General features: G+C 71.8%; 46 protein-coding genes and 1 riboswitch (1 of these 47 running past the window's edge). Of the genes, 30 read left to right on the forward strand and 16 right to left on the reverse strand.

The annotated features are described in order from the left end of the window. Positions 1-166 precede the first annotated feature (166 nt). Positions 167-1,240, reverse strand: a complete 1,074-nt coding sequence (locus AOK17_RS03580; RefSeq protein WP_055610798.1) for an ABC transporter permease — start codon at positions 1,238-1,240, stop codon at positions 167-169. A 5-nt stretch (positions 1,241-1,245) separates the two neighbouring features. Beyond that, positions 1,246-2,262 (reverse strand): sugar ABC transporter substrate-binding protein, encoded by a 1,017-nt coding sequence (locus tag AOK17_RS03585; RefSeq protein WP_055610799.1) that lies wholly within the window; start codon positions 2,260-2,262, stop codon positions 1,246-1,248. 314 nt (positions 2,263-2,576) lie between these two features. Here AOK17_RS03585 and iolC point away from each other — a divergent pair, with 314 nt between their 5' ends. The 9 genes from iolC to AOK17_RS03630 all read left to right on the forward strand — a co-directional run bounded on the left by iolC (position 2,577) and on the right by AOK17_RS03630 (position 15,668). Beyond that, the gene (iolC, locus tag AOK17_RS03590; protein WP_055610800.1) at positions 2,577-3,527 is read left to right on the forward strand and encodes a 5-dehydro-2-deoxygluconokinase; all 951 of its coding nucleotides are present in this window, start codon (positions 2,577-2,579) and stop codon (positions 3,525-3,527) included. Positions 3,528-3,557: 30 nt separating this feature from the next. Then, positions 3,558-4,436 carry a Cgl0159 family (beta/alpha)8-fold protein gene (locus AOK17_RS03595; RefSeq protein ID WP_055610801.1) on the forward strand — a complete coding sequence of 293 codons (879 nt, stop codon included), beginning with the start codon at positions 3,558-3,560 and terminating at the stop codon, positions 4,434-4,436. A 19-nt stretch (positions 4,437-4,455) separates the two neighbouring features. Beyond that, the gene (gene iolB / locus AOK17_RS03600; protein WP_055610802.1) at positions 4,456-5,346 is read left to right on the forward strand and encodes a 5-deoxy-glucuronate isomerase; all 891 of its coding nucleotides are present in this window, start codon (positions 4,456-4,458) and stop codon (positions 5,344-5,346) included. Between the two features lie 7 nt (positions 5,347-5,353). Further along, positions 5,354-7,228: a 3D-(3,5/4)-trihydroxycyclohexane-1,2-dione acylhydrolase (decyclizing) gene (iolD, locus tag AOK17_RS03605; RefSeq protein ID WP_055610803.1), complete on the forward strand. Its 1,875-nt coding sequence runs from the start codon at positions 5,354-5,356 to the stop codon at positions 7,226-7,228. Positions 7,229-7,259: 31 nt separating this feature from the next. Then, positions 7,260-8,756, forward strand: a complete 1,497-nt coding sequence (locus AOK17_RS03610; RefSeq protein WP_055610804.1) for a CoA-acylating methylmalonate-semialdehyde dehydrogenase — start codon at positions 7,260-7,262, stop codon at positions 8,754-8,756. Positions 8,757-8,878: 122 nt separating this feature from the next. Beyond that, positions 8,879-9,661, forward strand: a complete 783-nt coding sequence (locus AOK17_RS03615) for a GntR family transcriptional regulator (RefSeq protein WP_055610805.1) — start codon at positions 8,879-8,881, stop codon at positions 9,659-9,661. Positions 9,662-9,779: 118 nt separating this feature from the next. Then, complete coding sequence (locus AOK17_RS03620; RefSeq protein ID WP_107102288.1) at positions 9,780-12,248, forward strand: SpoIIE family protein phosphatase; 2,469 nt, start codon at positions 9,780-9,782, stop codon at positions 12,246-12,248. Between the two features lie 181 nt (positions 12,249-12,429). Beyond that, positions 12,430-14,898, forward strand: a complete 2,469-nt coding sequence (locus AOK17_RS03625) for a beta-glucosidase family protein (RefSeq protein ID WP_055610806.1) — start codon at positions 12,430-12,432, stop codon at positions 14,896-14,898. Positions 14,899-15,011: 113 nt separating this feature from the next. Then, positions 15,012-15,668 carry a DedA family protein gene (locus AOK17_RS03630; RefSeq protein WP_055610807.1) on the forward strand — a complete coding sequence of 219 codons (657 nt, stop codon included), beginning with the start codon at positions 15,012-15,014 and terminating at the stop codon, positions 15,666-15,668. A gap of 96 nt (positions 15,669-15,764) precedes the next feature. Here the strand turns inward: AOK17_RS03630 and AOK17_RS03635 are convergent, their stop codons facing one another. After that, the gene (locus AOK17_RS03635) at positions 15,765-16,295 is read right to left on the reverse strand and encodes a gamma carbonic anhydrase family protein (RefSeq protein ID WP_055610855.1); all 531 of its coding nucleotides are present in this window, start codon (positions 16,293-16,295) and stop codon (positions 15,765-15,767) included. Positions 16,296-16,381: 86 nt separating this feature from the next. Between AOK17_RS03635 and AOK17_RS03640 the strand changes: the two genes are divergently transcribed. Beyond that, complete coding sequence (locus AOK17_RS03640; RefSeq protein WP_055610808.1) at positions 16,382-17,200, forward strand: acyltransferase; 819 nt, start codon at positions 16,382-16,384, stop codon at positions 17,198-17,200. 60 nt (positions 17,201-17,260) lie between these two features. Here AOK17_RS03640 and AOK17_RS03645 read toward each other — a convergent pair whose 3' ends face one another. Then, positions 17,261-18,112 (reverse strand): DMT family transporter, encoded by an 852-nt coding sequence (locus AOK17_RS03645; RefSeq protein ID WP_055610809.1) that lies wholly within the window; start codon positions 18,110-18,112, stop codon positions 17,261-17,263. A gap of 161 nt (positions 18,113-18,273) precedes the next feature. Between AOK17_RS03645 and AOK17_RS03650 the strand changes: the two genes are divergently transcribed. Both AOK17_RS03650 and AOK17_RS03655 read left to right on the forward strand, forming a co-directional pair. Beyond that, positions 18,274-18,846 carry a helix-turn-helix domain-containing protein gene (locus tag AOK17_RS03650; protein ID WP_055610810.1) on the forward strand — a complete coding sequence of 191 codons (573 nt, stop codon included), beginning with the start codon at positions 18,274-18,276 and terminating at the stop codon, positions 18,844-18,846. 43 nt (positions 18,847-18,889) lie between these two features. Continuing rightward, entirely contained in the window at positions 18,890-19,447 is a 558-nt protein-coding gene (locus AOK17_RS03655) for a YbaK/EbsC family protein (protein ID WP_055610811.1), read from the forward strand. Positions 19,448-19,456: 9 nt separating this feature from the next. Here AOK17_RS03655 and AOK17_RS03660 read toward each other — a convergent pair whose 3' ends face one another. Continuing rightward, positions 19,457-20,596, reverse strand: coding sequence for a cation diffusion facilitator family transporter (locus tag AOK17_RS03660; protein WP_055610812.1), 1,140 nt, complete (start codon positions 20,594-20,596; stop codon positions 19,457-19,459). Positions 20,597-20,677: 81 nt separating this feature from the next. On the opposite strand from AOK17_RS03660, the gene AOK17_RS03665 reads away from it, so the two are divergent. The 3 genes from AOK17_RS03665 (at position 20,678) to AOK17_RS03675 (ending at position 23,129) form a co-directional block, all read left to right on the forward strand. Continuing rightward, complete coding sequence (locus AOK17_RS03665; RefSeq protein WP_055610813.1) at positions 20,678-21,037, forward strand: ArsR/SmtB family transcription factor; 360 nt, start codon at positions 20,678-20,680, stop codon at positions 21,035-21,037. Positions 21,038-21,214: 177 nt separating this feature from the next. Then, on the forward strand, positions 21,215-22,024 hold the full coding sequence (locus tag AOK17_RS03670) for a VOC family protein (RefSeq protein WP_055610814.1): 810 nt from the start codon (positions 21,215-21,217) through the stop codon (positions 22,022-22,024). Positions 22,025-22,247: 223 nt separating this feature from the next. Beyond that, positions 22,248-23,129: an MHYT domain-containing protein gene (locus AOK17_RS03675; RefSeq protein ID WP_055610815.1), complete on the forward strand. Its 882-nt coding sequence runs from the start codon at positions 22,248-22,250 to the stop codon at positions 23,127-23,129. A 133-nt stretch (positions 23,130-23,262) separates the two neighbouring features. Here AOK17_RS03675 and AOK17_RS03680 read toward each other — a convergent pair whose 3' ends face one another. From AOK17_RS03680 to AOK17_RS03690, 3 genes are all read right to left on the reverse strand, one after another. Next, positions 23,263-24,399 carry a PQQ-dependent sugar dehydrogenase gene (locus AOK17_RS03680; protein WP_055610816.1) on the reverse strand — a complete coding sequence of 379 codons (1,137 nt, stop codon included), beginning with the start codon at positions 24,397-24,399 and terminating at the stop codon, positions 23,263-23,265. A gap of 231 nt (positions 24,400-24,630) precedes the next feature. Next, on the reverse strand, positions 24,631-25,038 hold the full coding sequence (locus AOK17_RS03685) for a CoA-binding protein (protein ID WP_055610817.1): 408 nt from the start codon (positions 25,036-25,038) through the stop codon (positions 24,631-24,633). Positions 25,039-25,177: 139 nt separating this feature from the next. Continuing rightward, entirely contained in the window at positions 25,178-27,028 is a 1,851-nt protein-coding gene (locus tag AOK17_RS03690) for a TIGR03767 family metallophosphoesterase (protein WP_107102290.1), read from the reverse strand. A gap of 259 nt (positions 27,029-27,287) precedes the next feature. Beyond that, positions 27,288-27,474, forward strand: a riboswitch (cobalamin riboswitch). A gap of 67 nt (positions 27,475-27,541) precedes the next feature. Here AOK17_RS03690 and AOK17_RS03695 point away from each other — a divergent pair. From AOK17_RS03695 to AOK17_RS03745, 11 genes are all read left to right on the forward strand, one after another. Then, positions 27,542-28,576, forward strand: a complete 1,035-nt coding sequence (locus AOK17_RS03695) for an ABC transporter substrate-binding protein (protein ID WP_055610818.1) — start codon at positions 27,542-27,544, stop codon at positions 28,574-28,576. Beyond that, positions 28,573-29,586, forward strand: coding sequence for a FecCD family ABC transporter permease (locus AOK17_RS03700; protein WP_055610819.1), 1,014 nt, complete (start codon positions 28,573-28,575; stop codon positions 29,584-29,586). The genes AOK17_RS03695 and AOK17_RS03700 overlap by 4 nt, the downstream gene beginning before the upstream one ends. Next, on the forward strand, positions 29,586-30,464 hold the full coding sequence (locus tag AOK17_RS03705; RefSeq protein WP_079052775.1) for an ABC transporter ATP-binding protein: 879 nt from the start codon (positions 29,586-29,588) through the stop codon (positions 30,462-30,464). Before AOK17_RS03700 ends, AOK17_RS03705 begins: the two co-directional genes overlap by 1 nt. Before the next feature lie 108 nt (positions 30,465-30,572). Next, positions 30,573-31,343: a hypothetical protein gene (locus AOK17_RS03710; RefSeq protein WP_206190669.1), complete on the forward strand. Its 771-nt coding sequence runs from the start codon at positions 30,573-30,575 to the stop codon at positions 31,341-31,343. Continuing rightward, positions 31,340-31,897, forward strand: coding sequence for a SixA phosphatase family protein (locus tag AOK17_RS03715; RefSeq protein WP_055610821.1), 558 nt, complete (start codon positions 31,340-31,342; stop codon positions 31,895-31,897). Before AOK17_RS03710 ends, AOK17_RS03715 begins: the two co-directional genes overlap by 4 nt. 81 nt (positions 31,898-31,978) lie before the next feature. Further along, entirely contained in the window at positions 31,979-32,605 is a 627-nt protein-coding gene (locus AOK17_RS03720; RefSeq protein ID WP_055610822.1) for a YigZ family protein, read from the forward strand. A 193-nt stretch (positions 32,606-32,798) separates the two neighbouring features. After that, the gene (locus AOK17_RS47980; protein WP_055610823.1) at positions 32,799-34,769 is read left to right on the forward strand and encodes a serine/threonine-protein kinase; all 1,971 of its coding nucleotides are present in this window, start codon (positions 32,799-32,801) and stop codon (positions 34,767-34,769) included. A gap of 230 nt (positions 34,770-34,999) precedes the next feature. After that, positions 35,000-36,937: an FHA domain-containing protein gene (locus tag AOK17_RS03730; protein ID WP_055610824.1), complete on the forward strand. Its 1,938-nt coding sequence runs from the start codon at positions 35,000-35,002 to the stop codon at positions 36,935-36,937. A gap of 110 nt (positions 36,938-37,047) precedes the next feature. Next, positions 37,048-38,013 carry a GNAT family N-acetyltransferase gene (locus AOK17_RS03735; RefSeq protein ID WP_055610825.1) on the forward strand — a complete coding sequence of 322 codons (966 nt, stop codon included), beginning with the start codon at positions 37,048-37,050 and terminating at the stop codon, positions 38,011-38,013. Positions 38,014-38,189: 176 nt separating this feature from the next. Continuing rightward, complete coding sequence (locus AOK17_RS03740) at positions 38,190-39,353, forward strand: exonuclease SbcCD subunit D (protein WP_055610826.1); 1,164 nt, start codon at positions 38,190-38,192, stop codon at positions 39,351-39,353. A gap of 124 nt (positions 39,354-39,477) precedes the next feature. After that, complete coding sequence (locus tag AOK17_RS03745) at positions 39,478-42,465, forward strand: AAA family ATPase (protein WP_055610827.1); 2,988 nt, start codon at positions 39,478-39,480, stop codon at positions 42,463-42,465. 88 nt (positions 42,466-42,553) lie between these two features. Here the strand turns inward: AOK17_RS03745 and AOK17_RS03750 are convergent, their stop codons facing one another. After that, entirely contained in the window at positions 42,554-43,000 is a 447-nt protein-coding gene (locus AOK17_RS03750; RefSeq protein ID WP_055610828.1) for an Lrp/AsnC family transcriptional regulator, read from the reverse strand. A gap of 177 nt (positions 43,001-43,177) precedes the next feature. Between AOK17_RS03750 and AOK17_RS03755 the strand changes: the two genes are divergently transcribed. The 3 genes from AOK17_RS03755 (at position 43,178) to AOK17_RS03765 (ending at position 45,564) form a co-directional block, all read left to right on the forward strand. Beyond that, positions 43,178-43,750, forward strand: coding sequence for a rhodanese-like domain-containing protein (locus tag AOK17_RS03755; RefSeq protein WP_079052776.1), 573 nt, complete (start codon positions 43,178-43,180; stop codon positions 43,748-43,750). Positions 43,751-43,860: 110 nt separating this feature from the next. Then, positions 43,861-44,376, forward strand: a complete 516-nt coding sequence (locus AOK17_RS03760; RefSeq protein ID WP_055610829.1) for an immunity 21 family protein — start codon at positions 43,861-43,863, stop codon at positions 44,374-44,376. 339 nt (positions 44,377-44,715) lie between these two features. Next, positions 44,716-45,564, forward strand: a complete 849-nt coding sequence (locus tag AOK17_RS03765; protein WP_055610830.1) for an SDR family oxidoreductase — start codon at positions 44,716-44,718, stop codon at positions 45,562-45,564. A gap of 20 nt (positions 45,565-45,584) precedes the next feature. Here AOK17_RS03765 and AOK17_RS03770 read toward each other — a convergent pair whose 3' ends face one another. Continuing rightward, positions 45,585-47,276, reverse strand: a complete 1,692-nt coding sequence (locus AOK17_RS03770) for a DUF885 domain-containing protein (protein ID WP_055610831.1) — start codon at positions 47,274-47,276, stop codon at positions 45,585-45,587. Positions 47,277-47,338: 62 nt separating this feature from the next. Continuing rightward, a complete protein-coding gene (locus tag AOK17_RS03775) occupies positions 47,339-47,845 on the reverse strand; it encodes an Lrp/AsnC family transcriptional regulator (RefSeq protein ID WP_055610832.1) in 507 nt (168 codons plus the stop codon). Here AOK17_RS03775 and AOK17_RS03780 point away from each other — a divergent pair. Beyond that, a complete protein-coding gene (locus tag AOK17_RS03780) occupies positions 47,807-49,255 on the forward strand; it encodes a trans-sulfuration enzyme family protein (RefSeq protein WP_425424589.1) in 1,449 nt (482 codons plus the stop codon). The genes AOK17_RS03775 and AOK17_RS03780 overlap by 39 nt on opposite strands. 154 nt (positions 49,256-49,409) lie before the next feature. Here AOK17_RS03780 and AOK17_RS03785 read toward each other — a convergent pair whose 3' ends face one another. The 5 genes from AOK17_RS03785 to pdxR all read right to left on the reverse strand — a co-directional run. Continuing rightward, positions 49,410-50,858 carry a GNAT family N-acetyltransferase gene (locus AOK17_RS03785; RefSeq protein WP_245697001.1) on the reverse strand — a complete coding sequence of 483 codons (1,449 nt, stop codon included), beginning with the start codon at positions 50,856-50,858 and terminating at the stop codon, positions 49,410-49,412. Positions 50,859-50,966: 108 nt separating this feature from the next. Continuing rightward, the gene (locus AOK17_RS03790) at positions 50,967-53,627 is read right to left on the reverse strand and encodes a DUF7824 domain-containing protein (RefSeq protein WP_055610834.1); all 2,661 of its coding nucleotides are present in this window, start codon (positions 53,625-53,627) and stop codon (positions 50,967-50,969) included. Next, complete coding sequence (locus AOK17_RS03795; protein WP_055610835.1) at positions 53,624-55,057, reverse strand: SWIM zinc finger family protein; 1,434 nt, start codon at positions 55,055-55,057, stop codon at positions 53,624-53,626. The genes AOK17_RS03790 and AOK17_RS03795 overlap by 4 nt, the downstream gene beginning before the upstream one ends. A gap of 258 nt (positions 55,058-55,315) precedes the next feature. Beyond that, positions 55,316-56,896, reverse strand: coding sequence for an alkaline phosphatase D family protein (locus tag AOK17_RS03800; protein WP_055610836.1), 1,581 nt, complete (start codon positions 56,894-56,896; stop codon positions 55,316-55,318). 246 nt (positions 56,897-57,142) lie between these two features. Then, positions 57,143-57,671, reverse strand: the 3' end of a protein-coding gene (pdxR, locus tag AOK17_RS03805) for a MocR-like pyridoxine biosynthesis transcription factor PdxR (protein ID WP_055610837.1). It continues 917 nt past the right edge of the window; the window shows 529 of its 1,446 coding nt (coding positions 918-1,446); its start codon lies off the right edge, out of view — the gene reads right to left on this strand; the stop codon is at positions 57,143-57,145.

Raw genomic sequence — 57,671 nt, forward strand, 5'->3', positions numbered from 1 at the left:
GACGCAGGTGACCTGGCTGGGGTAGACGGCCAGGTCGACGGTGTGCAGGGCGCGGACGTTGCCGTAGGCCTTGCCGGCCCCGCGCAGTTCGACGATCGGCTCGCTGGTGTCGGGCTTGTCCTTGACCGCCGCGCCGTTGGGGGAGGTGTTGTTGGTGGTCATGGCTTTACCTCCGGGTGGCCTGGCGGCGGACCCACAGATTGACGAGGGCGGCGAGCAGGAGCATGACGCCGAGGAAGGCCTTGAACCAGTCGGGGTTCCAGTTGGCGTAGACGATGCCCTGGGAGACCATGCCGAAGATGAAGGCGCCGATGACCGGGCCGATCGCGGAGCCGTAGCCGCCGGTGAGCAGGCAGCCTCCGATGACCGCGGCGATGATGTACAGGAACTCGTTGCCCACACCCTCGCCGGACTGGACGGTGTTGAACGAGAACAGGATGTGCATCCCGACGAACCAGGCACCCGCCCCGACGCCCATGAACAGGGCGATCTTGGTGAAGGTGACCGGCACACCAACCGCACGCGCGGATTCCTTGCTGCCGCCGGTCGCGAAGATCCAGTTCCCGAACTTGGTGCGCAGCAGCAGCCAGGTCGCAGCCGCGGCGAACACGAACCAGTAGAACACCGTGATCTTCACATCGACACCGCCGATGCTGATCTCGGAGGCGAAGACCTTCTTGGCCTGGTCGAAGCCGTCCATGTCACTGATCGAGTCCGTTGCCACGTTCCCGGTGAAGATCTTCGTGATGGCGAGGTTGGCGCCCTGCAGGATCAGGAACGACCCCAGCGTGATCAGGAAGCACGGCAGACCGGTACGTACGAGCAGGTAGCCGTTGAACGCGCCGATCGCCAGCGACACGAGCAGGGCGACGACGATGCCGGTCCACACGTTCATGGAGAGCTGGAAGCTCCACATGCTCGCGGTGAGCGCGGACGTGGTGACCGCGACACCGGCGGAGAGGTCGAACTCGCCACCGATCATCAACAGCGCCACCGGGAGGGCCATGATGCCCATCACCGACGACTCGTAGAGCACGTTGGCCAGCGAACCGGCCTCGCGGAAGGGGGAAGCGACCGCGAAGAAGAACACGTACACGGCGATCGCCGCGATCAGCGCGCCGATCTCCGGACGGGCCGCCAGCCTGCGGCTCAGGGAGCGTTCCGAGGTCCGGCCGTCCTTGGGGGCGGCCGGCGGAGCCGGCGACGAGGGACTCGTCGCCGGTGCCGTTGCCTGGGACATGGAAATCACCGAGTGCCCTTCGCGGCGAACTTCGCGATGGTTTCGACGTTGGACTTGTCGACGAACGCCGGACCGGTCAGCACCGGCTCCTGACCACCGCCACTGAAGTTGCCGTTGGTCTTGTAGAGCCACAGCGAGTCGACGGACAAGTAGCCCTGAAGGTAGGGCTGTTGGTCGACGGCGAACTGGATGTCGCCGTCCTCGATGGCTCCGATGAGGTCCTTGTTGAGGTCGAAGGTCGCCAGTTTGGCTTTGCTGCCCGCGTCACCCAGCGACTGCACGGCCGTCATGGCGAACGGGGCACCGAGCGTGACCACGTAGTCGATCGAGCTGTCCTGCTTGAGCTTGGCGGTGATCGTCGACTTCACGGACGGCATGTTCGTGCCGTTCACGTACAGGTTCGTGGTCTTGCCCTTGAAGGTCTTCTTGACGCCTGCGCAGCGCGCTTCCAGAGCCACGTGGCCCTGCTCCTGGATCACGCAGATGTTGTTCTTCGCGCCGAGTTCGTTGAGCTTCCGGCCGAAGGCCTCACCGGCGACGTACTCGTCCTGGCCGAAGTACTCCAGCAGACCCTGCTCCTTCCAGTCGTCGACGCCTCCGTTGAACCCGACGACCGGGATGCCGGCCTTCTCCGCCTTGGCGACCGTGGACTTCATGGCGTCGGGCTTGGCCAGGGTGACCGCGATGCCGTCGACCTTCTGGTCGATCGCGTTCTGCACGAGGTTGGCCTGCTTGGCCGAGTCCGGGCTGCTGGAGTACACCAGCTCGACGTTGTCCTTGGCCGCGGCGGCCTCCGCTCCCTTGCGGATCGTGTCCCAGAAGGTGTCACCGGAGGCCGCGTGAGTGATCATCGCGACCTTCATACGGGGGGTGTCGGCCTTGCCTGCAGACACGTTGCCCGTGTCCTCCTCGGCCTTCTTGCCACCGGAGTCGCTGGAACAGCCGGTGACTATCAGGGCCGCCGCGGAGGCCACGGCGACGAGGGCGAATCTGCGGGAACGGGTGCGAAACGTGCGGTCCATCTTTCCGGCACCTCACTGTGCGACAGGGGAAAGGGAGCAGGGGCAGCGGTCCGGGCAGGTGCCCGGTCCTTCGGCCCGTACGGAAGGAGACCGCAGGGCCACGTACCGACAAACTCGGCTGTGCTGTTGGGAGGGGATGTAAGTCCCTGACAGACCCCGCTGTCAATACTTTGTTAAGACATCATTTCACGATCACGTGAGAATGTAAGTACAAAGTCTTGACATGGCTCGGCCTCGGTCTTACACCTAGGACACACCGGTCCCCTGCATCCCGCACCCCCGGAAGCCCGCAGTCACCACGAGGAGCGACGCGTATGACCGAGTCCTTCGACCTGATCACCATGGGTCGCATCGGTGTCGATCTCTACCCTCTGCAGACCGGAGTGCCGCTCGCGCGTGTCGAAACCTTCGGTAAATTCCTCGGTGGCTCGGCGGCCAACGTGGCGGTCGCCGCGGCCCGTCTCGGCCGTTCCACGGCGATCGTCACCCGAACCGGCGATGATCCCTTCGGAGCCTATCTCCACCAGGCTCTCAAGGAGTTCGGGGTCGACGATCGCTGGGTCACCCCCGTAGAGGCGTACCCGACGCCGGTCACGTTCTGTGAGATCTTCCCGCCCGACGACTTCCCGCTGTACTTCTACCGGCAGCCCAAGGCGCCCGACCTGGAGATCCGCACCGACGAGCTGGACTTCTTCGCCGTCCGGGCCGCGAAGATCTTCTGGATCACCGGCACAGGTCTGAGCGAGGAGCCCAGCCGCTCCGCCACGCTCGCGGCCCTCAAGGCGCGCGCCAAGGCCGGCACCACCGTCTTCGACCTCGACTGGCGCCCCATGTTCTGGAAGAACCCGGCCGAGGCCCGCCCGTACTACGCCGAAGCCCTGCGGCATGTCACCGTCGCCGTCGGCAACCTTGAGGAGTGCGAGGTCGCCACCGGCGTCCGCGAGCCGCGCGCCTGCGCCGAGGCCCTCCTCGAAGCGGGCGTGGAACTGGCCGTCGTCAAGCAGGGCCCCAAGGGCGTCCTCGCCGTCCACCGCGACGGCACCACCGCGGAAGTGCCGCCCGTACCCGTCGAGGTGGTCAACGGCCTCGGCGCGGGCGACGCGTTCGGCGGCTCGCTCTGCCACGGGCTGCTGGCCGGCTGGGAGCTGGAGAAGACGATGCGGTACGCCAACGCGGCCGGAGCCCTGGTCGCCTCCCGCCTCGCCTGCTCCTCCGCGATGCCGACCGCCGCCGAGGTCGAGGATCTCGTCGCCTCCCGCGCCTGACGGCGCCACCCCTTGAACGGAGCCAAACCCTTGAGCATCACCATCCCCGACCTCGTCAGGGTGCGCGCCCGGCACCCGGAGGCGGTGGCCGAAGCAGCCGCCCGCCGGACCCGGCGTCCCCTCGTCGGCGACAGCGGCCGCCTCATGATCGTGGCGGCCGACCACCCGGCACGCGGCGCGCTCGGAGTCGGCGATCGCAGGCTGGCGATGGCCAACCGCGCCGACCTGCTGGAGCGGCTGTGCATCGCGCTGTCGCGGCCGGGGGTGGACGGGGTGCTCGCCACCGCCGACATCCTGGACGACCTGCTCCTGCTCGGCGCGCTGGAGAACAAGGTCGTCATGGGCTCCATGAACCGCGGCGGCCTGGCCGGTGCCGTCTTCGAGATGGACGACCGGTTCACCGGACACCGCGCCGAGGACATGGCCCGGCTGAACTTCGACGCGGGCAAGCTGCTGCTGCGCATCGACTACGACGACCCCGGCTCGCTGACCACCCTGGAGTCGACCGCCCGCGCGATCGACGACATGGCCGCGCACCGGCTTCCCGTGTTCGTCGAGCCGTTCATCTCCCGCCGCGTCGAGGGAACGGTCCGCAACGACCTCACCGCCGAGGCCGTCACCCGCTCCATCGCCATCGCCTCCGGGCTCGGCGGCACCTCCGCCTACACCTGGCTGAAACTGCCCGTCACCAGCGACCCGGACGACATGGCCGCCGTACTGGAGACCTCGACCCTGCCCGCCGTCCTGCTCGGCGGCGAGGTCGGCAGGGACCAGGAGGGCGCGTACGAGAGATGGCGCAAGGCCCTGCGACTGCCCACCGTGCAGGGCCTGGTCGTCGGCCGGTCCCTGCTCTATCCCGCCGAGGGCAGTGTGGAGACCGCGGTGGACACCGCGGTCGGCCTGCTCTGACCGGAAGGATCCACTTTTCATGACCAGCGCACACCACCTGCCCGCGGGCAAGGCCGCGAGCGGCCCGTACGCCGTGGACGTCACCCCGGAGAGCGCCGGCTGGGACCACTCCAGCCTCCGCGTCCTCGAACTCGCGCCCGGCGGCACGCACTTGTTCACCGCCGGCGACAGCGAGTGGATCGTGACATCGCTCGGTGGCGGCTGCACCGTCACGGTCGATGACGACTTCGGCCGCGAAGAGTTCCAGGTGCGCGGCCGTGCGAGCGTGTTCAGCGGTGCCAGCGACTTCGTATACGTTCCGCGTGACGCGACCGCGACGCTCACCTCGGCCGACGGCGGGCGCTTCGCGCTCACCGGGGCCCGCTGCTCCCGGCGTCTGCCGGCCCGCTACGAGCCCGCCGAGTTCGTCCCGGTCGAGCTGCGCGGCACCGGCAACTGCTCCCGCATGGTCCGCAACTTCGGCGCGGCCGGGGTCTTCGAGTGCGACAAGCTCATCGCGGTCGAGGTGATCACCCCGGGCGGCAACTGGTCCTCGTACCCGCCGCACAAGCACGACGAGAACCGGCCCGGCGAGGAGTCGGAGCTGGAGGAGATCTACTACTTCGAGATCGCCGACCACGAGGGCACGCCCGGCCTCGGCTACCAGCGGGTCTCCCCGTCCGGCCACGGCAGCGGCACCGATGTGCTCGCCGAGGTGCGCGGCGGCGACGTCGTCCTGATCCCGGACGGCTGGCACGGCCCCTCCATCGCCGCGCCGGGCCACGACATGTACTACCTCAACGTCATGGCGGGCCCCGGCGCCGACCGGGCCTGGCTGATCTGCGACCACCCCGACCACGCCTGGATCCGCGACACCTGGCCGAGCCAGCCCGTCGACCCCCGGCTGACCCGACCCACCGCCCCCCAGTGAGGAACCGATGAGCCGCTCCACCCTCCGCCTGACCGTCGCCCAGGCTCTGGTGCGTTTCCTGGCCGTGCAGTACACCGAACGCGACGGCGTACGGCACCGGCTGATCGCAGGTACCTGGGGAATCTTCGGCCATGGCAACGTCGCCGGTATCGGCCAGGCGCTCCTGGAGGCCGGCGAGGAGACCATGCCGTTCCACCAGGGCCGCAACGAACAGGCCATGGTGCACGCCGCGGTCGGCCACGCCCGTCAGCTGAACCGGCTCTCCGCGCAGGCGGTCACCACCTCCATCGGCCCCGGCGCGACCAACCTGGTCACCGGCGCGGCCCTGGCCACGGTCAACCGCCTCCCGGTGCTGCTCCTGCCCGGCGACTACTTCGCGACGCGCGCCGCCGACCCGCTGCTCCAGCAGCTGGAGCACCCCGTCGAGGCGGACCTGTCGGTCAACGACACGCTGCGCCCGGTCTCCCGCTACTTCGACCGGATCACCCGCCCCGAGGCGCTGATCCCGTCCGCCCTGAACGCGATGCGCGTGCTCGCCGACCCCGTCGAGACCGGCGCCGTCACCCTCGCCCTGCCGCAGGACGTCCAGGCCGAGGCGTACGACTGGCCCGAGGAGTTCTTCGCCGACCGGATCTGGCACGTACGCCGCCCGGCCCCCGAACCGGCCGAGCTCGCGGCGGCCGTGGAAGCCGTACGAGGCTCCCGGCGCCCCCTGATCGTCGCGGGCGGCGGCATCCACCACAGCGAGGCCGAGATGGCCCTGAAGGCGTTCGTGGAGGCCACCGGCATCCCGGTCGCGTCCACCCAGGCCGGCAAGGGCTCCCTGCGCTACGACCACCCGGCGGACCTCGGCGGCGTCGGTCACACCGGCACCGCCGTCGCCGACGAACTCGCCCGCACCGCCGACCTGGTCATCGGCGTCGGCACCCGCTACACGGACTTCACCACCGCCTCCGCCACGCTCTTCCAGGAGCCGGGCGTGCGGTTCGTGAACCTCAACGTGGCCGCCTTCGACGCGCACAAGCTGAGCGCGAGGACCCTTGTCGCCGACGCCCGCGCCGGTCTGGAGGCCCTCACCGAGGCGCTGTCCGGCCACCGCGTGGACGCGGCGTACGAGGCCGAGTACCGCGCGGGCAAGGAGCGCTGGGAGGAGGTCGTGGACGCCGTGTACCGGGCGGACGACGAGCACGCCGTCCCCACCCAGACCCAGGTCCTCGGCGCCCTGGACGCCGTGGTCGGCGACGACGACGTCGTCATCAACGCGGCCGGCTCGCTCCCCGGCGACCTGCACAAGCTCTGGCGTGCGCGCAGCCCGCGCCAGTACCACCTGGAGTACGGCTACTCCTGCATGGGCTACGAGATCCCGGCGGGCATCGGCGTCCAGCAGGCCGCCCCCGGCACCCCCGTCTGGTCGCTGGTCGGCGACGGCACGTACCTGATGATGCCCACCGAGATCGTCACCGCCGTCCAGGAGGGCCTGCCCGTCAACCTGGTGCTGATCCAGAACCACGGGTACGCGTCCATCGGCGGCCTCTCCGAGGAGACGGGCGGCGAGCGCTTCGGCACCGCCTACCGCTACCGGGCCGCCGACGGCACCTTCACCGGCGCCCCGCTGCCCGTGGACCTGGCCGCCAACGCCGCCAGCCTCGGCATGGACGTCCTGCGCGCCAAGACCGTCCGCGAACTGCGCGACGCGCTGGCCACGGCCCGCGCCTCGGACCGGCCGACGTGCGTGTACGTCGAGACCGACCCGACGCCCACCGCCCCCGCCGCCGAGGCCTGGTGGGACGTACCGGTCGCCGAGGTCGCCTCCCGCGACGCCGCCTCCCGCGCCCGCGAGCGGTACGACGAGCGCGTCGTCGACCGTCGTCGCCACCTCTGACCTCCCTCCGCTCACGAAAAGGATCCACACCATGCAGAACATGAACCACTGGATCGGGGGGAAGCCCGTCGAGGGCGCCTCCGGCCGCTTCGGTCCCGTCTACAACCCCGCCACGGGCGCCCAGGAGAAGCAGGTGCCGTTCGCCTCCGTGGACGAGGTGGACGCCGCCGTCGCCTCCGCGAAGGCCGCCTTCGAGAGCTGGGGGACCGCCTCGCTGGCCAAGCGCACGTCCGTCCTCTTCAAGTACCGCGAGCTGCTCGACGCGCACCGCGACGAGATCGCCGAGCTGATCACCGCCGAGCACGGCAAGGTGCACTCGGACGCGCTCGGCGAGGTCGCCCGGGGCATGGAGATCGTCGAACTCGCCTGTTCCGTACCGCAGTTGGTCAAGGGTGAGCTGTCCACGCAGGTCTCCACGCGCGTCGACGTGGCCGCGATCCGCCAGCCGCTCGGTGTCGTCGCGGGCATCACGCCGTTCAACTTCCCGGCCATGGTGCCGATGTGGATGTTCCCGCTGGCCATCGCCTGCGGCAACACCTTCATCCTGAAGCCGAGCGAGAAGGACCCCTCCGCCTCCTACCGGCTGGCCGAACTCGCCTCCGAGGCGGGCCTCCCGGACGGCGTCCTCAACGTCGTGCAGGGCGACAAGGTCGCGGTGGACCGCCTCCTGGAGCACCCGGACATCACGGCCGTCTCCTTCGTCGGCTCCACGCCCATCGCCAAGTACATCCAGCTCAAGGGCATCGAGCACGGCAAGCGTGTACAGGCCCTCGGCGGTGCCAAGAACCACATGCTCGTACTGCCCGACGCCGACCTGGACTTCGCCGCCGACCAGGCCATCAACGCCGCGTACGGCTCGGCCGGCGAGCGCTGCATGGCCGTGTCCGTCGTCGTCGCGGTCGGCGACACCGGCGACGAGCTCGTCGACAAGATCGCCGAGCGGGCCAAGGGCCTGAAGATCGGCCCCGGCAGCGACGCGTCCAGCGAGATGGGTCCGCTCATCACCCGCGAGCACCGCGACAAGGTCGCCTCGTACGTGACGGGGGCTGCCGCCCAGGGCGCCGAGGTCGTCGTGGACGGCACCGGCTTCACCGTCCCGGGCCACGAGGACGGCTTCTTCATCGGCGTCTCGCTCCTCGACAAGGTGCCGGTCACCGCGGACGCGTACAAGGACGAGATCTTCGGCCCGGTGCTGTGCGTGGTCCGCGCCGAGACGTACGACGAGGCCATCGCGCTGATCAACAGCTCCCGCTGGGGCAACGGCACCGCGATCTTCACCCGGGACGGCGGCGCCGCCCGCCGCTTCCAGCTGGAGGTCCAGGCCGGCATGGTCGGCGTCAACGTGCCGATCCCCGTGCCCGTCGGCTACCACTCGTTCGGTGGCTGGAAGGACTCCCTCTTCGGGGACCACCACATCTACGGCAACGACGGCATCGCCTTCTACACCCAGGGCAAGGTCATCACCACCCGCTGGCCCGACCCGGCCGACGGCGGCGGTATCAACCTCGGCTTCCCCAGCAACTCCTGACGGAAGCCGCATCCGAAGGAGGCCGTGCCCGACCGGGTACGGCCTCACCGAAGGGGTACGCGGCACCGGCACGACCTGACCGGACGCCACGCACCGACGGACATGTGAAGGGAGAGGGCTCCGTGGCAGAGACCGAGACCGCACGTCAGTCGAACGCCGCCGCGTTCGACAGCCTGGAGGTCGCCCTGGACCGGGGCAGCCCGATCCCGCTCTACTACCAGCTCGCCCAGCAACTGGAGTCCGCGATCGAGCACAGGGCGCTCGCCCCGGGCAACCTGCTGGGCAACGAGGTGGACATCGCCGCCCGGCTCGGCCTGTCCCGGCCGACCGTCCGCCAGGCCATCCAGTCCCTGGTGGACAAGGGCCTGCTGGTGCGCCGCCGCGGGATCGGCACCCAGGTGGTGCACAGCCAGGTCCGTCGTTCGCTCGAACTGAGCAGCCTGTACGACGACCTGGCGGCTGCCGGGCAGAACCCCGCGACCCAGGTGCTGCGCAACGAGATCGAATCGGCCTCGCCGGAGGTCGCCGCCGCTCTCGGCATCCCCGAGGGCCGGGACGTCATCGTGCTCGAAAGGCTGCGCTCCACCTACGGCGAACCCGTCGCACACCTGTGCAACTACCTGCCCGCCTCGCTCCTCGACCTGGACACCGAACGGCTTGAGGAGACCGGCCTCTACCGGATGATGCGGGCAGCCGGAATCACCCTGCACAGCGCCCACCAGACCGTGGGCGCCCGCTGCGCCACCGCCGACGAGGGGACCCTGCTCGACGAGCCGGAGGGGGCCGCGCTGCTCACCATGTGCCGCACGGCCTACGACGACACCGGGCGGGCCGTAGAGTACGGGACCCACGTCTACCGCGCCGCGCGCTACACGTTCGACTTCCAGCTGCTCGTACGCCCCTGATCGGGTGCGGCTGCCGGGGTCCGACGGCGGTCGCGGCGGTACGTTGGGCCCGTATCGCACGGGTGCACGGAGCGTGGCGTACGGGAACGGACCACTCCCCGGGACGGAGGGGGTCGCAGTGGCGACGAGCGAGGAGAGCGGCGTGGCGCGGCGGCGGTTCGACATGGCGGACGCCGCGGTGGTGCTGCTGGACGCCCGCATGGCGGTGGCCGGCTGGACCGGCGACGCCGAGCGGCTGTTCGGCTATCGCGGGGCCGAGGTCGTCGGCCGGGCCGCGGCCGAGCTGCTGATGCCCGAGGACGCCGAGCGCCTGCCCGACCTGACCCGCCGCTGCGGCCGGAACGGCGGCTGGACCGGACTCCTGGCGGTGCGCCACCGCGACGGACACCCCGTCGTCACGACGGTGCGGGTCGTCCCGGCCGTGGAGGCCGCGGAGGGCCCGCCGCGCTGGGTGGTGCTGGCCGCCGACTCGACCGGCGCCGCGGGCTGGGACATGAGCCGCACAGTGCTGGAACGGCTGGCCTCGCACTCACCCATCGGCATAGCGATCGTCGACGCGGACCTGCGGTACGTGTGGTCGAACGCGGCCCTGGAGCAGTTCGGCGGCGGACCCGCGCACCAGCGGATCGGGAAGCGGCTCGCGGACATCCAGCCGGGCCTGAACGCCCAGGCCCTGGAGGCGGTGATGCGCCAGGTCCTGGAGACGGGCGAGGCCGTCGTCGGCTACGAACACGTCGGTACGGTCCGCTCGGCGCCGCACCGGGACACGGCCCACGCGATGTCCTTCACCCGGCTCGACGACGACCACGGCAACCCGATCGGCGTGTACTACACCGTCGTGGACGTCACCGAGCGCTACCGGGCCCGCCAACGCCTCACCCTTCTGGACCAGGCCGGCAAGCGCCTCGGCCGCACCCTGGACGTCATGCGGACCGCCCAGGAGCTGGCCGACGTGGCGGTGCCGGGACTCGCCGACTTCGTCACCGTGGATCTGCTGGAGACCGTCCTCGAAGGGGGCGAACCCGTCGCCGGGCCGCTCAGCGGGACGGACGCGATGCCGTTGCGCCGGGCCGGCCACCAGTCGGTGAACGAAGGCGTCCCCGAGGCCGTCGTCGAGATCGGTGAAGTGGCCGCCTACCTGCCCGAAGCACCCCCTATCCGCGCGCTGACCGGCGGGACCTCCTGGATCGAGGAGCGGCTCGACCCGCTGGCCCCGGAGTGGGCCACGGGCATCGCAGGCGACCGGGCCGCCACCTTCCTCGACCTCGGACTGCACACCGCGATGATCGTGCCGGTGCGGGCCCGCGGCACCATGCTCGGGATCACCACGTTCTTCCGGCGCCACCGGCAGGACCCCTTCGACCAGGACGACCTGGGCCTGGCCGAGGAGTTCGTCGGCCGCGCCGCCCTGTGCCTCGACAACGCCCGCCGTTACACCCGGGAGCGCGACGCGGCCCTCGTACTGCAGCGCCATCTGCTGCCGCACCGGCTCCCCGAGCAGGACGCGATGGAGGTCGCCGCCTGCTACCGGCCGGCCGACGAGCTGACCGGACTCGGCGGCGACTGGTTCGACGTCATCCCACTGTCGGGCGCGCGCGTCGCCCTGGTGGTCGGCGACGTCGTCGGCCACGGCATCGAGGCCGCCGCGGCCATGGGCCGGCTGAGAGCCGCCGTACAGACCCTCGCCGACCTGGACCTGCCGCCCGAGGAGGTGCTCGCCCACCTCGACGACCTGGTCGACCGGGCCGGATACGAGGACGACACCGAGGCGGCCCCGCGCGCCGACGGCGTACGGGCCAAGGGTGCCAGCTGTCTGTACGCGGTGTACGACCCGGTCGGCGGCCGGTGCTCCATGGCCGCCGCGGGCCACGGTCTGCCCGCGATCGTCGCCCCGGACGGCACGGTCGACTTCCCCGAGCTGCCGCCGGGACCCGCCCTCGGCGTGAGCGGCCCGCCCTTCGAGTCGGTCGAACTGCCGCTCGCGGAAGGCAGCGTGCTTGCCCTGTGCACCGACGGCCTGCTCGCCGCCGAGGGGCCCGCGCCGCAGCGGGACGCCGCCGCCGACCGGGAGCGGCTGCGCCGGGTGCTCGAACGGCGGGCGCCCAGCCTCGACGACCGCTGCCAGGCCGTGGTGGAGGCGCTGGTCCCGGCCCGTCCGCCGGACGACGTGGTGCTGCTGATGGCCCGCGCCCGCCGCCTCGACGCGGAACGGACGGTGTCCTGGGAGCTGTCCGGCGACCCGGCGGCCGTCGCCGACGTGCGCAAGCGGACGTCACGGCAGCTGTGCGAGTGGGGCCTGGACGAGCTGACCTTCACCACCGAACTCGTCGTCAGTGAACTCGTCACCAACGCCATCCGGCACGCCTCCGGGCCGATAAGGCTGCGGCTGATCATGTCGCGGACCCTCGTCTGCGAGGTCTGGGACGCCAGCCCCACCGCCCCGCACCTGCGCCACCCGAAGACGACCGACGAGGGCGGCCGAGGTCTGTTCCTGGTCTCCCAGTTCACCCAGCGCTGGGGCACCCGGTACACCCAGGACGGCAAGATCATCTGGACCGAGCAGTCACTCACGGGCCCGGAGATCTGAGCGGGTCGTCACTCCGTCGCATCGCGGTGGCGCGACACGTTTGTGCCGTGCCCGTTGTGCCTAACGGTGTATTAAGTCACTTTTGTCGCATAGTGCGTCCGGAGGTCTACCTCGGACCGGCCGCCCGCGCGCCCCCGCGGTTCACCTCCTCGTGCCCGTACCCAACGAGGAGTGACGCCTCATGTCCGACACCGTGTCCCGGCGGTCCGTCCTGCGTCTGCTGAGCGGCGCGACCGCCGTCGCCCTGGCCGCGACCGCGGGGCCCCCGTCCCTCGCACACGCGGCCACCGCCCGGCGACAACCGGCCGCGGGTCCCCGCGTCGAGGGACTGCTCACCAAGCTCACCCTGGACGAGAAGCTCTCCCTGCTGCACGGCGCCACCGACCCCAAGGCCCTCGGCCAGGCCGGTTATGTGCCCGGCGTGGAACGGCTCGGCATCCCGCCGCTCCGCCTCGCCGACGGCCCCGCAGGCGTCCGCGTCAAGCAGCACGCCACCGCCCTGCCCGCGCCCGTCCTGCTCGCCGCCGCCTTCGACCCCGGCCTCGCCCGCCGCTACGGCCAGGTCATCGGCCGCGAGGGCCGCGCCCTGGGCCAGGACGTGCTGCTCTCCCCGATGGTCAACCTCATCCGCACCCCGTACGCGGGCCGCAACTTCGAGACGTTCAGCGAGGACCCGCTGCTCTCCGCCGGCCTCGTGGCCGAGGAGATCAAGGGCATCCAGAGCGAGGGCCTCATCGCGACCGTCAAGCACTACGCGATGAACAACCAGGAGAAGGACCGCGACTCCGTCGACGTACGGGTCGACGAGCAGACCCTCAACGAGGTCGAGCTGCGCGCCTTCGAGGCCGCCGTCGGCGCCGGAGCCCGCGCGGTCATGGGCGCCTACAACAAGGTCAACGGCACCTACGCCTGCGAGAGCAAGGAACTCCTCACCGGCATCCTCCGCGACCGCTGGGGCTTCGAGGGCTGGGTGATGACCGACTGGCACGCGGCCCACAGCACGGTCGCCTCGCTCACCGCGGGCCTCGACATGGAGATGCCGAACGGCAAGTACTTCGGGGCCGCGCTGAAGACGGCCGTCCAGAACGGGAGCGTCTCCGAGGAGTACGTCGACCGGGCGGTGCGCCGCATCCTCACGACCATGGACGACTTCGGGATGCTCGACGGCAGCGCCCCGCCCCGCCCGGCACGCAACCCGTCGGCGGGCGCGGCGGTCGCCCTGGAGGTCGCCAAGGCGGGCGCCACCCTCCTGCACAACAGGAACGGCACGCTGCCCCTGACCGGCGAGGCCGCCCGCAGCATCGCCGTCGTCGGCCCCACCGGCTCGCTGCCCTTCGTCAGCGGCGGCGGCAGCGCCCATGTGATCCCCGACCACGCCGAGCGCCCGCTGGACGCCATCAAGTCCCGTGCGGGACAAGGCGCCCAGGTGTCCTACGCGCTCGGCGAGGACCTCTTCGGCAAGCCCCTGCCCGACGACGCGCTCAGCGACGGCATCGACCCGGAGGGCCAGCGGGTCGCCGCCGGGAAGACCTGGACGTACGAGGGGACGCTCACCGTCGAGGACGACGACGAGTGGACCTTCGTCATCCACTACTCCGGTACGCGGCCCAAGGTGCTTCTCGGCGGAGTCGACCTCTTCCCGGTGGCGACCGGGCTCGCGGAGCACTTCACGGGTGGTCTGGTGTCGGCCGCGCCCGACGGGCTCGCGGTGCGCCGCAGGACGCTCGATCTCGCCGCCGGAGAACACCGGGTCGAGATCACCGCCAAGGGCGGCACCCAGGGGCAGACGTTCCGGCTGCGGCACGCCACCGGGGCGACCCGCGCCCAGGACGTCGCCGAGGCGGTGAAGGCGGCCCGGGCCGCGGAGAGCGTCGTGCTCTTCGCGTACGAGGACGCCACCGAGAACCAGGACCGCACGACCCTCGCGCTCCCCGGCCACCAGGTTGGGCTGATCCAGGCGGTGACGGCGGTCAACCCCCGTACCACCGTCGTCCTCAACACCTCCTCCTCGACGTCGATGCCGTGGCTGGAGCGCACCGCCGCCGTGCTGCAGATGTACTACCCGGGCCAGGAGGGCGCGGCAGCCACCGCCGCCGTCCTGTTCGGCGACTGCGACCCCGGCGGACGGCTCACCCAGACCTTCCCGGTGGACGACGCGCACCACCCGGTCGCGGGCGACACGCGCCGCTACCCGGGCGTGAACGGCGTCGAGGAGTACTCGGAGGGCGTCCACGTCGGCCACCGCTGGTACGACGCCGAGGACGTGCGGCCACTGTTCCCGTTCGGGCACGGACTCTCGTACACCTCCTTCGTGTACGAGGGCCTGGGCGTGGCGCGGACCGGGGACGGCCTGGAGGTGGTGTTCACCGTGCGGAACACGGGACGGCGGGACGGGGTCGACATCCCGCAGGTCTATGTGGGCGCCTCGCCGGACCTCCAGGTCGACCAGGCCGAAAGGGTGTTGGGCGGCTATCAGCGGCTCGCGCTGAAGGCGGGGGAGTCGCGCCGGGTCACCGTGCACGTCGACGAGCGCACGCTCTCCTCGTGGGACGCCGAGCGGCACGGCTGGGTGCTCGGCACCGGGCGGCGGACCGTGTGGGTGGGGGCCTCGGCGGGCGAACTGCGGCTCAGCGGGAGGGCGCAGGTGTGAGGCCGACGGGACGCCGTGCCCTCCAAGTGACCGGGTAGGCTGCCCGGCGTGCGCTCGCGGCCGAGCGCACGCCGGGCCAGGCCCGGCCCGCGGTGAATCGGGAGGAACCGGCGTTGCACGTCCAGGAGTGGCTAGAGACAGTGCCCGCGGTCAGCATCTACCTGCTGGTGGGCCTGGTCATCGGCCTGGAGAGCCTGGGCATTCCACTGCCGGGCGAGATCATCCTCGTCTCCGCGGCGCTGCTCGCCTCCCAGCACGGTGACATCAACCCTGTGATCCTCGGCGCCTGCGCCGTCGCCGGCGCGATCATCGGTGACTCCATCGGCTACGCCATCGGCCGCAAGGGCGGACGACCGCTCCTGGCCTGGCTCGGCGCGAAGTTCCCCAGGCACTTCAGCGAGGGCCATATCGCCACCGCCGAGAAGTCCTTCGAGAAGTGGGGCATGTGGGCCGTGTTCTTCGGCCGCTTCGTCGCCCTGCTGCGGATCTTCGCGGGCCCGCTCGCGGGTGTGCTGCGCATGCCGTACTGGAAGTTCCTGACCGCCAACGTCCTCGGCGGCATCCTCTGGGCCGGCGGCACCACAGCCGTCATCTACTACGTCGGCATCGTCGCCGAGTCCTGGCTCAAGCGCTTCTCCTGGCTCGGCCTGGTCCTGGCCCTCCTCATCGGCCTCACCTCGATGCTGGTGCTCAAGCGCAAGGCGAAGAAGGTCTCGGCGGAGCGCGAGGCCGAGCGGACGGCGGCCGAGCCGGTCCCGGCGACCGACTGAGAGGCTGCGCCCTGTAACGGGGCGCAGCCCCGTTTTTTTGGGGGGCGCGGGGAACTGCGCGACCAGCCACGGCCGGCCCGCAGCCCGCGACGAACCTCAGCCCCCGTGTGCTTCCCGGTGCCCCTTCGCGAGTTCCACGTACAACGTCCCGTTCAGCGAGATCCCCTCCCGCTCCTCGGGCGTCAGCTCCCGCTTCACCTTGGCGGGCACCCCCGCGACCAGCGACCCGGGCGGCACCCGCATCCCCTGCGGGACAAGCGCCTGCGCGGCGACCAGCGAACCCGCCCCGATCACCGCCCCGTTGAGGATCGTCGCCCCCATCCCGACCAGACAGTCGTCCTCGACGGTGGCACCGTGCACCACGGCGTTGTGCCCGATGGACACCCGCTCCCCGACGGTGACGGGGAAGCCGGGGTCGACATGGAGCGTGCAGTTGTCCTGCACGTTGCTGTCCGCGCCGATGACGATGGGCCCGCACTCGGCCCGCAGCACCGCCCCGTACCAGACGCTCGCGCCAGGGTGCAGCGTCACCTCGCCGAGCACCACGGACATCGGGGCGACGAACGCCTCCTGATCCACCTTCGGATCCTTGCCGCCCACGCCCGCGATCAGCGCCTCGTGCGTCATCGCCGTCTCCTCGTTCTCGTTGGTACCGGCACCGTAAGGGATCCGGCCACACCACGGTGGGGCGAAGATCACAGGCGCCCGAGCTCATGGCCGGACGTCACGCTGAGTACGGTGAGCGGGTGCCCAAGCGCAAGAACACGTTCTCATCCCGGCGGCGCCGGCTCGTCCAGCGCGCCGTCCACGCGGGCTGGTCCTGGGTGCAGCGGACGGGCGCGGTGACCGCCGAGCGGCCCGGGCGGCTGCACTTCGGGGCGATGGGAACAGGTACCAGGCTGGCCTTCCCGCAGGGCACCGTCTTCGGCGAGCCGTGGATCCATCTCGGCGACCACTGCATCATCGCCGAACAGGTCACTCTGACCGCCGGGCTGATGCCCGACCTCGACCTCGGCCCGGACCCCATCCTCCGCATCGGCGACGGCGTCGTCCTCGGCCGCGGCAGCCACGTCATCGCCGACACGACGGTCATGATCGGCAGCGACTGCTACTTCGGGCCGTACGTGTACGTGACGTCCACCAACCACTCGTACGACGACCCCCATGAGCCGATCGGCAAGCAGTGGCCGCGGATGGAGCCGGTGGAGATCGGCCCGGGCTGCTGGATCGGCACCGGCGCGGTGATCCTGCCGGGCGCGCGCATCGGGCGGAACGTCGTGGTGGCGGCCGGCGCGGTCGTACGCGGAGTCGTCCCCGACCACGCGGTGGTGGCCGGGGCGCCGGCCAGGGTCGTGCGCCGCTGGACCGCCGCCGACGGCTGGCAGCCGCCGCTGCGCACGCCCGCGCCGGTGCCGATTCCCGACGGGGTCACACCGGAGCAGCTGCTCGCGCTGGCGGAGCTGGACGCGGAGAGCATCGCCGGTCTGCGGGCCGTCGAGGCCGCCCACGAGGACGTACGAGCCGAGTCCTGACCGGCCGGGGGTCGACCGAGGGCCGGCCGGGGTCCTTCGGGGCCGAGGCCCGGTGGCCGCTCAGCCCGTGGCGAGCAGCACCGTGCCCACCAGCGCCAGGCCCGCCCCCGCCGCCTGGATCGCGCGCAGCCGCTCGCTGAGGAAGCCGCGTGCGGCGAGGGCCGTCACGACCGGGCAGAGCGAGGCGAGGACGGCGGCCACGGTGACCGGGCCGCGCTGGGCGGCCAGTGAGTACGTGCCGTTGGCGGCCACGTCCGCGAGTCCGACGAATGCCAGGGCCGGGAGGGCCTCCCACGCGATCTTCGGGGGAGCCACGCTGCCGCGCCGGACGGCGACGTACAGAGCCGTGCCTCCCGTGACGACGTTCGTGACCCGCTGCACGAACAGGGCGAGGAAGAGGCCGGTGAGGGTGGACGACGCCTCGGCGATCAGGGCCATCACCGCGCCGAAGCCGAATGCCGCGACCAGGGTGAGCAGCACTGCCTGCCGCTGCACGGGGGCGCCCCTGAAGTGCGGTCCGCCCGCGAGGACGACCCCGACGACGGCGACCGCGATGCCCGCGAACTGCACCAGGCCGGGGCGCTCACCGAGGACGAGGCCCACCGCGACGGGGACGGCGATGCTGAGCGAGGCGAGCGGTGAGACGACGCCCATCGGGCCGAGGGCGAGCGCCTTGTAGAAGGCCAGCATCCCGACGGGTCCGACGAGGCCGGCCGCCACCGCGAACCACAGCTGCGGACTTGCCTCGCTCCAGGCGCCGGTGACGAGGACGATCGCGCCGAGCACGACGGCGGCGATCGACTGCGAGACGACCACGACCGTCAGCGCGGGCGTTCGTCGTGCCAGCAGCCCTCCGCCGAAGTCGGCCAGCCCCCACAGGAGGCTTGTGGCCAGGGCGAACAGCGCTGTCATGGGATGCCTCGCAGTACAGTTCGATGAACGATTCGGTGCACCACACCGTAGTTCAGTTCATTGAACCCTGTCATCCAGAATATTGAACAACCCTCAAGCCTCATGGGCCGAGCTTCGTGAGAGCCGGGCCCCATGAGAACCACGAGAACATTGGACGGAATGTGTCGGACCTCGACCTCCTGACCCAGTCCCTGGCGCGCAGCGTCAAGCGCTGGCGCACCGAGCGCGGCTTCACCCTGGACACGCTCGCCGCCCGCGCCGGGGTCAGCCGCGGCATGCTCATCCAGATCGAGCAGGCCCGCACCAACCCCAGCCTGGGCACCGTCGTCAAGATCGGTGACGCGCTCGGCATCAGCATCACCACGCTGCTCGACTACGAGCAGGGCCCGAAGGTGCGGATCGTCCCGGCCGACCAGGCCGTGCGGCTCTGGCACACCGACGCGGGCAGCTACAACCGGCTCCTCGCGGGCACGGAGGCGCCCGGCCCGCTGGAGATGTGGGACTGGCTGCTGATGCCGGGCGAGGGCAGCCCCTCCGACCCGCACCCCACGGGCACGGTCGAGCTCCTCCACGTCACGAAGGGCGAGCTGACGCTCACCGTCGACGGTGAGGAGTACCGCGTCCCCGCGGGCGCGAGCGTCTCCTTCGAGGCCAACACCCCTCACACGTACGCCAATTCGGGCGACGTACCGCTGGAGATGGTCATGGCCGTGTCGGTCCCGGGCGTGCACTGAGACCCTCGTCCGGCGCCGTGCGCACGGCTGTTAGCGTGCCGTCATGCGCGCACCCATCGGACAGTTCGACGACGCCACCCCCGCTCCCGACCGCCTCGACACACTGACCCGCCCGGTCGCCGACGCCGTACGCCAGTGGCACGGCAGCGTCCCCGCCGACCAGATCGTGTACGTCGACACCGAGCCGGAGTGGGCCGACACCGCCACCTTCGTCGAGCACTACGGCAAGGACCTCCTCGAACGGTCGGCCAACTGCGTGGTCGTCGCGGGCAAGCGCGGCGGGGAGAGCACGCTCGCCGCGTGCGTCGTGCTCTCGACCACCCGCGTCGACGTGAACGGCGCCGTGCGCCGCCAACTCGGCGCGCGCAAGGCGTCGTTCGCCTCGATGGACTTGGCGACCGGCGAGACCGGCATGGAGTACGGCGGCATCACGCCGATCGGGCTCCCCGCCGACTGGCCGGTGCTGGTGGACTCGGCGGTGGTCGACCTCCCGTACGTGCTGGTCGGCAGCGGTCGCCGGCGGGGCAAGCTGCTCGTCCCGGGCAAGGCGTTCGCGGAGCTGCCGAACGCCGTGGTGCTGGAGGGGCTCGGGGTCGCCTGACCCGTTCCGTCAGGCGGGCGTGTGGTGGGCCAGGGCGAGGTGGGGGTCCGTCTCGCCCGGCGCGGGTGACGGGTCCGCGTGGACCAGGGCCGCGGTGAGCCCCGGGACCGCGTGCAGCAGGGCGTGCTCGGCCTCGACCGCGATGCCGTGGGCCTGCCGTACGCTCGCCTCGCCGTCGACGACCACCGCCACCTCGGCCCGCAGCCGGTGGCCGATCCAGCGCAGCCGCAGCTCACCCACGGCCTGCACGCCCGGCACCTCGCGCAGTGCCCGCTCGGCCGAGTCGACCAGCTCCGGGTCGATCGCGTCCATGACCCGGCGGAAGACCTCGCGTGCGGCGTCGCGCAGCACCAGCAGCAGGGCGACCGTGATGGCCAACCCGACCACCGGGTCGGCGAGTTGCCAGCCGAGCGCCGCGCCGCCCGCGCCGAGAAGCACGGCGAGCGAGGTGAATCCGTCGGTGCGCGCGTGCAGTCCGTCCGCGACGAGCGCGGCCGAGCCGATCTCGCGGCCGACGCGGATGCGATAGCGGGCCACCCACTCGTTGCCCGCGAAGCCGATGACGGCCGCCGCGGCCACGATCGGGATGTGTTCGACCGGGCGGGGCGCGAACAGCCGGTCGACGGCCGTCCAGCCCGCGAAGACCGCGGACGCGGCGATCGTCAGCACGATCGCGAGGCCCGCCAGGTCCTCCGCCCGGCCGTAGCCGTACGTGAACCGGCGCGTCGCCGCCCTCCTGCCCAGCACGAAGGCGATGCCCAGTGGTACGGCGGTGAGCGCGTCGGCCGCGTTGTGCACGGTGTCACCGAGCAGCGCGACCGAACCGGAGACCGCGACGACCGCCGCCTGGGCCACCGCGGTCACGCCGAGGACGGCCAGTGAGATCCACAGGGTGCGGATGCCTCGGGCCGAGGCTTCGAGGGCCGGGTCGACCTTGTCGGTGGACGCGTGGGAGTGGGGCTTGAGGAGATGGGCGACGCGGTGGGAGAGACGGTGACGGAGATCGTGACGGAGGCCGTGGTGGGCGCGGGGCGGGTGCCCGGCTCCGTGCTCGTGGCCGGGGGCGCCGCGGTCCTGCCGGTGCCCGTGGTCGTGGTGCTCGTGCCCGTGCTCGTCCTGGTGGCTGTGCTCGTGGTGCCCGGCGCTCACATGGGCCCCCTTTCCGGTTCCAGTTCCGGTTTCCGGTGTGCTCGGTGGACTCGACGACGTCCACGGAGCCATTATGTGCGTATGAGCGCACGCATGCACCTGTCACCTGCGAACGATGAGCATCCGCGCACACCGGGCGAGGAGCAGTTCGCCCTCGCCGCGGAGGTTCTCGCCCTCCTGGGGGACCGCACCCGGCTCGTCCTGCTGCACGCCCTGGCCGAGGACGAGGCCGACGTCACCACGCTCACCGAGCGCTGTGGCGCGGCCCGTCCGGCCGTCAGCCAGCACCTGGCGCGGCTGCGGCTCGCGGGGCTCGTCAACACGCGCAAGGAGGGCCGCCGGGTGATCTACTCCCTGCGCGACGGCCACCTGCGCCGGGTCGTGGACGAGGCGCTGAACCTGGCCGACCACCGGCTCAGCGACCGGCCGACGCACGACTGAGGCGGCCTGTTTCGGGCAGGGCCCTCGGGTACTCGGGGCGTGAGCCGGAAACCGCCTCCGGGCGCGGGACGCCGATGCGGGTGATGCTGGAGGTGACGGAACCACGGCCCCGAGGGTGCTTCCGACGCTGCCGGACGTCCGCGCACGCCGGTCAGCCCGATTCAGGACGGTACTGCCATGAACCGCGACGCAACACGCGACGCAACACTCCGAAGCGACGTCATCTCCAGCCATGCGGTGGTCGGTGCCCCGTGCTGGGTCAGCCTGACGGCACGCGACCAGCAGGCCGCGGAGGACTTCTACCGGGCGGTGCTCGGCTGGCGCTTCCGGGAGGCCAGGCTGATGGACCGGTTCCGGATCGCGTACGCGGAAGGGGTGCCCGTCGCGGGCATCGCCGCCGTTGCCTCCACATGGCAGATGGCCGTCGCCTGGACCCCGTACTTCGCCGTGGACAGCGCGGACGAGACCGTCGCCCGGGGCCAGGAGCGCGGCGGTACGACGGCGGTCGGGCCCATCCGCTTCCCGCCGGGCCGCGCCGCTCTGCTGGCCGACCGCGACGGCGCCGTCTTCGGCATCTGGGAGGGCCAACTCGTCGCGGGCTGGGAGACCTGGCGCCGGGCGGCCCCGGCCTTCCTGCGGCTGCACACACGCAACGCGTTCGACGCCGCCATCTTCTACGGGGAGGTCCTGGAGTGGGCGACCTCGGAGCCCGGCTGCATCGAGGTCCACTACGACGGCGACGAGGTCGTGCTGCGCAGCGACGGTGACGTGGTGGCTCGTATTCACTCCGGTGCGGTGGAGGCGGCGCCCGATCCCGCGGTCCGGCCGCACTGGCAGGTGCACTTCGCGGTCGACGACGTCGACGCGTGCGTGCGCGCTGCGCTGGCCCACGGGGGCACGGTCCAGGAGGGCGCGTCCTCGCAGGAGGCAGTGCTGCGGGACCCCGACGGCGCGCAGTTCACGGTGGCGTCGCGGAAGGAGCAGTAGAGCCGTACCTGCCGGAGTTGTGGGGCCGCGCGGCCCCACCGCCGGAACGATGGGATCGCGCCACCAGAATGAATGCCTTCGGCTGAAAATCGCCCATTGATGACCGGAATCGATGAATGTGGCATGCAGTTCACTGCGAATCGATCGAAAACGCTTGCCCCCGCCTGTCACGGCGCGTACATCTGTCCCCCGCAACACTTGTTTTTCGGGGGGATGTTGGCATATGCAAGGAACTGTCGACGGATTCAGCTACGGAATGGTCACACCGCTGGCGGCCTACGTCATGGCTTGCCTGGGAGCGGCCCTGGGGCTGCGCTGCATCACCCGGTCACTGCGCAACGAGCAGTCGTGGAAGCCGGGCTGGCTGGCGCTCGGAGCGGCTTCGATCGGAAGCGGAATATGGACGATGCATTTCATCGCCATGATCGGATTCCAGGTCGAGGAAAGCCGAATTCGCTATGACGTCGGCCTGACGATTCTCAGCCTCGCCGTGGCGATTGTCGTCGTCGGCCTCGGAGTCTTCGCCGTCGGCTACCGCGGCGCGAACACGGCGACCCTCCTCATGGCGGGCACCTTCACGGGCATCGGGGTCGCCGCCATGCACTACATAGGCATGGCCGCCATCCGCGTGAACGGCAGCCTGCAGTACGACGTCCGCACGGTCGCCCTCTCCGTCGTGATCGCCATCGTCGCCGCCACCGCCGCTCTCTGGGCCGCGGTCGCCATCCGCGGCTTCATGACCAGCCTGGGGGCCAGCCTCGTCATGGGCGTCGCCGTCTCCGGCATGCACTACACGGGCATGGCGGCCGTCAGCGTGCACCTCCACGGCGCGACCGGCTCGCCCGGAGTCGGCGGCTCGGCCTACTCGCTCCTGCTCCCCATGCTCCTCGGCCCGGCCCTCTTCCTGCTGCTCGCGGCAGTGGTGGTGATGTTCGACCCAATGCTGGTCCTCGGGGACGGCGACTGGCGGCGCCCTGTCGCCGGCCGGCGTGTACCCGCGCCACAGGTGAGCTGGGCCGAAGAGCCCGGCTCCCTTTTCGAGGCACCCTCCGACGCGAGTCGGCGCGCGTACGGGCAGGGGGCGCCGGCGCCGCGCAACTGGTGAGCGTGCGCCGGCTCCGCGGCCCGGCGCGGGATCCCGATCGCCGGGCAGCGGGCCGTTCTCCCTCGCCGGTGCGCTTCAGCGGCTTCACTGGTCCGCTTCAGCGGGTTCGTCGATCCGCTTCAGCGGGCAGTGGTCACGCCGGGTCGATGCGGGAGACGCTGCCACCGATGGCGAGCACGTACAGTTCGCCGTCGCCGCCCTGCACGAACGAGATGACCTCCCCGCCGTTGACCCCGAGGTCGCTCTCGCCGGTCACCTTCCCGTTCTTCATCCGCAGGGTGCGCAGGGTGTCGTCGCAGTAGTCGCTGAACACGTACTGCCCCTTGAGGTCCGGGATCGCCCTGCCGCGGTAGACGTATCCGCCGGTCACCGCGCAGCCCAGCCCGGTACGGTCGTACTCGTGGACCGGCGGCACGTGGTTCGCGGGTTCCGTTCCGCCCCGGAAGGGATGGGTGCCCTCCATCTGGGACCAGCCGTAGTTCTCGCCGCCCCCGCTCTTCGCCGGGGCCCAGTCGATCTCCTCCCAGTCGTTCTGGCCGACGTCACCGATCAGCAGGTCGCCGGTGCGCGCGTCGAAGGAGAACCGCCACGGGTTGCGCAGCCCGTACGCCCAGATCTCGTCCTTCGCGTTCGGGTCGTCGACGAAGGGGTTGTCGCGCGGGATCGCGTACGGCTTGCCGCCCTGCGGGTCGATCCGCAGCATTTTGCCGAGCAGCGTGTCGAGGTTCTGTCCGTTGCCGTGCGGGTCGCCGCCCGAGCCGCCGTCGCCGAGCGCTATGTAGAGGTAGCCGTCGGGGCCGAACCTGATGTCACCGCCGTTGTGGTTCGAGTACGGCTGCGTCTGGGTGATGACGGTGCGCCGGGTGTTCGGTCGGATCTTGCCGTGCCGCACGGCGAACTCGTCCACGGTGCTGGTGCCTTCGAGGTTCGTGAACGAGATGTAGAAGTGCGCGAACCTCTTGTCGAACGCGATGCCCAGCAGGCCGCGTTCCCCGTCGGTGGTGGTCTCGGCGGATATGTCGAGGACGGGCTCGCCGAGTCCCTTGTCGTCCAGGACCCGTACCGTGCCCGCGCGTTCGGCGATCCAGACCGTGCCACCGGGTCCGGCGGCGCCGGCGATCGGGTTCTGGGCTCTGGCCACTTCCTTCAGCGCGACCTTCGCCGCCTGACGTGGGGCGGCGGGCTCGTCGGCGGACGCCGTGGTCAGGGCGAGGGATGCGACGAGGCAGATGGTGCCGATGAATGCCGTGCTTCGGGTGCGAACTTTCACCGTGACCCTCCAGAAGGCGGGGAATGGGGAAGTCACCCGGCTGCCTGGGGCAGGGTTGTGTGGGTGTCGCCCGAGCCAGCACGCAACCTGGGTGGGGGGATTGTGTGCCGCTGGCCACGGATGAGGATACTGGGGCAGGCCTGTTTGGCCTAGACCAATAACCTGCCCAACTGCCCCTGTTCTCCCGTGGGTTCACATCCCGCACTCACCGGCGTCCACCGAAGCGTCGCGTCAGCCCAGGCGCGGGATCTCGATCGCCGGGCAACGGTCCATGACCATGTCGAGGCCGGCCGCGCGGGTGCGGTCGTAGGCGGCCTCGTCGATGACGCCCAGCTGGAACCAGACCGCCTTGGCGCCGATGGCGACCGCCTCGTCGGCGACGGGACCGGCGAGTTCGCTGTTCACGAACACGTCGACGACATCGACGTCGAAGGGGATGTCCTCCAGCGAGGCGTACCCCTTCTCGCCGTGGACCGTCTCCGCCTTCGGGTGGACCGGCACTATGCGCTTGCCGTAGCGCTGAAGGACGCCGGCCACGCCGTACGCGGCACGCCGCTCGTTCGACGACAGGCCGACGATCGCCCAGGTGTCGCCGGACTCACTGAGGATCTTGCGGATCGTTGCCGGGTCGCCGTACACGGTCGGCCTCCTTGGGGTGCGTACGAGGGGTGCGTACAAGGGTCGGGATACGTACGAGAGCTGCTGCGCGCGACAACAGCGAGCGCGGCGCGGTGATTCCCCCACCGCCCAGGACCGGTCTAGCGCCGGGGCCGTGGCCTCAGCGTGACGCGGAGGCGGCCACCAGCAGTTCCACGTTGCGGTCGCCGGGACCGCCCGCCCAGCCCTCGTGGACGCCTGCCGTCATGTCCGTGGCCAGGCCGGGGGCGTTGTACGACAGCTCCCGGTACAGGGAGGCGAGGCCCACAGCCGACAGGTCGGTGAAGTCCGGGTCGGTGCGGTGCGGGGCGGCGGACTCGACGAGGGTGGTGAACAGGGACACCGTGCCGTCCCTGTTGTCGGCCAGTTCGATCACGCGGGCGTGGTGCGGGTAGTCCAGATGGGAGGCGGTGTTGACCTCCCAGAAGGACCGGGCGGGCGTGGCGTGCGCGTGGGGCGTGATCCGGTTGACATGGCTGTGGCCGTTGATCCAGGCGACTACGTTCGGGAACCGGTGGAGCAGGGCGAGGACCTCCGCACCGTCGTGCCGCGGCTCCTCGGTGCGGGCGGCGTCCGGGCGGCGGGTCATGCTCGGACTGTGGTGGTGGCTGAAGACCAGGACATGGGCGTCGTCGGCTCCGGCGTTCCGTACGAGGCGGCCGTCGGCGTCGTACGACCGGGAGCTGTGCACGGCCAGCGTCCGCTCCAGCCAGCGGAGCTGATCCGTGCCCAGCGAGCCCTCGTAGTGGCCGCTGCGGTACGTCGTGTCGAGGCTGATGCCGATGACGTTCTCGGCGACCCGGAACGTGTAGTACATCCGGTCGCCGTCCAGGTTGTTCTCCGTGTAGCCATGGCCGACCGGGCCGGCTCCGCCGAAGGCGGGATCGAGGTGCGCGGCCAGGTAGTCGTGCGGGGTGCACAGCCGGCGCCGTTCGTCGGCCGTCACCGTCCGCGCCGAGGCCGAGTGCCGCTTCAGGATCGCCGAGAGCACCTCGCTCTTGGGGTCGTCGCCGGAGTTGAGCGCCTTGGCGTACGCAGTCGCGTCCGTGGCCGGGACCGACAGCAGCTTGCGGGAGCCGACGGCGAAGTCGCCCAGCGCGGGGGACAGACAGCCGCCGGGGATGTCGTCGTGGTTGCCGACCGTGGAGTACCAGGGGATGTCGAGCCCCGGGCTGGTCACGGGCCGTATCGCGGCATCGAGGAAGCCCGGGATGCGGGGCAGCCCGCGCCGCTTGTCCAGGTCGCGCAGAGCCGCGTCGTCCGGGTGCCAGTAGAGGGGCAGACCGGAGTTCTGGACGCCCTCGTACGCCGACGGATCCCCGCTGTTGGGAGTGATCCTGCCGCCGCTCATCAGCGTCAGGAACCACTCCAGTTCGATCGCGGAGTTGTTGTCGACGTTGTCGCCCGTCGTCATCACGAACCCGGGCGCGAGACCGGTGTGCGGGCCCTCGCCGAGCGCGTTCACCTGCTCCACGAGCGCCACCGCTCCTGCCACCCCCAACGCCTCCTGGGCCCGCCACGAAGCGGGCCTGCGCGACCGCAGGAACTCGGTGCGCAGCGGGTTCTGTACGTCCGTGAGGTGCAGGTCGGTGAACTGCACGAAGCACGCGAGCGGTGTGCGCCGGTCCTGGCGGCCGGTGGCGGCGGGCGCGAGATCCCCGCGTACGACCATGGGCCAGCCGGGGCCCGATACGAGCCGTCGGTAGGTGTCGGCGTGCGCGCGGCCTGCGAGGCGGGCCGTCGTGTCCAGGGTGGTGGCCGCGTACGGGGCCGCGCGTCGTGGCGCCCGGTGCGCCGGCCGGCGGGTGGCGAGGGGCGGCTGCGGGGCGGCGCTCGCCGCGGCGGGCTGCACGGAAGGGGTCGGGCGCTGCCGTGGGAAGAGGGCGGCGGCCCCTCCGGTCGCTCCCGTCGCGACGGCGCCGGACGCGAGCAGAAAGCGACGACGGTTGATGGCGGATGCGGTCCCCGCCATTTCGGTCCCGGTCATGGGGCGGCCCTCCGGTGCCTCCTGGAGATTCACTGAGCGGAACCACTCATTCAGGCCGTGGGGGCAGGGGCGTGGGCAGGGGTGTGGCGTGGCCGTGAACACAGCCGGAACAGGTGGAGCGGCCGATGGGGCCCGTACTGCCGGTCCGTTCGCCGGGTCCGTCGGTAGGTTCGTCGGCCGGTCCGTCCGCCGGTCTGTCCGCGGTCTCTCCGCAGGTCCGCCCGCAGGTCCGAGACACCCGCCGTGATAGCTTGCCGAGGCCAGTCGAACCCATGTACGTGGGTCAGGGAATCCGGTGGAAATCCGGAGCTGACGCGCAGCGGTGAGGGTGACGGGCGTGGCATCGGCCACTGGACCGGCATGACGGTCCGGGAAGGCGCCTCGTCCGGGTGACCCCGAGTCCGAAGACCTGCTGGCGGCCTCCGCGGTCACGCGCCGACGGGGGAGCACCGTACGACCGGGCTCCGCGTTCGAGCCCTCGACGCCTGAGGAACTCCCGTGCCCGTCGCACGTCTTGCCCGTCCCGCTGCCCTCGCCCTGTCCGGGGTTCTCCTGCTGACCGCCTGCGGTTCGGGGGATTCGGGAGACTCGGCCTCCGGCACGGACTCCGGGGCGGCCGTCACCCTCGACAACTGCGGACAGACCGTACGCGTCGAGTCCCCGCCGAAGCGGGCCGTCTCCCTCAACCAGGGCACCACCGAGATCATGCTCTCGCTCGGCCTCGCCGACCGCATGGCCGGCACCGCGACCTGGACCGACCCGGTGATGAAGGGCCTGGAGAAGGCGAACGCGAAGGTCAAGCGGATCGCCGACAACAACCCCTCCTTCGAACGGGTCCTGGACGCCGACCCCGACTTCGTCGCCGCCTCGTTCGTGTCGACGCTCGGCAAGGGCGGCGTGGCCACCCGGGAGCAGTTCGAGAAACTCGGCGTGCCCGCCTACGTCTCGCCCTCCGACTGCGTCGGCAAGGACAACGCCTCGGGCGGCGACGGCGCGCGGACGAAGGCCCTCGGCATCGACGCCATCTACGGCGAAGTGCGCGACCTGGCCGAGGTGTTCGGCGTCGAGGAGCGGGGCGAGCGACTCGTCGCCGACCTCAAGCAGCGTACGAAGAAGGCCACTTCGGGGATCGACGCCTCCGACGTCACCCTCCTCTACTGGTTCGCCAACTCCGACTCGCCCTACATGGCGGGCTGTTGCGGCGCGCCCGGCGTCATCACCCGGACCCTCGGCGCGAAGAACGTCTTCGACGACACGCACGAGGAGTGGCCCCAGATCAACTGGGAGACCGTCGCCGACCGCGACCCCGACGTGCTCGTCATCGGCGACCTGACGCGCAAGTCGCAGACCGCCGAGTCCGCGAAGAAGAAGATCGAGTTCCTGGAGTCCGACCCGGTCACCAAGAACATGACCGCCGTCAAGAAGAAGCGGTACGTCCTGCTCAGCGGGCAGGCGATGAACCCGACCATCCGCACGGTCGAGGGCGTCGAGCAAGTCGCCTCCGCCCTGCGGGAGTTCGGGCTCGCCGGGTGACACGGCCGCGCCTGGGACTGCTCATCGCCGCGGGCGTCGCCCTGCTCCTCCTGTCCGTCGCCGTCGCGATCACCATCGGCCCCGCGGACATCCGGGTCGGCGACGTCTGGTCCGTGGTCGCGTCCCATCTCGGCTGGGGCAGCTCGGAGTTGACCCCGATCCGGGAGGGGATCGTCTGGGAGCTGCGCCTGCCGCGCACGCTCCTGGCGGCCGTGTGCGGGGCCGGACTCGCCGTGTGCGGTGCGGTGATGCAGTCCCTGCTGCGCAACCCGCTCGCCGACCCGTTCGTCCTCGGGGTGTCCTCGGGCGCCTCGACCGGCGCGGTGATCGTGGTCGTCCTGGGTGTCGGCGGGGGGCTCCTCTCGGTCTCCGCGGGCGCGTTCCTCGGCGCTGTGCTGTCGTTCGGGCTCGTACTGCTGCTCAGCCACACACTGGGCGGTGCGACGGACCGGGTGGTGCTGAGCGGGGTCGCCGCGATGCAGCTCTTCTCGGCGCTCACCTCGTTCGTCGTGATGACCTCCGCCGACGCCGAGACCACCCGCGGGGTGCTGTTCTGGCTGCTCGGTTCGCTGAGCGGGGTCGGCTGGACCGACGTCTGGGTGTGCTTCGCGGTACTCGCGGTGACGCTGCTGGTGTGCCTCGGGTACGCGCGGACGCTCGACGCGTTCGCCTTCGGCCAGGACGCCGCCGCGACGCTCGGGGTCTCCGTGGCCCGTACGCGTCTCGTGCTGCTGTGCGCCACGGCGCTGCTGACCGCCGCGCTCGTCAGCTCGGCCGGCGCGATCGGCTTCGTCGGTCTCGTACTCCCGCACGCGGCAAGGGCGTTGGTGGGGTCCGGGCATGCCCGGCTGCTGCCGGTCACCGCCCTCGCCGGAGCGGTGTTCCTGGTCTGGGTGGACACCCTGGCCCGTACCGTCCTCGATCCCCAGGAGGTACCGGTGGGCGTAGTGACCTCGCTGATCGGCGTGCCCGTGTTCGTGCTGGTGCTGTACCGGACGCGGAGGGCGTGATGACGGCGGAGGACATCAAGAGCACTGCCGAGCACAAGCGGGCGGCGCCGGGAGCCGAGGACCCACAGGCGGCACCGGGAACCGAGCACGCACAGGCGGCACCCGGAGAGGGCCTCCGCGCCCACCGCGTCACGCGCACCGCCGACGGCCGGGTCATCCTCGACGGCGTCAGCATCACCCCGGCCCCCGGCACCACCGTCGGACTGCTCGGCCCGAACGGCTCCGGCAAGTCCACCCTTCTGCGCCTGCTCGCCGGCGTCCTCGCTCCCGCCTCCGGTGTCGTCACCCTCGACGGCAGCCCCCTCGCCGAACTGGGCCGCCGCGACATCGCCCGCCGGGTCGCCGTGGTCGAGCAACAGGCCGACACCCAGGTCGAGTTGAGCGTCCAGGACGTCGTACGGCTCGGCCGCACACCACACCGCCGCGCCTGGACCCCCGCGTCCGAGGCGGACGAACGGGCCGTACGCGAGGCGCTGGACCGCACCGGCCTGACCGGACTCGCCCGCCAGTCCTGGCACACCCTCTCCGGCGGCGAGCGCCAGCGCGTGCAGATCGCCCGCGCACTCGCCCAGGAACCCCGCGAACTGCTCCTGGACGAGCCGACCAACCACCTGGACATCCAGCACCAGCTCGACCTGCTGACCCTCGTCACCTCGCTCCCGGTCACCAGCGTCGTCGCCCTGCACGACCTCAACCTCGCGGCGATGTACTGCGATCAGCTCGTCGTCCTGCGCGAGGGACACGTCGTGGCCGGCGGCAGCCCGGGCGACATCCTCACGGAAGAGCTCATCGCCGAGGTCTACGGGGTCCGGGCCGCCGTCACACGGGAGGGCCCCGACGACCGGCCGCACGTGCGCTTCCTGGGCACCGTGAGTTGACCGGCGCACCGGTGAATCGCGCTGGCCGCACCGGTGATTCGCGAACACGTGTCCGGAAATGACGTCAGCCTCCCTGCGCCGGACCCCGCACGCGCCTACGCTCACCCCGTGCTGCGTATCACCGACGCCCGAACCGGCGAGCCCACCGACGCCACCCCCGCCCGCAGGGGCCTGACCCGCGTCGAGGCGCACGTGCCGCGCCCCGACACCACCGGCCTGCGCGTGCTCCTGGTCGCCGACGTCCTCGTACGCGCCCTGGAGATCAGCGGGACACCCGTCTGGACCGTACTGACCGGCACGGAAGGGCGTGCGGAACTCCGGGCCCGCGCCACGGCGCTCGGCATCCGGCCGTTCGAGGACGAGCGGGACAGCGGATCGGGCCTCGGCGAGGCTCAGGTACTGCGTGTGTGCGCTCCGGAGGCGGGGACGGCGGACGGTGCGACCGGGGAGGCCGGGCGCGACGAAGCGGCGAGCGGTCTGCGGGTCGAGGTCGCCCCGGCCGACGCCGACAGCGGAGTGGCGGACGACGACGAGCGCGCCTCGGCCCTCCGCCTCGCCCTGCTCGCGTGCCCCCGCCGCGAACCCCTCCGGCTCGACGAGGCGGCCCTCACGGACGCCGAGGACACCCTGCGGCGCTGGCGCGCAGCCGTCGCCACCTGGGCGACCCGGCCGTCCGGCCCCATCCCCGATCCCGTACGCCAACAGCTGCGCGCCGCCTGGGAGGACGACCTGGACGTGCCCGCCGTACTAGCCGTGCTGCGCAAGGTGGAGACGTCGGGGACCGTCCCGGACGGCGCCCGCTTCGAGACGTACGCCTACGCGGACCGGCTCCTCGGGCTCGAACTCACCCGTGACATCGGCCGCGAGACCCCCTCGTGATCGCGCGCGCCGGAGCGGGCCCGCTGCGCCGCCTGGTCGTCCTGCGGCACGCCAAGTCGGCCTGGCCGGACGGCGTTCCCGACCACGACCGGCCGCTCGCCCCGCGCGGACGTCGCGACGCCCCGGCCGCCGGCCGCGCACTGGCCGACATCGACTGCCTGCCCGACCTGGCGCTCTGCTCCACCGCCGCACGCGCCCGGCAGACCTGGGAGCTGACCGCCGCACAGTGGGGCACGCCGCCTCCCGTACGCCACGATCCGCGGCTGTACGGGGCCGACGTCCCCGAGCTGCTCGAAGCGGTGCGCGAAGTGTCCGCGCACATCAAGACGTTGCTGCTGGTCGGGCACAACCCTGGTCTGGAGGAGCTGGTGCTCACCCTGGCCGGCGACAGCCTCGACGACGCGCTGGACGACGTACGGACGAAGTTCCCCACGTCGGCGATCGCCGTCCTCGTCCGGCACGGCGACGACTGGGGCTCCCTCGGCCCCGGCACGGCACTGCTCACCGACATGATCGTGCCGCGCGGACGGAAGCCGGGGCAGAGCAAGAGGTAGAGCTAGGAGCAGGGCCGGGAGCCGGGGCCGGGGCGGCAGGGGAGGCGATCCCCGCTCGCGTGCAGCGCATACGCTGGCCCGATGCAGGACGAGTACCGCACGGTGGCCCGCGCAGGCGTGCACGAGACCGAGGTCAACCGCTCACGCTTCCTCTGCGCCCTGGCGCCGGCGGCCACCGAGCAGGAGGCCCAGGCCTTCCTCGCCGCCGTCCGCAAGGAGCACGCCGACGCGACGCACAACTGCTTCGCCTACGTCATCGGTGCCGACGCCTCCGTCCAGAAGGCGAGCGACGACGGGGAACCTGGCGGCACGGCGGGCGTCCCGATGCTCCAGATGCTGCTCCGGCGCGACATGCGGTACCTCGTCGCGGTCGTCACCCGCTACTACGGAGGCGTCAAACTCGGCGCGGGCGGGCTCATCCGGGCCTACGGCGGCGCGGTCGGCGAGGCCCTGGACACCCTCGGCACGATCACACGTAAACGCTTTCGTCTGGTGACGGTGACGGTCGACCACCAGCGGGCGGGCAAGGTGGAGAACGACCTGCGGTCGACCGGCCGCGAGGTGCGCGACGTGCGCTACGGAGAGGCCGTCACCATCGAGATCGGGCTGCCGGACGCCGATGTGGAGGCCTTCCGGGGATGGCTGGCCGACGTCACGGCCGGGACCGCCGGCTTCGAACTGGGCGGAGAGGCGTACGGGGACGCATAGGGCCCAGCGCATGGATGCGGGACGCCCGGCCGGACCGGGGCTTTCGAACCTGCCGGGGGCCTCTAAAATGAGCCGACGGCATGACCACCGCGACGTCACAACTTCCCTGCAGCGAGCCGTAGTTCGAGCGTTCGCCCAGGTCCGTGCTTCACGAACATCAGGCGTTTGACCACAATAAGGAGTAGCGGCCCTCATGCCACAACAGAACTCGGCGTCGCCGGACGCGGGTGCCGAACGGCTGGTCGCCGGTCGCTACCGCTTGCTGTCCGTTCTCGGCGAGGGCGGTATGGGCACCGTGTGGCGGGCCCGCGACGAGGTGCTGCACCGCGAGGTCGCCGTCAAGGAGGTGCGTGCTCCTGTCGGACAGACCGCGGCGCAGGTCGAGCGGATGTACACCCGACTGGAGCGGGAGGCCTGGGCGGCGGCGCGCATCAGCGCTCGCGGTGTGGTGACCGTCCACGACGTCGCCACCGACGACGACCGGCCCTGGATCGTCATGGAGCTGGTCCGCGGCCGGTCGCTGGCCGACGTGATCGGCTCCCAGGGCGCCCTTCCGCCCCGGGAGGCCGCCCGAATAGGTACCGAGGTGCTGGACGCGCTGCGCGCGGCGCATGGCGCCGGAGTGCTGCACCGCGATGTGAAACCCGCCAACGTCCTGCTCGCGGACGACGGCAGGGTGGTGCTCACCGACTTCGGCATCGCCACCGTGGAGGGGGATTCCGCGCTGACGATGACCGGTGAACTCGTCGGCTCTCCCGAGTACCTGGCGCCGGAGCGGGCACTGGGCCGGAACCCCGGCCCCGCGTCGGACCTGTGGTCTCTCGGAGCGTTGCTCTACACGGCCGTCCAGGGCCGCTCGCCCTTCCGCCGGACCAGCCCGCTGAGCACCCTGCGTGCCATCGTCGACGACGAGTTGCCCCCGCCGCATCGGGCCGGGCCCCTCGAGTCCGTCATCGAGGGCCTGATGCGCAAGGACCCCGACGACCGGATGTCGGCCGTAGAGGCCGAGCGGGAGCTGCGGCTGGCCGGTGCTGACGGCACCTCGGGCGCCGGCCCGGCCACGCCGTCCGCCCCGCAGCCCGCAGTGGACACCGATGAGCTGCCCACCGCCGAGTCCTCGCTCGGGGAGACCGCACCTACGGCCACGGCAACGGCCACGGCCACGACGGGGGTGCCGGTCGTCTCGGGGTCCTCGCCTGCCCCCGAGAACGCCACGGCGGCCACGGACCCCAGGGACATGGCAGCGACAGCCGACGTTCCCGCAGCCACGGAACCCGCGGCTTCCGGGGCGTCGGCGAACACCGCCCCTGCCGCACCGGAAGCAGGGCCGACGGCCACGGCCGCGGTACCCCCGGCCGAGCCACCCACCGCCCCGGCCGCGATACCCCCGGCCGCGACAGACCCCCGCGCGCCCTACGTCCAGGCGCACCCCTCGCCGCCCGGTGCCGTACCCGAAGCAGGGGCGGCCACCGTCGAACCGGCCGCCCCTGCTTCGGGTAAGGCCGAGTCGCCCACCGAATCGGCAGGCCCGGTGTCAGGGCCCGTACCCACGGTCGTTTCCGCGATGCCCGCCTCGCCGGGGGCGACCGGGCCCGAGGACGCCAAGGCGTCAGGTCCCGGCTCCACGGGCCGTAGACGTCGCATCGGGTACGCGACGGCGGCCGGAGCGGTCGTGCTCGCGCTGCTCGTCGGCGGCCTGATCTACGGGCTCAGCGGTGACGGCGACAGCAGCAAGGGCACCGGCTCGCCCACGGGGCAGGCGCAGGCCCCTTCCACCGGGGCGGCGAGCAGCGGGTCGGACGACACCGACGAGCAGCCCGTCTCGGTCACCGCGACCGGGGGCGCGACGACGTACGCCGGGGACTGTCCTCCGGCGGATTCGCAGGCTCCCTGGTTCACCGCGACCTTCACGGTGTCCGAGCTGCCCTTCCAGTTCTCGTACCGGTGGGTCTCGACGAACGATTCCGTGATCGACCGGCAGTGGCGGACGCTGTCGTTCCCGGACGGCGGCCCCCGTACCCACAAGGAGACGGTGCGGCTGTCGACGTACGCGAAGTCCGGAACCCTCCGCAGCGAGATGGCCGTGGAGATCCGCTCACCGTTCGAGGCGGTGTCCAACTCGGTGCCGTTCTCGGTGACCTGCGCATCGACGAACGGCGGCTAGCCGAACCGGGCGTCAACGTCGGTTCCGTGCAGGCGAGTTGCCTCGCCTGCACAGTCCATACTTCAACCAGTACGAGTTGGGCCGTTGTCGGGTCGATTCGGGCATCATCGGTCGAGTGAGCCCCGCTGGACCGGAGTTCTGTGGGAGTGCCGTACGACTCCCACCCGTAGCGGATCAACCGCAGGGTGCGGTTCCTCTGTCCGCACCCCAGACGTTCGCAAGGAGTTTCTGTGTCGTCGGTCATCGTGGGACGCACGGGTCCCTTCGCCGGTCAGAGCGCGGTGCTGGGTAGCGCTCCGCTGCGATTCGGACGCAAGAGCGACAACGACGTGGTCATCGTCAGCGTCAGCGCCTCCCGTCTGCACACCGAGATCGTGACGGAGGACGGCGCGTTCGTCCTCTACGACCGCAGCAAGAACGGCACCTTCGTCAACGACCGGCCCGTCACCCGTCACGTGCTCGTGCCCGGCGACTCCATACGCATCGGCGACGAGACCTTCCTGTTCGAGACGCAGGAGGCCGTGGAGACGGTCATGGACCTCTCCCGGCTCGACCTGCCCCGTGCCAATGCCTCGGCGAACCCGGGCGAGCTGCGGGTCACGGTGACCGGAGGAGGCCCGGTCGGCCTCGCCTTCGCCCTGCTCCTCGAGGACGCCCTGCCGGGGAAGGTGTCGATCACTGTCTACGACGGCCGGTGGATCAGGAACGGCTCCACCGTGGTCTGGAAGGACGAGACCCACGGCAACAACCGGCGCATGCAGGTCGTCACCGCCCAGAGCCGCCAGTACCTCGCGCTCACCGAGGAGATGCAGTCGGCGCTGTTCGACGCGGGCGGGTTCTCCGAGATGTGGCCCCTGGGACCGGATTCCGTGGAGGGCCGCCCGCCTCGCAACATCCGGATCGCCTACATCGAGGACCAGCTGCTGGCACTGGCCAACACCAAGTCCGCGATCCGTCTGGTGCCGAAGCGGTTCGATCCGTCGGAGCAGCAGCAGCGGCTCTCCCAGGAACACGTCCTGGTGATCGCCGAGGGCGGCGGGTCGCGCACCCGCGAGCACTTCGCGGACCGTTTCGGCGCGGCCGACTCCTCGATCTACTCCCTCGACGGGGAGCACCTTCAGGACCTGGTGCTGGGACTGCGGGTCAAGTCCCAGCTGTCGGACCCGATGAGCGTCCTGCTGACCGTGGCGCAGAACCGCTTCCTGCTCAACTCGCTGCGCGGCGAGGGGTTCCTCAACATGAGGCTGACCCGCGAGGAGGCCGGCGCCGTGATCGGCATCGACCCGGTCCGGCAGGTCTTCGAGGAGTGCGTGGCGGCCCGGCCCTGCCTGATGAGCCGCCACGAGGAGAACGAGTTCGTCTGCCCGACGCACGGGACCCTGTTCCTGCCCGCCCTGCTGCGCGGCTCGCCGCTGTGGAAACGGATCCAGGAGGGCCTGAAGATGTTCGGCGTCGACCCGGACGATCTCAGCGCCATCACCTCGTTCCGCCTGGACATGGTGCAGCGCCCCCGCTTCACGGCCCAGCTCAGCCGCCCCACCGCCAAGAGCACCGGAACGTACGGCTTCCTGCTGGGCGACGCGGCCAACGCCATCCACTTCTGGCCCGGGCGCGGCCTCAACAGCGGCCTGGCGTCGGCTGTTTCCCTCGCCCGCTCCCTGAGCCGGGTCTGGCAGGGCCGTCCGCTGCGCGACGCCGACTTCATCCGGCACGAGGCGGCGATGTCCATGCTCCAGTACCGGCACAAGAGCCGGGCCTGGAACGCCATGGTCACCACCGACGAACGAGGCGTGACCCGTGCCATCAAGGACATCATCGCCGACAGCATGGAAGGGGACCGGGGCGTCGCCGAACCCGACGCCGAACGGTCCGATCTGGATCTCCTGCTGGACCGGATGTGTGCGATCCGCGACCGCCTCGCCCCCCGTCTCCCCGGAATGCCCAGCGACGTGGAACTGCGCGGCCACCTGTCCACCCTCGCTCCGTCGACCCTGCGGTCCCTGCAGGAGAGCGGCGCCTGGGACACGCTGATCGTCGGCGGCGAGGAGGCCGACATCGACATCTTCTACCAGTCGGACGCCCCGGTCTACGTCGGCCGCCCCATCGATCCGCGCACCGCCGGCCAGACGGCAGGACCGCGGCAGTCGGGGGCGCTCGACCCGGCGTGACGCGGCCGAAGAAGGCGGGCCCGGAAGAGCCGGGCCCCCTTCTTCGGTTCGTACGGCACGCCCCGAAACTCAGATGTGCGCGGCCCCCCGTGACGCCTATCGTGCCGTCCATGAACGCGACGCCGGCCTGGCGGCCACTTGTCCTGGACGACGCCCCGGCCCTGGCAGAGCTGTTCGCCGCGGTGGAGGCGGTCGACGGCACCGACGAGCACTACGATGCCGACGACCTCACCGAGGAACTGGGTGACCCACACCTGGAACTGGCCCGGGATTCCGTGGGGGTGTGGTCCGGTGGCGAGCTCATCGGCTACGCGAAGGCGACGGCCCTGCCCCACGCGACCGACCTGCACCGGGTGTACGTCGAGGGGGCGGTGCGACCCGACACGCGCGGCCGGGGCATGGGCACCGACCTGGTGAACTGGCTGGTGACCCGGGCGACGCAGCAGCATCGCGAGCGGTTCCCGGACCTGCCGAGCGAGGCGCACATCCAACTCCACGCACCGAACACCGCCCAACGCGACCTGTACCGGCAGGCCGGGTTCGAGGAGCGGCGCTGGTTCTTCGACATGCGCCGGCCGCTGGACGGCGACCCGGTCCCGGCGACGACCCCGGCGGGCGGGCTGCGTGTCGTCCCCTTCACCGCGGCGTACGACGACGCGACCCGGCTGGCGCACAACGAAGCGTTTCTCGACCACTGGGGCCACATCCCGACCACCCCGGACCGGTGGCGTCACCAGAGCACCGGCGCCCGGTCGTTCCGGCCCGACGCGTCGTTCCTGGCACTGGACGGGAACGAGGTCGCCGGCTACCTCATGAGCCACGAGTACGACTCCGAGACGGCGATGTCCGGCATCCGCGAATGCTGGATCGACAGGCTCGGCACCCGGCCGGCCTGGCGCGGCACCGGCGTGGCCACCGCGCTGCTCACCACCTGTCTGCGGGCCGTTCAGGAGCAGGGCTGCCGCAGGGCCGGCCTCAACGTGGACAGCGCCAACGCCACCGGCGCCCTGGGCCTGTACGAGCGGTGGGGTTTCCGCACCCGGCACACCTGGATCGGGTACGTACGGCCGCTGTAGCGGTGGGGCGGTTCCGCGGCCGTCCGGGGCACCGGATGCCGGTGGCAGATCGAGGTCTGTGATGGATCAGGTACTGACAGGCGTTAGCGTGGTTGCTGCTGAGAGCGAGGACCGTGCTGGTCCGGTGCTGAGTCCAGGGGCGACATAGGGGGAAATATGCGGGTCGGAGCAGCTTCTTGAGAATTCTGCACACTTCCGACTGGCATCTGGGCCGGGCGTTCCACCGGGTGAACATGCTCGGTGCCCAGGCCGAGTTCATCGGTCACCTCGTCACGACCGTGCGTGAGCGCGAGGTGGACGCGGTGGTCGTCTCGGGGGACGTGTACGACCGTGCGGTGCCCCCGCTGGCCGCGGTCGAACTCTTCGACGAGGCCCTGCACCGGCTGGCGGACCTCGGCGTGCCCACGGTGATGATCTCCGGGAACCACGACTCGGCACGCCGCCTCGGCGTCGGCGCCGGACTCATCGACCGCGCGGGCATCCATCTGCGGACCGACGCCTCGGCATGCGGCACACCCGTGGTGCTGGAGGACGGCTTCGGCGAGGTGGCCTTCTACGGACTGCCGTACCTGGAACCGGCGCTGGTGAAGGACGAGTTCGGCGTGGAGAAGGCCGGTCATGAGGCCGTGCTCGCCGCCGCCATGGACCGGGTCCGCGCCGACCTCGCCTCGCGCGCGCCCGGCACCCGTTCCGTCGTCCTCGCCCATGCCTTCGTCACCGGCGGCGAGGCCAGCGACAGCGAGCGGGACATCACGGTCGGCGGAGTCTCCGCCGTACCGGCCGGGGTCTTCGACGGCGTCGACTACGCCGCGCTCGGGCATCTGCACGGCAGCCAGACCATCACCGAGCGCGTGCGCTACTCGGGATCGCCGCTGCCGTACTCCTTCTCGGAGACGGACCACCGCAAGACCATGTGGCTGGTCGACCTGGGAGCCGACGGCTCGGTCGGGGCCGAGCGCCTGGACTGCCCGGTGCCGCGCGCCCTCGCCCGTATCCGGGGGCACCTGGAGGATCTGCTCGTCGACCCGGAGCTCGCCCGGCACGAGGAGGCGTGGGTCGAGGCGACTCTCACCGACCCGGTGCGACCGGCCGACCCCATGGCGCGGCTCAGCGAACGCTTCCCGCACACGCTCAGCCTCGTCTTCGAGCCCGAACGGGCACCGGACGACCCCGAGGTCTCGTACGCCCGGCGGCTGGCCGGCCGCAGCGACCAGGAGATCGCGGAGGACTTCGTGGCCCATGTGCGCGGCGCCGGACCCGACGTGCGCGAACAGGCCGTGCTCCAGGACGTGTTCGACGCCGTACGCGCCGACGACACGGTCCGTGAGGTCGCCCGGTGAAGCCTCCGTACGAGCCGGCGGGCGGAGCGGGCCCCACGGGTCCGGCGGGAACCAGCGGTCCGGCGGGACCCATGGGGCGCCCGGTGAAGACGTACGGTCCGCACATCGAGGGGGCGGGGGCCCGATGAGGCTGCACCGGCTGCACATCACCGCCTTCGGGCCGTTCGGCGGCGCCCAGGAGGTCGACTTCGACGACCTGTCGGCCGCCGGGCTCTTCCTGCTGCACGGGCCGACGGGCGCGGGCAAGACGTCCGTCCTCGACGCGGTCTGCTTCGCGCTGTACGGCTCCGTGCCGGGCGCCCGCCAGGGCGGTTCCCTGCGCAGCGACCACGCACTGGCAGCCACCCGTACCGAGGTGACCCTCGAACTCACCGTGGCCGGCCGCCGGTTGGAGGTGACCCGGCAGCCGCCCTGGGAGCGCCCCAAGAAGCGCGGCGAGGGCACGACGACCGAGAAGGCGCAGAGCTGGCTGCGCGAGTACGACGCGCCGGCGGGCTCCTGGAAGGACCTCAGCCGCTCCCACCAGGAGATCGGCGAGGAGATCACCCAGCTGCTCGGCATGAGCCGCGAGCAGTTCTGCCAGGTCGTGCTGTTGCCCCAGGGCGACTTCGCGCGTTTCCTGCGGGCCGACGCCGAGGCCCGCGGCAAGCTTCTCGGCCGGCTCTTCGACACCCGCCGCTTCGCCGCCGTCGAACAGCGACTGGCCGAACTCCGACGCGCCGCCGAGACCCAAGTCCGAGCAGGAGACGCGGAGTTGCTGGCCGACGGCCACCGCATGCAGCAGGCCGCCGGCGACATCGTGGAGCTGCCGCTGCCCGACCTGTCACCGGGCGACCCCGGCCTCGCCGAATCCGTACTGGAGTGGGCGGCGATCGCCAGGAGCACGGCCCGCGAGCGGTTCACGGTCGCCCACTGCGCGCAGGCGGCTGCCGAGTCGGCCCAGGCCGCCGCGAACCACGTACTGGAGGATGTACGGGAAGTGGCGCGGCTCCAGCGCCGGTTCGCCGAGGCGCGCGAGCGGGCCGCCCGGCTGGAGGAGCGGTCCGGGGCCCACCGGGAGGCCCAGGCGCGCATGGAGCGGGCCCGCAAGGCCGAGGCGGTGGCGCCCGCGCTCGGGCTGCGGGACGCGACGGAGACCGAGCACCGGCGGGCGGCCGGTACCGAGGCACGCGCGCGTGCCCTTCTGTCGGAGACCTTCGCCGACGCCGGGGCGACCGGCCTCGCGGCTGCCGCGCGGAAGGCCGCCGAGGAGCTGGGCGGGCTGGAGTCGGCCCGCCGCGCCGAGCACCGGATCGCCGGACTCGCCGACGAACGCGATGTGCTGGACCGGCAGGAGCGCGCCGACGAGGACGTGCTGCACGATGCCGGGACCTGGCTCGCCGAGTGGGACGCGACCCGGGCGGACCTGCAGACGCGCATCGAGGCCGCCCACGAGGCCGCCACCCGTGCCGAGCAGCTCACCGTCCAGCGCGAGCCCGCGCAGGCGCGGCTCACGGCCGCCCGGATGCGTGACCAGCTCGCCGGGGACACGGACGCGGCCCACGCGCGCGTGCTCGCCGCACGCGAGCGTGCCACGGACGCACGCGCCCACTGGCTGGATCTCAAGGAGCAGCGGCTGAAGGGCATCGCCGCGGAGCTCGCGGCGGGCCTTGTGGACGGCGAAGCGTGCGCCGTCTGCGGTGCCACCGAACACCCGGCGCCCGCCCGGAAGGTCGACGGACACGTCGGTCAGCAGGCAGAGGAGGCCGCGCTCGCCGCCTACCAGCGCGCCGATGAGCAGCGCACCGAGGAGGAGCGGCGGCTCGGGGTCGTCCGCGAGGCGCTGGCCGCCGCGACGGCCGAGGCGGGGGACCTGCCCACCGCGCAACTCGCCGAACTGGCCGAGGAGTTGGAGGAGCGACACGCCGATGCGCACGGCGCCGCTTCCGGGCTGCACGCGGCCCGGGAAGCCCTGGTGCAGGCAGAGCGTGAGCGCGAACGGCGGCTCGCCGCCCAGCAGGAGGCCGCTCGCCGGGTCGCGTCCCGTGCCTCGCTGCGGGACGCGCTCGATCGTGAACGAGCCTCCCTGGAGGGGGAGTTGACGCAGGCCCGGGGTTCGGCGGGCAGTGTCGCCGCGCGGGCCGCGCAGCTGGAGCGGCAGGTCGCGCTGCTCACCGAGGCCGCGGACGCCGCACGGGTCGCGGCGGACACCGCCCAGCGATTGAAGGACGCCGACGCGCGACTCGCCGACGCGGCCTTCCGCGCCGGGTTCGACACACCGTCGGCAGCGGCGGCTGCCCTCCTCGACGACGCCGCCCATCGCGACCTCCAGCACCGGCTCGACGCCTGGCAGCAGGAGGAGGCGGCGGTCCGCGCGGTGCTCGCCGAGGCCGAGACGACGGCCGCCGCCGGGCAGCCGCCCGCCGACCTCCAGGCCGCCGAGCAGGCCGCGTCCGCCGCCGGCCGACGGGTGCGCGAGGCGGGCTCGGCCCGTGACGCGGCCGGCCGCCGCTGCACGGAACTCGACCGGCTGACCCACCGGGCGGGCGGTTCCGTCCGTCGGCTGGGCCCGCTGCGCGAGGAGTACGACCGTGTGGCCCGCCTCGCCACGCTCGCGGCCGGCACGTCCGCGGACAACGAGCGCAAGATGCGCCTGGAGTCCTACGTCCTCGCCGCCCGGCTGGAGCAGGTCGCCGCCGCCGCGACCACGCGCCTGGCACGCATGTCCTCGGGGCGCTACACCCTCGTCCACTCCGCCGACCGGGCCGGGCGGGGCCGCAGCGGCCTCGGCCTGCACGTCGTCGACGCCTGGACCGGCCGCGAGCGCGACACGGCGACCCTGTCCGGCGGCGAGACGTTCTTCGCGTCCCTCGCCCTCGCGCTGGGCCTCGCCGACGTGGTCACCGACGAGGCCGGGGGCGTACGCCTCGACACGCTCTTCATCGACGAGGGCTTCGGCAGCCTCGACGACCAGACGCTCGACGAGGTCCTCGACGTCCTCGACTCACTGAGGGAGCGGGACCGCAGCGTCGGCATCGTCAGCCATGTCGCCGATCTGCGACGCCGGATCCATGCCCAACTGGAGGTGGTGAAGGGGCGGTCGGGGTCGGTTGTCCGACAGGGGGGCGGCTGACCGACCGTACGGGGCCGGAGCCGGGGAATGGGCTGGGGCCGCGGCGTCGGGTGCCGGTGGCCGCGGAGTTGCGTGGTCGTCGTCGATCTCAGCGGCCGACGGGGCGTCGCGGCAGGGGCGACGAGTACACGACGCTCGTCGTCACCGAGCCGAGTGTGCCGATCTTGCCCGAGACCTCCTCCAGGTGGCTCATCGAGCGCGTCGCGACCTTGATGACGAAGCAGTCGTCACCCGTGACGTGGTGTGCCTCCAGGATCTCGGGGGTCGCGGCGACGAGGTCGTGGAACGGCTTGTAGTTGCCGTTCGGATAGCGCAGCCGCACGAAGGCCAGGATCGGCAGGCCCAGGCTCTCCGGGTCCACGACCGCCGCGTAGCCCTGGATGACGCCTGCTTCCTCCAGGCGGCGCACGCGTTCGGTGACCGCGCTCGCGGACATCGAGACGGCACGGGCCAGCTCGGCGAAACTGGCCCGCCCCTCGCGCTGGAGGACTTCGAGAATGCGCCAGTCGGTGGCGTCCGGGGGATACGCGGTCATGGTGGAGGGATAGCAGGGAAATCCCCGGCGGATCAAGTACAGAGCCGTGGATCGTTCCTTCAGGAAGCGGATCTCCGGCCGTAGATTTCTGGTCATGGAGTCCCGCGCAGACGGTGCCGAGCAGGCACCCCGCCGTCGTACCACGGTGCCGGCGGGACCGGGAGGGAAGGCCGGACCATGACCGCGACCAGCACCACCACGGGCGGAGCCCGCACTGACAGCACCCGCACCGGCGCCCGCATCGACAGCGCCCGCACAGACGGAGCCCGCATCGGCGGCACCATTTCCGTGAACCCCGTTCTGCGAGTCGCCCCGGCATCGCCCGCCGTGGCCGCCGCCTACTTCGGAGCAAGCCTCGCCTTCCACGCCGACGTGTCCGACGTCGCCGCCGCGCTGGCGGCGGACGGCGACCCCGGCTTCGTCGTCCTCGACTCCCGTTCCACGGAGTCCTGGGACCAGGGACACGTGCCCGGCGCGATCCACCTGCCCACCGCGCTGATCCCCGAGCAGGCGGAGCAACTCCTCGACAGGGCAGTGCCGGTGGTCACGTACTGCTGGGGTCCGGGCTGCAACGGCGCGACCCGGGCCGCCCTCGCCCTCGCCGAACTCGGCTTCCAGGTCAAGGAGATGCTCGGCGGCTTCGAGTACTGGGCGCGCGAGGGCTTCGAGTTCGAGTCCTGGGAGGGCCACGAGCGGCGCGCCGCCGACCCGTTGACCGCCCCGGTCGGCGCGGAGGACTGCGGCTGCTGACCGCCGTACCGCCGCCGTCGGGACGTCGTACGGACTCAGTCGTGTATCACCTCGCCCGTAGTGCAAAGGAATCGTCAATTCTGGGTCGCCGCGCCATGTAACTTCTGGGCATGGCGAGTTACGTGGGTCCCAGTTCGGCCGAGTGGGTGGAGTCGGGCGGTGGACCGCTCATAGCGATACCGGAAGTGGTGCTGCCGTTCTGGACGGGGGCCGACGGCGACGAGCTCGCCTCCGACTACGACAGAGCGTGCGAGGTGGAGGGCTTCGTCGGCCTGCTGCCCGTCGGCAACACCACCGCTCTCGTCCTCGGCGACGATCCCGCCGCGACGGCGTATCTGCCGGAGCACGGCACCTTCGTACGGTGGTGTGCGGGGGAGTCCGAGCGCGAGCTGTTGGCCGGGGTTCCGGCCGCCCTCGCGGGCGCGGCGTGGGAGCGGGAAGTGCGGTGGGAGATCCCCGGGCCCGTCGTGCTGTTCGACGCGGCATGGCCGGGGGAGGAGTCGACGAAGACGGGGCACCTGCGGATCGACCTGGCGCCCGGGCGGTACGCGGTGCGGGCGGCGCATGCCGAGCCGGGGCCCGAGACGTGGATCGGGCTCGTGCAGCTGAGGCCGCTCGGACAGTGATGCGCGGCCTCGGGCGGTGCCGGTGATCGGGGGTGGGTCTGCGGACCCACCCCGGTCGAGGGGTGGGCGAGGGGCGGGCGTGATGTCCGGGTTGCCGTGTCTGGCGGCCCGCTCGCAGCCGCTTGCGTGAGCCGAATCGCCCTGCCTGCGTGAGTCGAATTCGTCCGGCCCGCGCGAGCAGAATCGCCCTGCCTGCGTAAGCCGGATTCGCCGGCCCGCGCGAGGTGAATCGCCCTGTCCGCGCGAGCCGAAGCGCCCTGCCCGCGCGAGGCGAATCGCGCCGCCCGCCGCGGAAAATGACATGCGGCGCGGCATCGGCGCCGCCCATCATGGACCGCCATGCCACCCCAACTCCCTTCCCCCACACCCGAAGCGCTGCGTCGCGACCCCCTCCCGCTGCGTGGCCGTACCGCCCTGGTCACCGGCGCCAGCCGACGCGGAGGGATCGGTTACGCCGTGGCCCGACGGCTGGCCGCGTACGGAGCGAGCGTGTACGCGCACCACCACGTACCGCACGACGCCGCCATGCCCTGGGGCGCGGACCGCCCCGAGGAGGTGGTCGCCGGAATCCGCGAGGCGCTGGCCGATCCCGAGGCGCGGGTCGTCGACGGGCCGGGCGACCTCTCCGACCCGGCGGCCCCTGCCGAACTGATCGCCACGGCCGCCGACGCCCTCGGCGGACGGATCGACATCCTCGTCGCCAACCACGCGCTCAGCGGCTCGGACGGCCCGCTCCACACCATCGACGCGGCGATGCTCGACGCGCACTGGGCCGTCGACACCCGTTCCGTGATCCTCCTCGTCCAGGCCTACGCCCGGCTGCGCGCCGCTCTGCCACCGCGCACGGCGGGTGGGCGCGTGGTGATGATGACGTCGGGTCAGGACATCGCGGGCGGCATGCCGGACGAGATCGCGTACGCCCTGCAGAAGGGCGCCCTCGCCTCGGTCACCCGCTCGCTGGCGACCACGCTCGCCGAGCACGCGGTGACCGTGAACACCGTGAACCCCGGCCCCGTCGACACGGACTACATGACGGGCGACGCGTACGACTCCGTGGCCGCGATGTTCCCTGCCGGGCGCTGGGGAATGCCGGACGACCCCGCGCGGCTCATCGCCTGGCTCTCGACGGACGAGGCCGAGTGGGTCACCGGGCAGGTGATCGACTCGGAGAGCGGGTTCCGGCGCTGAGGGGTTCGTCGACGTCCCCGTCAGAGCAGGGACAGCTCGTCCACCAGGTCGTCCAGGCCCAGCGAACCCTGGGACAGGGCCGCCATGTGCCAGGCCTTCGCGTCGAACGCGTCGCCGTGCCGCTTCCGCGCGTTCTCACGGCCCAGCAGCCAGGCGCGCTCGCCGAGCTTGTAGCCGATGGCCTGGCCGGGGATGGAGAGATAGCGGGTCAGCTCGCTCTCCACGAAGTCCGCCGGGCGGCTGCTGTGCGCGCCGAAGAACTCCTGCGCCAGCTCGGGAGTCCAGCGCTCGCCCGGGTGGAAGGGCGAGTCCGCCGGGATCTCCAGCTCCAGGTGCATGCCGATGTCGACGATGACGCGGGCCGCGCGCATCATCTGGGCGTCCAGATAGCCGAGCCGCTCCTCGGCGTCCTTGAGATAGCCGAGCTCGTCCATCAGCCGCTCCGCGTAGAGCGCCCAGCCCTCGCAGTTGGCGCTGACGCCGCCGATGGTCGCCTGGTAGCGGGAGAGGTTCTCGGCGACGTGCGCCCACTGCGCGAGCTGGAGGTGATGGCCGGGAACGCCCTCGTGGTACCAGGTCGACACCAGGTCGTACACCGGGAACCTGGTCTGCCCCATCGTCGGCAGCCACGTACGGCCGGGGCGTGAGAAGTCCTCCGACGGTGCCGTGTAGTAGGGGGCCGCGGCGCTGCCCGGCGGGGCGATGCGGGACTCCACCTTCCGTACCCGCTCGGCGAGTTCGAAGTGCGTGCCGTCCAGTTCCTCGATGGCCTGGTCCATCAGGCCCTGCAGCCACTCGCGGACCTCGTCGACGCCCTCGATGTGCCTGCCGTGCTCATCCAGGTGCGCGAGCGCGACCCACGGGGTCTCTGCGCCTGGCAGAACCTTCTCGGCCTCCTTCTTCATCTCGGTGTGGAGCCGGTGGTACTCGGCCCAGCCGTACGCGTACGCCTCGTCCAGGTCGAGATCCGTGCCGTTGAAGTAGCGCGACCAGCGCGCGTACCGCTCGCGGCCCACGGTGTTCGGCGCGCCCTCGATCGCGGGTGCGTACACGTCACGCATCCAGTCGCGCAGGGCGGCGACGGCGGCGGTCGCCGCGCCTGCGGCCTCGTCGAGTTCCGCCCGCAGGGTGTCGGGGCCGGCCGAGGCGAAGTCCTCGAACCAGCCGCGGCCCGAACCGTCCGTGTCCGACCACTCCGTGAGCTGCTCGATGAACGTCGCGGTGGGGCGCGGGCCCGCGTACAGCTTGCGCTCAAGGCCGAGGGAGAGGGACTCGCGGTAGCCGTCGAGGGCCGTCGGTACGGCCCGCAGCCGCCGGGCGATGGCGGCCCAGTCCTCGTCCGTGTCCGTGGGCGTCACGGTGAACACCTCGCGCACCGCGTGCACGGAGGTATGCATGTTGCCGACGGCCCGCAGGCTCTCCTCGGCGTCGTGCACGCCGAGTTCGGCGGTGAGCCGCTCGCGGAGCAGACGTGCGCAGCGGCGCTCGATGTCACTGTCCGCGCCGGGCTGCCGCTCCGCCTCGTCGAGCCGCGCCAGTGTGGCGCGGGCGAGCGCCGCGAGCGCCTCCTGACCGGCGGGCGAGGTGTCGGGCAACGAGCCCGAACTCTCCTTCACGCCGAGATACGTACCGGTGACCGGGTCGAGGGCGATGAGCTCGTCGACGTAGGCGTCGGCGACCTCGCGGGGCAGCGGGTTCTTCGTCTGTGACATGCGGCCATCCTCATACGGGGACGGCCGGTGCGTCAGCCCTGTTTACCGGGCACGCTGCCGCGTCAGCCCGTTTTCGCCGAGGGCGTGATCGCCGGCGGCTCGGGCGGCAGCAGCGGCCCGCAGTCCCACTGCTGGAAGATCAGCCGGGTCTCGACGCGGGCCACCTCGCGGTGTGCGGTGAAGCCGTCGAGGACCAGCCGCTGCAGGTCCGTCATGTCCGCGACGGCCACATGGACGAGATAGTCGTCCGGCCCGGTGAGGTGGAACACGGTCCGCGACTCGGGCAGCGCCCTGATCCGCTCCACGAACGGGCCGACCAACTCCCGCCGGTGCGGCCTGACCTGCACGGACAGCAACGCCTCCAGGCCACGCCCCAGCTTGGCCGGATCGAGCCGCAGCTGATGGCCCAGGATGATGCCGGCGCGGCGCAGACGGGTCACGCGGTCCAGACAGGTCGAGGCCGCGACCCCCACCTGTGCGGCGAGGTCGCGGTAGGTGGTCCGGGCGTCGTTCTGCAGCAACCGCAGAAGATGAAGATCCACCGGGTCCAGTACGACGGATTCGGCCATGGCCCGAACGTAACACGGACTTCAGAGTCCACCACCCGTTCGGTGTTCAGGCTGCTGGTCATGGACTTCGGCAGCGTTGATGTACGCGACACGTGTGACGACGTAGAGGGAGCGGGCCGGGCGACGGCCGGGGATACGACGGGCGGGAAGGGGGAGGCGGCCAGGGAGGCGGCTCTCGGGGCGGAGGGGAACGGCGTGCGGGGCCCGGCCACCGGCGGTGTGCGGCGCCTGGCCACCGAAGGGCTGCCGGGCCCGGTCGCCGAAGGCTCGCGGGGCCTGGTCGCCGGAGGTTTGCGCGCGCTGGCCACCGAGGCCGTGCACGCCGGGCGGGACGATCTCGCCCGGCAGGGGCTGCACGCCGTACCGATCGATCTGTCCACGACCTATCCGTCGTACGACAGCCGGGGCGAGGCGGCCCGTATCGACGCGTTCGCCACGGACGGGGCCGAGCCGGAGGGCCCGCCGGTCTACGGACGCCTCGGCAACCCGACCGTCGCCCGCTTCGAGACCGCCCTCGCCCGTCTGGAGGGCACCGAGAGCGCCGTCGCGTTCGCGAGCGGCATGGCCGCGCTGAGCGCCGTGCTGCTCGTACGGAACGCCATGGGCCTGCGCCATGTCGTGGCCGTACGCCCCCTGTACGGATGCAGCGACCACCTGCTGACGGCCGGGCTGCTCGGGTCCGAGGTGACGTGGGTCGACCCGGCGGGCATCGCGGACGCCCTGCGGCCGGACACCGGTCTCGTACTGGTCGAGTCGCCCGCCAACCCGACGCTCGCCGAACTCGATCTGCGGGCGATCGCCCACGCCTGCGGAAGCGTTCCGCTGCTCGCCGACAACACCTTCGCCACGCCGGTGCTGCAACGCCCCGCCGGACAGGGCGCGCGGCTCGTGCTGCACAGCGCCACCAAGTACCTGGGCGGGCACGGTGACGTGATGGCGGGGGTGGTGGCCTGCGACGAGGAGTTCGCCGGGCGACTTCGGCAGGTCCGGTTCGCCACGGGGGGTGTGCTGCATCCGCTCGCCGGCTATCTGCTGCTGCGCGGGCTGTCGACCCTGCCCGTACGCGTGCGGGCCGCCTCCTCGAACGCCGCCGAACTGGTCCGGCGCCTCGCCGCCGACCCGCGTGTCGCCCGGGTCCACTATCCGCGGCTCGGCGGCGCGATGATCGCCTTCGAGATCCACGGCGATCCGCACGAGGTGATAGCCGCCGTCCGCCTCATCACCCCGGCGGTGAGCCTCGGCAGCGTCGACACGCTGATCCAGCATCCGGCCTCGATCAGCCACCGCATCGTGGACGCGGAGGACCGGCGCCACAGCGGGGTGAGCGACCGGCTGCTGCGGCTGTCGGTGGGCCTGGAGGACGTGGACGATCTTTGGCGGGATCTGGACGGGGCGTTGGGCCGCGGGTGAGGGTTCCGGCCGGAACGGCGGCAGTAGCGCGCCAGGGCCGTCGCGTGCCGAGCTGCGGAGTGTCCAGCTGTGGCGTGCCGAGCCGCAGCGTGTCCAACTGTGGCTGGCCGAGTTGCGGTGGGACGGGCTGACGAAGAGGTCGCCCGCCTCTTCGTCAGTCCCGCACGGAGTGCTCCGGCTGGTGCTGCTGGGCCTCGTCGTACGACAGCCGCGAACTCACCGCTGCCGCGTCGAGGCGGGCCGTGATGACGAGCGTGCCTTCCTCGATCTGGTAGTCGAGGGGGAGGTCGAGGCCGCGCATTGCGGCGACCATGCCGGTGTTGGACGACTGCGTGACGGCGTACACGCTTTCGCAGCCCGCCTCGACGGCCATCGCCACCAGCCGGCCGAGCAGTTCGCCGCCGATACCGCGCCGCTGCCAGTCGTCCTCGACGAGCAGCGCGATCTCCGTCTCGTCGCCGTCCCAGAGGAGATGCCCGAGCCCGACGATCCGTCCCGACGCGGTCTGCACGGCGAGGGTGCGCCCGAAACGGGGGCTGAGCAGGTGGTTGAGGTACTTGTCCGCGTCGCCGACGGGCCCGTGATAGCGCATGCTCAGCGTGCGCGGCGAGCACCGCTCGTGCATGGCCTTCGCGGCGTCGACGTCACCGGCGTCGGCGCGGCGCACGGTGATGTCGTTGCCCTGCGGGAGTGTGAGGACGTCCTTGCTGTGGGGGATGCGCGGACCCAGCCGGGCGTCCAGCTCGACCAGTGCCCGGGCTCGCGCGAACTCGGTGGGCGTGAACGGCAGATACGGCCGCTCCACAGTGATCACTCCGCCTTCCGGGGCACGCAGCCGCATCACAGTGTCCTCAAGTGCCCCTTCGACGGGCGCCGCTTCGTCCGCGCGATCACCGCGCAGCGACCCGGCGGGCAGCGACCGGATCGTGCAACGCCCCAGCAACTGCCGCAGCGCCAATGGTAGTTCGGCCGCGTCCAGGGCCGTGCGCGTGGCCAGGCCCAGTACCCGGGTGGGCGCGTCCACCAGGTCGTGGGCGTCGGCCCGCTCGATCCAGGTGCCGGCGCCGCCCGCGTGCGACACCGCCCGGATGATGTCGGCGGCCGAGACCTGTGCGGGAACCCGCAGCAGGAACTCGTCCACGGTGCCCTCGGTCAGCGGATGCGTCTGCAGGCTGAGGATGTCGACCTGCTGCCCCGCCAGCGCCGCGCACAGGGACGCCAGCGATCCCGGCTCGTCCCGAACGGTGGTCCGCATCCGCCACAGCACGGTCTCCCCGGCGACGGCGACGCCGACGGCCTCGGGTGCGGTCGCGTCCGCTTCGGACGTCCCGGCGGTCCGCACGGTGGCGGTCGGCCGGGAGCCGGTATCGCCTGCCGGAGGGGCATGGCCGTGGCGGTGTGACCACCATGTGTGGAATCCCGCCGTGGCGACCAGCACGACCGCCGAGATCAGGAGGAGGGTGGGGCCGTCGGGGCCGTGCCCGATGAGGTTAGCCACGGCGTCGGCCACCGCCACCGCCGTGAACAGCGCGGCCAGTTCGACGAGATCCCGACGCCAGTGGTGGACCGGCCGACCGTTTTTCGCACGCTTCACTTGAGACATGTCTTGAGTCATACAGTCACTGTGAAGGATGGGTGTTGCGTGATCACGAACGCTTTGTGACTGATCGGTTAAGTGTGCTTCTGTACTCTTTGTTGCATTTTTTACGACTCAGGCGGCCACCCCGTGATCCAGCGTGGCGCGCAGCCGGCGGGCCTGGGTGACGAGCCGGGACGAGCCGCGCCGGTCCGCCGCCTGTGCGAGATGTGCCATGCAGCCGCGCGCTCCCGTCCGTTCGGCGCATTCGGCGGCGACGGCCAGCAGCTCCCCGAACCCGCGGGCGGACGCGGCGGCGCCGTCCGTCGCGAGATCCGCGAGCAGCACGGGGAGTGCGGCGCGGAGTATCTCCCAGACGGTGGCGTACGCGCCGGTCGTCGCCGCGGTCCGCACGGACTCTGCGAGCCGCAGCGGCTTCACCGCCCCGCGGTGCATCAGCTGGCCCAGATCCGCGCCGAGTCCCTCGGCGTCCAGCTGCCCCCGCGCGGCCAGCACCAGCAGCGCGTCCACCGCGCTGAGCCGGTCCTCCGGGTGACGCGCGCCGAGCCCGTACGCCACACCGAGACGCAGGGCCTCGCCCGCCTGGCCCGGCGCCTCGGCGATCAGCGGCAGTACGGAGGCATCGCCGCGGGTGTCCTCCACCGCGACCGAGGAGAGTTCGCGCAGCAGTCGCGCGGTCACCAGCTCCGGCCGCCCGGGCACCACCGCCAGCCAGTGGTGTCGCTCGGTCCGGTCCCAGGAGTGGGCGCAGTACGCGCGTGCCTCGAAGAGACTCACGGGCCGGCCGAGCCGTCGGAACGCCGGGGGGAACTCTCCCGGCAGCCCGTCGAGTTCGCCGAGGTCGAGCAGGATGCGGACCCCCGAGGTCCGTCGGCTGCTCCTGGGCATGGACGGGCCGTCGGTGGTGAGCCACAGTGCCAGCCGGTTGCCTTCCGCCGTGCCGAGTGCCGCTGCCTGTTCGGCGGTTGCTCTGGCCGCCGCGCTGTCGTCGCGCCGCACCCGGAGCAGCGCCTGTGCGAAGTCGGCAGCCCCGGGCCGGGCACCCAGTCGGCGGTACTCGTCGAGGCGGGCCACCAACTCGTCCGGCTCCAGAAGTCCGGATCCCCAGGTCGGCGCGGCCAGCAGGAACGGCAGCGGGTCGGTGCGCAGGCGGTGGGCCGCCTCCCACAGACGGGCGTTGAAGGCGGCGGCCGGCGCGCTGTGTACACAGGGGTCAGCGATTGGCCCGTGATCGACGGCCTTGCGCAGCGTGGCCGTACTCACCTGGCCGGCCAGGGTCGCGAGCACGACCTCCAGACCGCGCGGGTTCTCGCGGAAGTACCCGTCCACCAAGGTGTACTGCGGGCCGGCGTCGACCCACCACCGTCTCGCGACCACCGGCTCCAGGGCTTCGGCCAGTGCCTCCCGGTCCCGGTACGCATGCCGCACCAGGCCGTCCAGGGTGCGCTCGAACGTCGCCACGTCACCCCCGGAGGCCAGCAGGGCGCCGACCTCCTCCGCCAGCTCGACCGCGGAGTCCGGCGCGGGCGGGACCCGAGCCGGCTCGGGCGCGGGCGGGAGCAGCTCCGCATACGGCTCCGGCACCACGTCGGCCCCGTCCAGGCCCAGCGCTTCCGCGGCGCGCACGCGCAGGCCCGGGCTCAACTCCTCGGCCGCGTCGGCCACTTCGCCCCGCACCCCCGGGGACGCCGCGGCGAGGTGGCGCTCGACCAGCTTCAGCGCGCGTTCCTGCACGTCCGTGTCCTCGTGTCCGAAGGCCTGGGCCACCGCGGGGAGCAGCTCGGCCACGCTCGACGGGTCGCGCCGGAGCGCCTTCCCGAGGAGTACGAGCTGAGCCCGGACCAGCTTCTTCTCCGTACGGAAGAGCACACCGCCGGACATCTCCGCGAGCTGCCGGGGTGTCAACTCGCCGTCCAGCGCGAGGGAGCCGAGCACCGACTGGGCGTGCGAGGCCACCGTGGACGCGGCGTCGGAGGCGAGCGCCAGCCAGTCGGCGGCCCGCTCCCGCTCCTCGTCCCGGGTCAGCTCCAGTGCCGTCAGCAGCCGCAGGAACACCCGGCAGTCGGACGGCACACCGCCGCGGAGCAGACGGGCCACACAGGCGTCGACCGTGGCCTTCCGGTCGAGGGCGCCTTCGCGGGTGAGCTGCGCGAGCGCGTTGAACCAGCTGTCCGGGCCGTCACCGAACAGCCAGTCCAGACGGCTCCCGATGTCCGGGATCTCGAAGACGGCGGCGACCAGCTCCGCCGTGTACGGATCCTGGCGAAGCCGCTGAAGGATGGTGTCACCGCGCTGCCACAGGCTGCCGACCTGCTCGATCCAGCCCACCACGTACGTCTCGCTCGTCGGCACCGGGCAGCCGGAGAGCCGTACCAGGCCCGACATCAGCTCGTACGGCACCTGGGCGAGCGGCGGGCGCTTCGCGAGTCGGTGCGCCACGTCGCCCAGCCAGTCGCGCTCCCGGTCTCCCAGCACATGGAGCAGCACTCCGGGCGAGGCCTGGGACCAGCGCAGGTCGGCGGCGGTGAGCCAGGTCGCCGTCCCGGCCGCGCCCGTGTGGCAGGCGGCCCCGGCCGCGTGCAGCGCGGGATACGCCTTCCTCGACGCGGCGTCCCAGGGCGCGGCCCGCAACTCCTTGCGGAGGTCCTTCAACGCGGGCAGACAGGCCCGTCGTTCGGCATCCGTCATCCCGTCCAGCAGCCCCGCGGCCTCGCCCATCCGCCCCGCCCGCACAGCCCCCAGCAACGCTTCACTCGCCGACACCGCACCACTCATCGCGCACCCCCGTCGATCAGAACCTCTGCTTGCGCCTCTGTCTCAACCCGTGCCTCTGTCTGTCCGGCCACCGATCCCCGGCGGGCCATCCGCACGGCCAGTGCGTGCTTGCACGGTCCGCGCCCGCCCCGGTACTTGGCCCACCACAGGCAACTGCAGTTCAGCACTCCCGCGTCGTCGCGCACCCGGTGCGCGTGCCCGTCCTGCGCGGTCACCGTGCCGAGCACGCCGTCCAGGACCACCGCGCCCTCCGCCACGAGCGCCAGGGCGGCCCGCAGACGTGGGTTGTGCCGCTCCACGCGCCCGGCGTCGTAGGGCAGTTCACGGTGGAAGTAGGCCGCTTCCGCCGTGTCGTACCCCACGCGACCCGAGGTGCCCAGGCGGACCAAGGCGGCCCGCACGCGCTCGGCCGGTAGGCCCGAGGCGGCGGACAGGTCCCCGACGTCGATCCGGGGCTCCCAGGCGAGGAGCACCGAGATCAGCTCCGCGTCCTCGGCGGCCTCGTCGGTGGCCAGCGCGTCCAGGACGCCGCCCTCACCGGAGAATCCCCGCGAAGCCTCCGGGGACAGCGTCAGCGTGAGCCGCATCCCGGGCAGTACGACCTCCCAGGCACTGGCCGCCGTGGCGGCCCCGGCGAGCGAAGGACCGTACACCCGCAGTGCCGTCGCATGGCGGAGCACCCTCTGGAGGGCGATCAGGCGCTCCGGGCCCGGCAGGCACACGGCTCCGGTCACCGGCCTGGTCGTGGGCCGCAGACCGCGCCCGGCCGGCACGACCCACCCCGCGCTTCCGGAGGCGCCACGCGTCGTGGAACGGGGCAGCGACCGCAGGAACCGCACAGCCTCCGCCGCGGGCAGTTCGGCCCGCAGGTCGAAGCCGGCCGCTATCACCTGGGCCTCGGCGAACCCTCGCAGCCACCGGTCCGGCAGCGGCACCTTCTTCTCCACGACCGGCCCGTCGAGCGTGGTCACGGCCATCTCGTCCGGGCCGACGCGCAGGTGCAGCGGATCGTCCGAGCCGATCCTCGACAGGGCCTCCCGCAACGGGTTGTTGACGTCGACGTTCGTCGTGCCGTGGCCCACCTCGCCGCCGTCCAGGCCCGTGTCCAGCACGTCCAGCCGCGCGTACACCCCACCGCAGCCGGAGAAGGACTCGAAGCGGAGCCGGTCGCCGTTGCCGGTGACCACCGGGTCCAGCGAAGCGAGCAGCTGCCGCTGGTAGTACCGCGTGCCCGCCACATCGGCCACCGCGAGCAGACCGGCCGAGGCCACCCGAGGCGACGTCAGGAAGCCCGCGAAGAACCGCGGATGGTCCTCGACACCGCGGGGCGTCGCACCTCGCGAGGTCTCAAGTCCCAGGCGCCGTCCGTCCGGTGCGGACTCCAGCGCGGAGGGTCGGGTGTAGGCCACGGCCTGCAAAGATCGCGTCATGGAAAAACCGTAGAGGCGACCACTGACAATCGGCCCTGACCTGCGAAGACGCAAGCATTGACCCAACGGCCGTGCCGCGCACCGGGGGATGACTCCGGTACGCGGCACGAGGTTCGAGGCTACGGGACCTGCGCCCCGCGCAGACGCCAAATCCACCTGCCGACGCGCGCAGACGTGAACTCGGGGCCCGCTCGTACGCGGAGCCGGCGACACGCTCGTACGCGGACCCGCCGAACCGCTCGTCCACGGGCCCGCGAACTACTGCCCCACACGCCCCGGCTGCAGCACCTTCGTGAACAGCACCGAACCTCCCGTCGCCCGCAGACGGACCGTCAGTTCGCCGCTGTCACCGTCGATGTCGACCTCGCCGTAGTACTGGGGCGATTCCATGGGCGAGACGTTCGCCCTGTCGGGTGCCTTGACGAAGACCCGGTCCGGACCGAACGTGCCGTCCAGCGCGTTCGCCTGGAAACCGCCCGCGGCGAGCGGACCGGAGACGAACTCCCAGAACGGTGCGAAGTCCTTGAAGGCCGCGCGCGACGGATCGTAGTGCTGCGCCGAGGTGTAGTGCACGTCCGCCGTCAGCCACACCGTGCCGGTGATCTTGCGGTGCTTCACGAACCGCAGCAGCTCCGCGATCTGGAGCTCGCGGCCGAGCGGCGCGCCAGGGTCGCCCTGCGCGACGGCCTCGATGTCCGTGGCGCCGTCCGGCACGACCAGACCGAGCGGCATGTCCGAGGCGATCACCTTCCACACGGCGCGCGACCGTGCCAGCTCCCGCTTCAGCCAGACCAGCTGCTCCGCGCCCAGGATGCCGTTGGTGTCGTCGGGCTGCCGGTCCGGGGAGTTGGCGTTGCGGTACGTACGCATGTCGAGCACGAACACGTCCAGCAGCGGACCGTGGCGCACGACCCGGTGCACCCGGCCGTCCTCGCCCGTGGACGGGAGCGTGGAGATCGGGAAGTACTCGCTGAACGCCTTGCGGGCGCGGGAGGCCAGCGTGTCGACGTCCTTCACCGTGTAGCGGGCGTCGGTGAGGATCTCGCCCGGGTACCAGTTGTTGACGACCTCGTGGTCGTCCCACTGGGTGATCGTCGGCACCTGGGCGTTGAACCGGCGTACGTTCTCGTCGAGCAGCGAGTAGCGGAAGTTGCCCCGGTACTCGGCGAGGGTCTCCGCGACCTTGGACTTCTCCTCGGTGGTGACGTTCCGCCAGACACGGCCGTCCGGGAGCGTCACCGACGCCGACAGGGGGCCGTCCGCGTAGATCGTGTCGCCGCTGCACAGGAAGAAGTCCGGGTTCAGACGGCGCATCTCCTCGTAGGCGTAGAGGCCGCCGATGTCCGGGTTGATGCCCCAGCCCTGGCCCACGATGTCGCCCGACCAGAGGAACCGGACGTCCTGGCGCCGCTTGGCGGGGGCGGTCCGGAAGGTGCCCGGTACGGGCTCACCGGTGCGGCGGTAGTCGTCCGGGTCGGCCAGCGTCACCCGGTAGTGGATCTGCTCGCCGGCCGGCAGACCGCGCAGCGGGACCGTACCCGTGAAGTCCGTGTCGGCGCCGAGGAGCGGGCCGTGCCACCGTTTCGGCCTGCGGAACGACTCGGTCGCGGAGGTCTCCACGATCATGCGCGCGGGACGGTCGGAGCGCACCCACACGAGGCCGGAGTTCGTGGTCACGTCTCCGGCCTGCACACCCCATTGCGCCTTCGGCCGACCCGACAGGGCGAACGCGGGAGCCGTGCCCGCGGAAGAGGGCAGGGCGAGCGCCGCCGACGCGGCGAGCGAGCCGCGCAGGACGCTGCGGCGGCCGGGGAACGGGTGCGGCGGGCGGTGTGACATGGGACGCCTCCTGGGACGGGTTCGACCAGTGTGCAGGGCCACACTTACTGGTGTGCCGCAGCGCGCACACAAACCACAAGTGAACAAACACGATCCGCTCCGCTGGGTTGGGCCGGGGTGGTGCGGGTGGGAGGATGGTGTGAGATGTGTGAGAGCTGGTCGCGCAGTTCCCCGCGCCCCTGCGGGGGTGGGGTTTGTGGGTATGTGCCGCATGCCGTCGGCCGAGCGCGCCGTTCCCCGCGCCCCTTATGGGGCGGACTTCACCGCCGTCGCCATCAAGTGCACGCCCTCTCGGATGCGGGTCGGGGAGACGTGGGCGTAGCCGAGTACGAGGCGTACGACGTCGTCCTTCGTCGGAGCGCGGGTGTAGTCCGTGAGGGGGCGGACGGCGATGTCGGCCGTGGTCATGGCCTCCAGGAAGTGGTCCTGCGGTCCGTAGCGGTCGGGCAACGTGGCGATGACATGGAGGCCGGCGGCGATGCCGGAGATCTCCGCGCCGGGGAAGTGGTCCTCCAGGGCCGCGACGAGCGTGTCGCGGCGCTCCTTGTACGCACGCTGGCAGCGGCGGAGTTGGCGGTCGTAGTCGCCGCGCTCCACGAAGCGGGCGAGCAGGGCCTGATCGACGACGGGATTGCCGAGGTCCATCGTGCGCTTGCGCTCGACGACCTCCTCGGCCAGCGCCGCCGGCACCAGCAGCCAGCCGAGCCGCAGCCCGGGCGCCAGGGACTTGCTGACCGACCCCGTGTACGCGACGTGCTCCGGATCGAGTCCCTGA

This window comes from Streptomyces phaeochromogenes, from assembly GCF_001418655.1.
Taxonomy (GTDB): Bacteria; Actinomycetota; Actinomycetes; order Streptomycetales; family Streptomycetaceae; genus Streptomyces; species Streptomyces phaeochromogenes.

Excerpts from the sequence above, each read along its gene's own strand:
- AOK17_RS03645 (WP_055610809.1), bottom strand. The coding sequence starts at position 18,112 with ATGACAGCGCTGTTCGCCCTGGCCACAAGCCTCCTGTGGGGGCTGGCC.
- AOK17_RS47980 (WP_055610823.1), top strand. The coding sequence starts at position 32,799 with ATGCCACAACAGAACTCGGCGTCGCCGGACGCGGGTGCCGAACGGCTG.
- AOK17_RS03790 (WP_055610834.1), bottom strand. The coding sequence starts at position 53,627 with ATGAGTGGTGCGGTGTCGGCGAGTGAAGCGTTGCTGGGGGCTGTGCGG.
- AOK17_RS03580 (WP_055610798.1), bottom strand. The coding sequence starts at position 1,240 with ATGTCCCAGGCAACGGCACCGGCGACGAGTCCCTCGTCGCCGGCTCCG.
- iolD (WP_055610803.1), top strand. The coding sequence starts at position 5,354 with ATGAGCCGCTCCACCCTCCGCCTGACCGTCGCCCAGGCTCTGGTGCGT.
- AOK17_RS03670 (WP_055610814.1), top strand. The coding sequence starts at position 21,215 with ATGAACCGCGACGCAACACGCGACGCAACACTCCGAAGCGACGTCATC.
- AOK17_RS03780 (WP_425424589.1), top strand. The coding sequence starts at position 47,807 with ATGAAGATCCACCGGGTCCAGTACGACGGATTCGGCCATGGCCCGAAC.
- AOK17_RS03785 (WP_245697001.1), bottom strand. The coding sequence starts at position 50,858 with ATGTCTCAAGTGAAGCGTGCGAAAAACGGTCGGCCGGTCCACCACTGG.
- AOK17_RS03765 (WP_055610830.1), top strand. The coding sequence starts at position 44,716 with ATGCCACCCCAACTCCCTTCCCCCACACCCGAAGCGCTGCGTCGCGAC.
- AOK17_RS03675 (WP_055610815.1), top strand. The coding sequence starts at position 22,248 with ATGCAAGGAACTGTCGACGGATTCAGCTACGGAATGGTCACACCGCTG.
- AOK17_RS03745 (WP_055610827.1), top strand. The coding sequence starts at position 39,478 with ATGAGGCTGCACCGGCTGCACATCACCGCCTTCGGGCCGTTCGGCGGC.
- AOK17_RS03690 (WP_107102290.1), bottom strand. The coding sequence starts at position 27,028 with ATGGCGGGGACCGCATCCGCCATCAACCGTCGTCGCTTTCTGCTCGCG.
- AOK17_RS03665 (WP_055610813.1), top strand. The coding sequence starts at position 20,678 with ATGAGCGCACGCATGCACCTGTCACCTGCGAACGATGAGCATCCGCGC.
- AOK17_RS03720 (WP_055610822.1), top strand. The coding sequence starts at position 31,979 with ATGCAGGACGAGTACCGCACGGTGGCCCGCGCAGGCGTGCACGAGACC.
- AOK17_RS03655 (WP_055610811.1), top strand. The coding sequence starts at position 18,890 with ATGCGCGCACCCATCGGACAGTTCGACGACGCCACCCCCGCTCCCGAC.
- AOK17_RS03795 (WP_055610835.1), bottom strand. The coding sequence starts at position 55,057 with ATGACGCGATCTTTGCAGGCCGTGGCCTACACCCGACCCTCCGCGCTG.
- iolC (WP_055610800.1), top strand. The coding sequence starts at position 2,577 with ATGACCGAGTCCTTCGACCTGATCACCATGGGTCGCATCGGTGTCGAT.
- AOK17_RS03800 (WP_055610836.1), bottom strand. The coding sequence starts at position 56,896 with ATGTCACACCGCCCGCCGCACCCGTTCCCCGGCCGCCGCAGCGTCCTG.
- AOK17_RS03755 (WP_079052776.1), top strand. The coding sequence starts at position 43,178 with ATGACCGCGACCAGCACCACCACGGGCGGAGCCCGCACTGACAGCACC.
- AOK17_RS03750 (WP_055610828.1), bottom strand. The coding sequence starts at position 43,000 with ATGACCGCGTATCCCCCGGACGCCACCGACTGGCGCATTCTCGAAGTC.
- AOK17_RS03770 (WP_055610831.1), bottom strand. The coding sequence starts at position 47,276 with ATGTCACAGACGAAGAACCCGCTGCCCCGCGAGGTCGCCGACGCCTAC.
- AOK17_RS03775 (WP_055610832.1), bottom strand. The coding sequence starts at position 47,845 with ATGGCCGAATCCGTCGTACTGGACCCGGTGGATCTTCATCTTCTGCGG.
- AOK17_RS03585 (WP_055610799.1), bottom strand. The coding sequence starts at position 2,262 with ATGGACCGCACGTTTCGCACCCGTTCCCGCAGATTCGCCCTCGTCGCC.
- iolB (WP_055610802.1), top strand. The coding sequence starts at position 4,456 with ATGACCAGCGCACACCACCTGCCCGCGGGCAAGGCCGCGAGCGGCCCG.
- AOK17_RS03635 (WP_055610855.1), bottom strand. The coding sequence starts at position 16,295 with ATGACGCACGAGGCGCTGATCGCGGGCGTGGGCGGCAAGGATCCGAAG.
- AOK17_RS03705 (WP_079052775.1), top strand. The coding sequence starts at position 29,586 with ATGACGGCGGAGGACATCAAGAGCACTGCCGAGCACAAGCGGGCGGCG.
- AOK17_RS03625 (WP_055610806.1), top strand. The coding sequence starts at position 12,430 with ATGTCCGACACCGTGTCCCGGCGGTCCGTCCTGCGTCTGCTGAGCGGC.
- AOK17_RS03735 (WP_055610825.1), top strand. The coding sequence starts at position 37,048 with ATGAACGCGACGCCGGCCTGGCGGCCACTTGTCCTGGACGACGCCCCG.
- AOK17_RS03760 (WP_055610829.1), top strand. The coding sequence starts at position 43,861 with ATGGCGAGTTACGTGGGTCCCAGTTCGGCCGAGTGGGTGGAGTCGGGC.
- AOK17_RS03640 (WP_055610808.1), top strand. The coding sequence starts at position 16,382 with ATGGCCGGACGTCACGCTGAGTACGGTGAGCGGGTGCCCAAGCGCAAG.
- AOK17_RS03610 (WP_055610804.1), top strand. The coding sequence starts at position 7,260 with ATGCAGAACATGAACCACTGGATCGGGGGGAAGCCCGTCGAGGGCGCC.